This window comes from Streptomyces sp. NPDC017520 (genome assembly GCF_044329855.1).
GTDB lineage: Bacteria > Actinomycetota > Actinomycetes > Streptomycetales > Streptomycetaceae > Streptomyces.
The window spans coordinates 274039-329942 of sequence record NZ_JBIRKB010000008.1; the positions used below are offsets into that span (position 1 = coordinate 274039).

Below are 55904 nucleotides of genomic sequence, written 5' to 3' on the forward strand. Positions count from 1 at the left end.
GGCGGTTGCCCGTATGGGGCGAGGTTCGCCGGGGCGGGCGTGTGGTTGGGGGGGGGGGGGGGCGGGGGGGGCCCCCCCCCCCCCCCCGCCCCCGCCCTGCCCTAGCCTCAACTTCCTCCCTAGCCCCCGCCCTAGCCTCAGCTTCCGCCCCCCGGCCCCCCGGCCCCCGGGCCCTTGCTTCGCCCCGCCCACTCCTTCGGTCGCCCTCACAGCCCCTCCGGCGTTTGAGGAGCGGGGTCCGGGGCGGAGCCCCGAACTCCAGCCCCTGCGGTGCTTGAGGACAAGAGGGGGGCCCGGGGCGGAGCCCCGGTTCCGGGAAGGGGCGGGGAGGGGACTGGCCCGCCGCAGGCGCTCCCCACCCCGTATCGTGTTCCCGACCCAGACCTCAGCTTTCCGCACGTCACAGCCGCTCCACCGCCGCAGCGGCCCCTACGCAGCACCCGCACGAGGAGCCCGTACCGCCATGGCCGAGCACGCAGACCACGCCGAGCACGCAGGTCACGTCGACCGCGCAGGTCACGCCGACCACCCCGCGTACCCCGTAGGACTGCGTCTGCACGGCCGCCGCGTCGTCGTCGTCGGCGGCGGCCAGGTCGCGCAGCGCAGGCTGCCGCAGCTCATCGCCACCGGGGCCGTCATCACCCTGGTCTCCCCCTCCGCGACGCCCTCCGTCGAGGCCATGGCGGACGCCGGGGAGATCCGCTGGGAGCGCAGGCGCTACCAGGACGGCGACCTCGCCGACACCTGGTACGCCCTGATCGCCTCCTCCGACACCACGGCCAACGACGCCGCCTCCGCCGAGGCCGAGCGCACCCGCACCTGGTGCGTCCGGGCCGACGACGCCGAGGCCGCCACTGCCTGGACCCCGGCCACCGGACGCAGCGAGAACGTGACCGTCGCCGTCCTCACCACCACCTCCCAGGGCCGTGACCCCCGGCACTCCGCCGCCATCCGCGACGCGATCGTCGAAGGGCTGCGCGACGGCACCCTCGCCGCCCCGCACCACCGCACCCGCGCCCCCGGCGTCGCGCTCGTCGGCGGCGGCCCCGGCGACCCGGACCTGATCACGGTGCGCGGCCGCCGCCTCCTCGCCGAGGCCGACGTGGTCATCGCCGACCGCCTCGGCCCCCGCGACCTGCTCGACGAACTCCCGCCGCACGTCGAGGTGATCGACGCCGCGAAGATCCCGTACGGGCGGTTCATGGCCCAGGAGGCGATCAACCAGGCGCTCATCGAGCACGCCAAGGCGGGCAAGTCCGTGGTCCGGCTCAAGGGCGGCGACCCGTTCGTCTTCGGCCGTGGCATGGAAGAGGCCCAGGCGCTGGCCGCCGAGGGCATCCCCTGCACGGTCGTCCCCGGCATCTCCAGCACCATCTCCGTTCCCGGGGCGGCCGGCATCCCGGTCACCCACCGGGGCGTCGCGCATGAGTTCACCGTGGTCAGCGGCCATGTCGCCCCCGAGGACCCGCGCTCGCTGGTCGACTGGGAGGCCATCGCCCGGCTGCGCGGCACCCTCGTCCTGCTGATGGCCGTCGACAAGATCGGCGCCATCGCCGCCGCCCTCATCGCCCACGGCAAGGACCCGGCAACGCCGGTCGCCCTCGTCCAGGAGGGCACCACCGCCACTCAGCGCCGGGTCGACGCGACCCTCGCGGACGTCGGCGAGCGCGCGGTCGCCGAGGACGTGCGCCCGCCCGCCGTGATCGTCATCGGCGAGGTCGTCGCGGTCGGCCCGCACTCCGCACCGGGGACCGGCCGGAACCGGCCGGGCGACCAGGCGTGAAGTAACCCGCGGTTACCCATCTTCCCCCCAGGCGTTGGCAGTACACACCGGACAAGGCAGTATCACCCTGTGGCAGAACTCATCACCGTCGACGACCCCGACGACCCGCGGCTGAGCGACTACGTCGGCCTGACCGACGTCGAGCTGCGACGACGACGCGAACCCGCCGAAGGCCTCTTCATCGCCGAGGGCGAGAAGGTGATCCGCCGCGCCCGGCAGACCGGGTACGAGATGCGGTCGATGCTGCTCTCGGCCAAGTGGGTCGACGTCATGCGCGACGTCATCGACGAGGTCCCGGCCCCGGTGTACGCCGTCGCCCCCGAACTGGCCGAACGCGTCACCGGCTACCACGTCCACCGCGGCGCCCTCGCCTCCATGCAGCGCAAGCCACTGCCCGCATCCGATGAACTGCTCGCCACCGCGCGCCGGGTGGTGATCATGGAATCGGTGAACGACCACACCAACATCGGCGCCATCTTCCGCAGCGCGGCGGCCCTGGGCATGGACGCGGTCCTGCTCTCCCCGGACTGCGCCGACCCGCTCTACCGGCGCTCCGTCAAGGTCTCCATGGGCGCGGTCTTCTCCGTCCCCTACGCCCGGCTCGAAGCCTGGCCCAAGACGCTGGAAGGGGTACGGGAGGCCGGCTTCCGGCTCCTCGCCCTCACCCCGGACGCCAAGGCCACCAGTATCGACGAGGCGGCCCCGCACCGACTGGACCGGGTGGCGCTGATGCTCGGCGCGGAGGGCGACGGGCTGTCCACGCAGGCCCTGATGGCCGCCGACGCATGGGTCCGCATCCCGATGGCGCACGGCGTCGACTCACTGAACGTGGGCGCGGCTGCGGCCGTCGCCTTCTACGCGGTGGCCACGGGACGCCCGGAGAGCTGAGCACGGCCGGCCCCGGCGTCAGGACGACCGCGGCTCCCGCACGGCCTGCGCCTGTGCCGGCGTCTGCGGAACCCGATACTGCTGCTCGGTCCCGGTCCCGCCGCCCAGCCCGCGCGCCGGCCCCTGGCAGCCCTGCGCCGCCGCGATGCCCAGCGCCACCAGCAGCGTCACCACCACGAACACCACCAGCCGCTGGCGCAGCAGCCGCGGATTGGCCGGACGCCGCCCCGCCGAGGTCGTGCGCCCCCCGGAGCGGGTCCCCGGCCGGCCGTTCGTCCCGGCCGGGGACCCCTGACGCTTCCCGGAACGCGTCGTGTCACGCGAAGCCTGCTGCGGGCGCGAGCCACCGGTGCGCGGCGGCCCCGAACGCGCGGGCGCGCCGCGCCTGCCCGGCTGGGGGCGGGAGGCGGAGGGGCCCTCCGAGCGGCGGGTGTGCTGATCGGCGTACGGGTCGGCCATCCGGCCGGTCGGCCGGTCGGCGTCCTGGGCCGAGCGCTGGGCGGGCGGCCGGCTCTCGTGCAGCCCCTGCGCCTCGCGCGCCGCGATCTCCTTGAGCCGCATGGACAGTTGCAGCGTGCTGGGCCGCTCCTCCGGGTCCTTCGCCAGACAGGCGCTGATCAGCGGGGCCAACGCGTCGTGCACCCCGCGGAGCTGCGCCTCCTCGTGCACGACGCGGTACAGCATCACCTCGGAACTGCCGTGCCCGAAGGGGGAGTCGGCCATCGCCGCGTACGCCAGTGTCGCGCCGAGCGAGAAGACGTCCGTCGCGGGCGTCACGGCCGCGCCCCGGACCTGCTCGGGCGCGAGGAAGCCGGGCGACCCCACCGCCGTACCGACGTGGGTGAGTGTGCTCGCCCCGGTAGCCCAGGCGATGCCGAAGTCGATGATGCGGGGGCCCTTGGGGGAGAGGAGGATGTTCGACGGCTTCAGGTCGCGGTGGACCACCCCCGCCTCGTGCACCGCCACCAGGCCCTCGGAGAGCGCGGCCCCGATCGAGGCGACCTCGGCGGCGGCCAGCGGGCCCTCCTCGGCGACCTTGTCGTGCAGCGAGGGGCCGGGCACGTACTGCGTCGCGAACCACGGGCGGTCCGCCTCCAGATCGGCGGCCACCAGCCGGGCCGTGCAGCCGCCGCGGATCCGCCGGGCGGCCGACACCTCGCGCGCGAACCGCGAACGGAACTCCTGATCCTCCGCCAGGTCGGGCCGGATCACCTTGAGCGCCACCCGCTGGCCACGACGGTCGGAGCCGAGGTAGACGACGCCCATGCCGCCCGCGCCGAGCCGGCGGTGCAGCCGGAACGAGCCGACGAGACGCGGGTCCTCGCGCCGGAGCCGCATCATCGCCATCGTCTGCCCATCCCCGCTGCCTGGTCCGCCTGACGAGGCACAGCTTACGTACCCCGCGCCCGGCGCGCTCAGAGGCCGCGCCCTCGCGGGGGATCCGATTGTCCGTGCCGGGCGGGAGAGGTGAAGAGAGGTCAGGGCGCGGTGGATCCGGGCCTCTCGGTCGACCGGTCCCCTCAAAGGGCCGCCGGGCAGGGCAGATTGGATCATCGCGGGAACGCCGGGGCACGGCCGTCACGGAGGCCGCGACCCCCGCCCGGGCCTACGGGGTGGTGGTGTCCCGCAGGGTGCCCCGCGCAGGGGCGGCAGCCCCCGGGGCGGTGGGCGTGAGTGAAGTCACCCGGCGCGCACGCCCCCGGGGCATACCGACAGGCACCGGAAGCGTGCCGGACGGGCCCGGGCCTCCCCTCCGGGATGACCCCAACCTCCGGTGCTCCGTCTCCACCCAGGGGAGTACGCCGATCGACGACGGCTCATCCTCCGGGAGGCCCGGGATTAGGTACGCGGGCATGACGCCCTGTGCTCGCCGGTTACCTAATGTTGAGGTCAAGCGGCGGGCGCAGCACTCGTCCCCCGAGGTCACACGCCCGCCGCTCCCCATCAGGTCAGGAGAGGAACCATGTCGGACACGGCAACGCGGACCATGGTCCGTACGCAAGGACGCAGGGCGTACGCCGCGTTCGGCACCCGTTCGTCCGGCACCCGTCACCCCCTGGTGGCGACGGCGATGGTCCTTCCCCTGGCGGCCCTGCTCGCGGTCGTCTTCGGCGGCTGGGAAGCGGTGGTCACACAGGCGTCGTCCGTGGCGGTGATGCTGGGGCGCTGAGCGGCGCCCGGGGTCCGGAAGAGCGGTCCGGACCCGCACATCCGGCCAACAGCCCCGTGGGGACGGGGGTGCGGCGGACGGCAGCGTTTGTCCGGTCAGCTGGGGAGCTGACCGGGCATCGCGCTGTCCGGGCCCGTGCGTTTCCCCGCCGGGCCGACGCGCACAGCACCGACCGCCCCGGGACGCGTCCTGGTGTGCCGGCCCCGGAGGGATGTGCCCCCCCGGAGCTCCGGCCCGGGCAGCGGTCTCCCGACCGGGCCGGTCCCCGGGCGGGCTCTCGCGTTACGCTCACGGCGGGACCGGTGCCACGGCCGGGCCGACCGCCGCCGGGGGAGCCGTTGACCACCACCCAGACCTCAGTCATCCACGATCTGGGCACCCTGGCGCACCGCCTCTCCCACCCCGCCGGGGCGCGTTGCGTGTGCGAGCCGCCGCAGGTCCTCGCGGACCGGCCCGACGGCACGGTCGTCCGCAGCGGCGCGATCGTGGCGAAGGCCCACGCGGCCGACACCGACCGTGAGGCGCTGGCGGCCCGGATCGCCCTGGCCGCCGCCCCGCAGCTCACCGGGATCCTGCTCCCGCCGCTCACCGCCCCGGGGTACCCGGAGCCCTCCGGGCACCCCACTCCCGCCCCGCGTCTGGTCACCCTCTGGCCGCTCGGCGCGCCCGTGGACCCCACCGACCCCGACGCTGCCCCCTGGACCGAGGCCGCGGTGCTGCTCGCCCGTCTCCACCGGACGGAGCCCCCGTTCCGGCTTCCGCCGATGCGTGGACCGGCCAAGGCCGCGCGGGCTGTCGCCAGGATGTCCGCCGCGCTCCCCGGCGACCCGGCCGTCCTGCCCGTGCTGGCCGGCTGGCGGGCCCTGCCCGCCTGGGCCCGGGGCGAGGCCCCGGCACCCGCCCGGAGGGCCGGCTTCCTGTGCCACGGGGACCTGCACCTCGGCCAACTCGTACGCCACCCCGCCCCGGACGGGCCCTGGCTGCTCATCGACGTGGACGACGCGGGGGCCGGCCATCCGGCCTGGGACCTCGGCCGGCCCGCCGCCTGGTACGCCGCCGGACTCCTGCCCCCCGAGGCCTGGTCCGCCTTCCTGGCCGCCTACCGGTCCGCCGGGGGTCCCGCCGTACCCGCCGACGGCGACCCCTGGCCCGAACTGGACGTCCCGGCCCGCGCGCTGACGGTGCAGACGGCGGCGCTCGCCCTGACCAAGTGCGCCGCGGAGCAACGGGATCCGGACGAGCACGAAGAGCTGATGATCGAATCCTGTGCCCGAATCGCTACGTTGCCGCCCGAGTTGGCCGACTACCACGCGTCGTAGGGTGAACGGACCGCCGCCGGGCAGACATTCCGGCGACGGCACAACGAGGGCGAGGAGCCGAGCCGATGATGCAGTGTCCGAAGTGTCACGCGCAGATGAACACGTACAACCGCAACGGCGTCCAGATCGAGCAGTGCAGCGGCTGCCGGGGGATATTCCTCGACTACGGCGAGCTGGAGTCGCTCACCCGCCTGGAGTCCCAGTGGTCCCAGCAGGCCCCGCCCGCACCCCCCGCCCCGCAGGCCTACCCGCCCGCGCCCGCCGCCCACGCCCCCGCCTGGGGTGCGCCGCAGCACGGCGGGCACGGCGGCCACGGCGGGCACTACGGCCACCACCGCCAGAAGGGCTTCGGCCGGATGCTGTTCTCGTCCTGATCGTTCTGGTCGTCCCTCCGTGCCCCGGCGGCCTCCGCGCCACCGGGCACGGAGGGGATGGACCGTACGACGAAAGAACCCCCGGTCGTGGAGACGACCAGGGGTTCTCGATGGTGCGCGATACTGGGATTGAACCAGTGACCTCTTCCGTGTCAGGGAAGCGCTCTCCCGCTGAGCTAATCGCGCAGGGGCTAACCTGCGTGTACTGCGTGCGCGATACTGGGATTGAACCAGTGACCTCTTCCGTGTCAGGGAAGCGCTCTCCCGCTGAGCTAATCGCGCGGGGATCCTTGCGGACCGATGATCCTTGCGGACCAGTGGACGATACTGGGATTGAACCAGTGACCTCTTCCGTGTCAGGGAAGCGCTCTCCCGCTGAGCTAATCGTCCTTGGAGGTGGAGACGGGATTTGAACCCGTGTAGACGGCTTTGCAGGCCGTTGCCTCGCCTCTCGGCCACTCCACCAGGGATGGGGGCTCGGGAAGAATCCCCCACCTTCTGCGAGCGGACGACCAGGTTCGAACTGGCGACCTCAACCTTGGCAAGGTTGCGCTCTACCAACTGAGCTACGTCCGCTTGTCTTTCCCGGCCCGCTTGCGCGTCCCGGCGACGTGTTGAACTCTAGCGGATTCCTGGGCCAGTACAAAAACGCGTTTGTGCAGCGTGCTGCGGTGACCTCGCCCCGGCGCAGGTCACCGCGGACCGTCCTAGACTCATTCGCGTGTCCGACCTCGCCCCCTTGGCCCGTTTCGACGGCCTCATCGCCTCCGGTCTCCAGGATGTGACCCGCGATCCCGCGGCTCTCGAATCATCCGGTTTCTGGGCGGTCTGTGCCGATTTCGAAGGGCGCATCGTCTGCGCCCGCTTCTCCGATGTGCGCAAGGAGGCAGTGCCCCCTCCCGTGCCCGGAGCATGGCGCGGCCCCGCCACCCGGGACTGGACCTCCTCGCTGGACCGTGACGCCTACACGGCGGGCGTACGGCGGATCCGTGAACACATCGCGGCGGGCGACGTCTACCAGGCCAACCTCTGCCGGGTGCTGTCCGCACCGCTCCCCGGCGGCGGGGCCGGCGCCGACGTCGATGCCCTGACCTCCCTGCTCGCCCGCGGCAACCCCGCCCCGTACGCCGGAACGATCCGGCTGCCGGGCCACGGCGTGGAGGTCGCCACCGCGTCGCCGGAACTCTTCATCCGGCGCGACGGGCGGACCGTGGAGTCCGGGCCGATCAAGGGCACCGGCCGGACCGAGGACGACCTGCTGGCCAAGGACCACGCGGAGAACGTGATGATCGTGGACCTGGTCCGCAACGACCTGGGCCGGGTCTGCGCCACCGGAAGCGTGAGCGTGCCCGATCTCTGCGTCGTCGAGAAGCACCCGGGCCTCGTCCACCTCGTCTCCACCGTCCGGGGCCGGCTGGCCGACGGAGCGGGCTGGCCCGAGCTGTTCGCGGCGGCCTTCCCGCCCGGCTCGGTCACCGGGGCGCCGAAGTCCAGCGCGCTGCGGATCATCGCCGAGCTGGAGCAGGCCCCTCGCGGGCCGTACTGCGGTGCGATCGGCTGGGTCGACGCCGACCGGGGCACGGCCTCGCTCGCCGTCGGGATACGGACGTTCTGGATCGACCGGACCGGGCCCGCGCCGCTGCTGCGGTTCGGGACCGGGGCCGGGATCACCTGGGGATCCGACCCGGATCGCGAGTGGGACGAGACCGAACTCAAGGCCTCCCGGCTGCTCGCTGTAGCGTCGGGCGCGTATCCGGAGACAGGAAGGACCGCGCTATGAGGATCTGGGTCAACGGCGGACTGCGGGACGCCGACGACGCCCGGCTGTCGGTGCTCGACCACGGGCTGACCGTGGGCGACGGCATCTTCGAGACGGTGCGCACGAGCGAGGGGCGCCCCTTCGCGCTGACCCGGCACCTCGACCGCCTCACCCGGTCCGCCCGTGGCCTGGGTCTGCCCGAGCCGGACCACGACGAGATCCGCCGGGCCGCCGCCGCGGTCATCGACGCCAACCCCGTCGCCCTGGGACGCCTGCGGATCACCTACACGGGCGGGCTGTCCCCGCTCGGCTCGGACCGGGGCACCGACGGGCCGAGCCTCGTCGTCGCCCTCGACGGGGTGAAGCGCCGCCCGGACAGCACGGCGGTGATCACCGTTCCCTGGACGCGCAACGAGCGCGGCGCGCTCGCCGGCCTGAAGACCACCTCGTACGCCGAGAACGTCGTCGCCCTGGCACGGGCGCGGGAACGGGGCGCGTCCGAGGCGCTGTTCCCCAACACCGCGGACCGCCTCTGCGAAGGCACCGGCTCCAACGTGTTCGTCGTCCTGGACGGCCGTATCCACACCCCGCCGGTGGCCTCCGGCTGCCTCGCCGGGATCACCCGCGCGCTGGCCGTGGAGTGGACCGGGGCCGAGGAGACCGACCTTCCGATGGGCGTCCTCGCCGAGGCCGACGAGGTGTTCCTGACCTCGACGCTCCGCGACGTCCAGGCCGTGCACCGCCTGGACGATCGCGAGCTGACCCGGGAGATCGGACCGGTGACGGCGAAGGCCATGCGGATCTTCGCCGAGCGGGCCGGCGACGACCTCGACCCGTAACGGGCCCACGCGGCCCCACCGTCGCGGTGGTCCCGAAAAGCGCGTGACGGGGCCCCGCACAGGGGATACAAACCCTTGATGACCACGACACTCCGGCCGTCCGGGCCGCTTCAGCAGGGCGCCGACGGCGCGCGGGCCCGCCACTACGACGTGTGCGACAACGGGCGGCCCGTCGGCGCCGTCGCGATCAGCACCGACGACGCGTTCGGCGCGACCGCCGGGGTGGTGCGCTCGCTCAGCGTCGAGGAGCCCCGGCGCAGACGCGGCCGGGGCACCATCGCCGCGCTCGCCGCCGAAGAGGTGCTGCGGGGGTGGGGCTGCACCCGGGTGCGGGTGGAGGTCCCCGCCGACAACGACCCGGCCCGCCGCCTCGCGGCCGCCCTCGGCTACACCGAACGCAGCCGCAACATGGTCAAGGACCTCGGCCCGGACACCGTCCCGCTTCCCGCGGGCCTCACCTCCCGCGCGATGGGCGACGAGGAGTTCGCCGCCTGGCGGCAGGACGCGGTGCGTACGTACGCACAGGAATGGGTCGACCGGGGCGTGCCGCCCGAGCAGGCCGGGCTGAAGTCCGAGGCCGACCACGCCACCCTCCTGCCGGACGGACTGGCGACCGTCGGGGCGCGTTTCGAGGTGCTGGTGCACGGGGACGAGGTCGTCGGCCATGTGTGGGTGGCCCGCCGGGAGCTGCCGCCCGGGGGCGACGCCGGGTACGTCTTCGACGTCGAGGTGCGTGCGGAACACCGGGGCCGGGGCCACGGCAGGACCCTGATGCTGCTCGCCGAGGACATCACCCGCGCCTGGGGCGCGGACCGGCTCGGCCTGCACGTCTTCGCCTCCAACACGCCGGCCCTGCGGCTGTACGAGTTCCTCGGCTACGCGACGACGCGCTACCACCTGGCCAAGGCGCTGTAGCCGCTCGCCGGCCGCTGCCGCCCGTCTACCGGTGGCCGCTGCTGTCCGCTACCGGTCCCGTGCGGCCAGAAGGCCGTCGATGATCTCCTCGATCCGCTCGCGCAGCCCGTCCTGGCTCTTGCCGCCGTCCAGCCGCTCGTCGCCGATCACATAGGTGGGCGTGCCGGTGACGCCGATCGCCTTGCCCTCCGCCTGGTCGGCGTCGACGATCAGCAGATGCCGGCCGTCGATCAGCGCGGTGTCGAACTCCTCGGCGTCCAGGCCCAGTTCCCGTGCCACAGTGAGGAGCACCGGCTCGCCCGTGCGGCCGAGGTCGGCGGTGCGGGACAGCAGTGCCTCGATGTACGGCCAGCCCTTCCCCTGGTCCGTCGCCTCCTCGGCGGCCTGGGCCGCGGCGTAGGCGTGCTTGTGCTTGTCCAGCGGGAAGTGGCGCAGCCGGATCCCGACGCGGTCCCCGTACCGGGCGCGCAGGGCGTGCACATCGTCGAGGGCTCGGTGGCAGTCGGGGCATTCGAGATCGCACCAGAGGTCGAGGACGACCGGTGCCGAGGGGGAGGAATCGCTCATGTGCCCAGTCTTCCAGGCCGGGCGGGCGCGACCCAACCGGGACCTGAGGGCTGTCCCGTCATCCCTGGCGGGCGCACGACGACAGCCACGGCACCTCGCCGCGTTGTCGGAACATCCCCATACGTCCAGTATGCGGATGTCCCTCCGCCTTGCGATGCACCGCGTCTGACGCCGAGCGCTGATCCACCAGGGATGACGGGACAGCCCTTGGCCACCCCCCCCGGGGAGGAGTCCGGCCCTGAAATGTCCCTGAGGTGGACGACCACCGTGGCCCCGACGGCGGTCGCCGGTGCAGGATGGAAGGGACGTATCCCCTGCGCCTGGAGGCCCTGATGCTTGCCGAGACCATCTGTTCCGCGGTGTCGGCGGCCGGCCTCGGCATCGCCGCGGTGACCGCGTACCGCAAGCGGTTCCTCACGGCGACGAGGATCGCCGCCTACTCGCTCGTCCCGGTCGGGCTCGTGCTGACCGGGGTCGTCGAGTGGGTCGCCGGGATCGCCTTCAAGCCGAGCGTCTGGCTCGGCTTCGGGGTGCTCGGCCTCTCCTGGCTGCTGTTCATGACCACCCGCGCCATCGAGCGCCGCAGCGGCACCACCCGCGCGGAACGCAAGGCCGCGCGGGCGGCCGGACGGAACGAGGCGGTGGCCCCGGCCGCCTCCGCTCCCTCGCTGGGCGCGGGCGGTGCGGCGGGGCCCGCGGCAGCGGCCGCGAAGCAGAAGCCGCAGCCGCAGCCGAAGAAGAAGCAGGAGGCCGCCGCGCCCGGCGACGACTTCAGCGACATCGAGGCGATCCTCAAGAAGCACGGCATCTGAAAGAAGCACGGCATCCGAAAGAAGCACGGCATCCGCGACGGCGGCCGGGCCCCGCGGGCGCGCGCTCGGGTCACCGGCCCGAATGTCTGACGGCTTTCCGTACACCGGAGCGATTATCGATGGCCACGGGACGGTGAACTCCCGGCAGAATGAAGTCGGTTGATCGCCAACAAGGCCACGGGTGCGTCATGATCACCCCGAGATGGTGGACACTTCCCGGGGCGATGCCCCCGCACCCCCCGCCGAAGAGCCCCGCGGCTGTCTCTTCGCGCTCTCCCAGCCGCCCCTGATGATCTTCCTGACGGTGATCGGAGGCCTGCTGCTCATGGCCGCCCTGCACGATCTCTTCGTCCTGTGAGGCCTCGCGCCACCGTGCGGAGCCTCAGCCCGCGGCTTCCTTGCGCCGGGCCCGGTACGCCGCGACGTGGAGCCGGTTCCCGCACGTACGGCTGGAGCAGTAGCGGCGGGAGCGGTTGCGCGACAGGTCGACGAACGCGTGCCCGCAGTCCGGGGCCTCGCAGCGCCGCAGCCGCTCCTGCTCGCCCGCCACGATGATGAAGGCCAGCGCCATCCCGCAGTCGGCCGCGAGATGGTCGGCGATCGAGGCGTCCGGGGCGAAGTAGTGCACGTGCCAGTCGTAGCCGTCGTGGTCCGTGAGCTGCGGGGTGGTTCCGGCCGCCGCGACGAGTCGGTTGACCAGGTCGGCGGCGGCGCGGGGGTCGGGCGCCGCGAAGACCTCGGCGAAACGGGCCCGGACGTCGCGTACGGCGGTCAGGTCCTTCTCGCCGAGCGTGCCGACCCCGCTGATGAGATGCCGCTCCGCGAAGGCGTACAACGCGGCGATGTCGGCGAGACCGTCCTCGGATCCGCCCGCGAGTCCGCCGCCGGGGTCGTCCCGCGGCGGCTCGTTCTCCGGTGCGGTGTTCACCAGATCGACCACCGTGTCGAGGGCGATCCGGGTGTCGTGAGGGATCAGCACGCTTCGCTCCCTGGCCTTCCGGCGGGCGGGCGCCTGCCGATGGCGGCTGACTCTACTGGCTCGGCCCGCCGGCACCAGGGCCGGTGCGGGCCGGGCAGGGAGCGGAACGGACCCCTCCGGCCCCTGGGAGGAGGGGGCGCGGCGGCCGGGCGCGCCGGCGCCGTCGTCGCGGTGGTTTCCGCGACGACGGCGCCGGTGTCTGCCCTATGCGGTTGTCAGCACGACGCCGTCGCCCCGAGTCGGACGGCGTAGAGCGGCTCTCTGCCTGGCTCAGCTCTCGGCCAGGATGTGGGAGAGCTCCGTGTCGAGATCGAAGTGACGATGCTCGGTGCCGGGCGGAACCGCGGCGTCGGTCCTCTTCAGGAACGACTCCAGGGCTCGCGCCGGGGCTTCGAGCAGGGCTTCTCCCTCTGGGGAGCTCAGGGCGATGCATACGACGCCTTGACCGTGACTACGAGATGGCCAGACGCGGACGTCTCCGGTGCCGGTGGGCCGGTGCAGCCCTTCGGCAAGGAGGTCGCGGGCGAATACCCATTCGACCGTCTCCTCCGCTCCGGTGTGGAAGGTGGCGTGCACGGCATAGGGATCGGCCGTGTCATACCGCAGGCCCGCGGGTACAGGCAGTGAGGACTCGCTCGACACAACGAGGCGCAGGTGCAGCTCGCAGCTGACCGTGGTGTTCATAAGCGCCAGGGCCTTTCGCTCAGTGTGCGCTCGGGGATTCGCACGTCGGCGAAATCGACATGCCACCTACGGTGGCGTTGTAAACCCCTCTGACCCATTTGTGATGCTTCGGGTCCCTAGCTCAGCGGCGTGTAACTTTGAGTTATGCGCCCATTCCAGTGACGAGGACAGGTCGGGTAAGTTGAGCTTCATGAACGCGGAGAGTGACGAGCGGAGCGAGGTCGCCGACCAGGCGGCCCCGGCGTCCGCCACGGGGGAATCGGACCGGGCGGAGCGTGAGCTGGGCTCGCGGGCGCCGGGTTTCATCAAGGCGTCGAAAGCGCTCCATCTGAGCTGGCAGGTCGGCGTCTTCATCGTCGGTCTCGGCGTGGTGATCGCCGGCGTGCTCATGCTGGTGCTGCCGGGCCCCGGCTGGCTGGTGATCTTCGGCGGTATGGCGATCTGGGCGACCGAGTTCGTCTGGGCCCAACTGGTGCTGCGCTGGACCAAGCGCAAGGTCACCGAGGCGGCGCAGCGAGCCCTCGATCCCAAGGTCCGGCGACGCAACATCATCCTCACCACGGTCGGGCTCGTGATCATGGCGGTACTGGCCGGGATCTACGTCTGGAAGTTCGGGCTCACCATGCCGTGGAAGATCAGCGAGTAGCCCGGGGGACGGTCCAGGAGCACCGCTGACATGGGGTAATGTTTGCGGTGCGCCCGGGCGATTAGCTCAGTGGGAGAGCGCTTCGTTCACACCGAAGAGGTCACTGGTTCGAACCCAGTATCGCCCACCCGGACAGAGGGCCCGGGAGACGGAATCCGTCTCCCGGGCCCTCTGCGTTGCCCGCCGGGGCCCGGTCCGGGGGCACGCTTTGATCAGCGTCCCCCCGGACCGGGCGTGGCTCACCGCATCCGCCCCAGCGCCTCCCTGAGCCGACGGGCGTCGCGCAGCCGCTGCTCGTACGTCGCTCCCACCACCAGCAACAACAGCCCGGCCAGGGCCGGCGGCAGCCAGCGGGGGAGCGCACCCGCGACCTGCACCACGTACGGCGCCAGCTCGTGCAGCCCGTCCAGTGCCAGCACGGCCCCACCGAGCAGCAGCAGCGCCTGGAGGCGGTAGCGCGCACCGAGCAGGGTGATCACCAGCGCCGCCGCCCCCAGCAGCAACGGCCGGAGCCAGTCCGTGTCGGTCCAGGCGACCGCCATGCTCGGCAGCAGCGTCGCCGCGAGCCCCGGCCCGTACGCCGTCCACGAGGACGCCTCCGGGTCCCGGCGCCGCCGCAGGACCCCGACCACCAGCGCGGGCACGGTCACCGGCAGCGTGTACGCCTCCGGGAACGACACCTCCGAGGCCGCCAGCCGCACCCACGTGGCCAGCACGAACAGCGCCGCCGCCAGGTAGCCCGCCACCGGCCGCCGCTCCGGCCGCACCGCCGCCCCCGCGGCCAGCACCCCGCACAACGCCAGCACCAGGGCCAGGAACGGCGCGTCGGACACCGCTAGCCCCACGGCGACCAGCGCACCCAGCGCGCCCGTCAGCTCCACCGGCAACGCCACCGGGTTCCGCCGCAGCCGTGCCCCGAGCAGCACCGTCAGCGCGGGCGCCACGAGCACCAGCGGCGCGGTCTCCTGCGGGGCGAGGCCCAGCGACCGGCCCGCCAGCCCCGTGAGCACGGTGCCCCAGACCACCGCGGCGACCGCGAACACCGCACGCGGCAACGCGGCTCCCGCCCGGACCGCCGCCCCGGCGAACAGGGCCGCCAGCGCGCCGAACACCGCGTAGGAGGCCCCCTCGGACGCCAGCGACAGCACCCCGGCGCTCACGGCCCCGGCCACCGCCGCCACCAGGGCGGTCACCGGCATCGCGGGCGCACCCCGGCCGCCCCCGGCCCCCCGGACCGCCAGCACGAGCAGACCGCCCACCAGGGCTGTCTCCCCGGCCACCGCCAGCGCGTACGGCACGTCCAGCAGCGCCCCGGCCAGCAGGACCGCGCCCCAGCCGAGAGCCACCGCCCCAGCACCGGCGACCCCGCGCAGCGTGGCCGCGGAAGGCCGCCTGCCGGCACCGGCCCCAGCACCGGACCAGGTGGTCCAGCCGGACCAGCCGGACCAAGGCGCTGCGGCCCCGGCCGCTCCCGGCGCTCCCGCTCCCGGGCCTCCCAGCAGTCCCGCTCCCGGCGTGCCGGTGTCCGCAGCCCTCGGCGCGGCCAACGGCGCCGTGATCCGCACGACCGACGGCCACCACCGGTACGCCGCCCCCAGCAGCCCGGCCACCAGCGCGAGCACCACCGGGGCCGCGGCCAGCTCCGACCACGGCAGCGTCGTCCCCAGAGCGGAGCGGAAGCCCTCCGGCGACCCCGCCCACACGTCCGACAGCAGCGTCACCGGGCCCAGCAGCACCGCCGCGAGCGGCGGCAGCGCCCACACCAGCGAGCCGGCCACCACCGCCCCCGACGCCACCAGCACCCCGCGTGCCGCGTCCCTCGGCACCCCTGCCCGTACGACCCCGGTCAGGGCGAGGCCGCACAGCAGATACGCGAGCACCCGCCAGCCGCCCGGCAGCGCGGCGGCCGGTACGCCGCCCACCGCCGCCACTGCCGCGAGGCCCGCCACCACACCGCCCGTCCGCGCGAAACCCTTCGACGCGCGCCACGCCCCGGCCAGGGCCGCCGCAGCCGCTGCCAGCAGCAGCGCGCCCGGAGCCGCCGCCCCGAGCGGCCCGGAGGCCGTCGTGGACAGCGCCAGGCCCACCATCAAGGCCGAGAACCCCATCGCCGACCCACCGACGCACGCCGTGACCCGCACCCCGGCGCCCTTGCCCCACACGGCGATCGATCCGTCCAGCACCGCTGTCGCCAGCAGCGCCCACCCGACCACCAGCGCCGGTGCGCCCGCGGCCCAGGCCCAGAACAACAGCGGCCACTGCGCCAGCACCACGGCGGCCGGCAACGGCAGGCGCAGCGTGCCCAGCGCCAGCCCGTACGCCGACCACAGCGCCGCGAGCACCGCCGACGCGACGGCCGTGAAGCCGAGCCCGTCGGCGTCGGGCGCGGCCACCGCGTGGACCGCGTAGACGTCCAGCAGCGTCAGCACCAGGGCCAGGGCGGCCAGCGCCTCGGCGGTGGCCGCCAGCCCCCTCCGCAGCAGCACCGCCGGGGCGATCAGCGCCCCCAGGGTCACCGCCGCCAGCACGGCCGACCGGCCGCCGATCCCCATCGAACCCCAGCTCACCAGGGTGAAGGCGACGGCCGCGACCGTCAGCAGCAGACCGCCCAGCGTCAGCAGGACGTTCTGCGCGCCGCGCGGGGCGGACGGCCGCTTCGGCACATAGCCCCACGGCTGCGCGGGCCCGCCGGGAGGCGCTCCCCAGCCGGACGGGTTCCAGCCGGGGGCGGCTGCGGGCGCGGGCGGCCGCAGCGCGGCGAGCAGCCAGGTGCGCCGGGTCAGCAGCTGGGCCCGGCGGGCGTCCAGCTCGGCCAGTTCTCGGTCGAGGAGGGCCAGTTCCTCGGCGGGCGGGGGCACGTGTTCCATGTCGGGAGTGTGGCCCCGGCCACCCGGCCCGTACATGCGCTCGGATACTCACTTGCCGGCCGTGGCGCTCTGAGTAGAGCCCCACCCGGAAGCGGTTTGAACGAAGGCCTCGGAGCCCTGTATGGTTCAACCCGTTCCCGGGCGATTAGCTCAGTGGGAGAGCGCTTCGTTCACACCGAAGAGGTCACTGGTTCGAACCCAGTATCGCCCACCGGGGAAAGCCGGTCCGCCAGCGTCAGCGGACCGGCTTTCGCATGTCCCACGCCTCTAACCCTCACGCCGCCGCGGGCAGTTCCGGGCGCAGCGGCCACGCCGGATCCACCGTCTCCGGCGTCCCGCTCTTCGCGAACCACGCCTCCAGGCCACGCGCCTGGGCCGCGTGCCAGGTCGCCTGCAAGGAGTGCAGCTCGGACGGCGACAGCCGCTCCAGCCGGGCCGAGAAGCGCCTGCACACCGCCCGCACCAGCTCCAGCGAGGCCGTCGCGTCGGCCGCCGCGTCATGGGCGCCGTCGAGCACCACCTCGTAACTCGCGCACAGATCCGTGAGCGTACGACGGCCCTTGCGGTAGCGGTCCAGGTGCTTGTCCAGCACGCGCGGATCCACGACGCGCATCGGCACCCCGTCCAGATAGCCGGCCAGCGACGACGCCCGGTGCCGTTTCAGCTCCCGGTCCAGCAGCGTCAGGTCGAAGGGGGCGTTCATCACCACCAGCGGCCGTCCGGTCGCGCAGCTCTCCGCCAGCGCCCGGGCTATCTCGTCCATCACCGGGGCGGGCCAACGCCCGTTGCGCTGAAGGTGATCGTCGGTCAGACCGTGGATCTCGGTCGCCCCCGGCGGAACCGGGACCCCCGGATTGACCAGCCAGCGTGTGACGCGGACGCGCCCGCCCGCGGTGTCCTGCGCGACGAGAGCGGCCGAAACGATCCGGTCCTGCTCGACGTCCACGCCTGTTGTCTCCGTGTCAAAAGCGGCCAGCGGCCCCTCGAACCAGTGCATCATCCCCGAACTCCTCGCACCCGCACGGCAGATGGAGTGATTCCTCTGCCCGATATCGGTGATACCCGGGCTGTTTGCCTGATACGCCGTTTGCGGGCGGTCCGATGCGGTGACAACACAGTTGGGACGCCCGGAAGTTGCATCCGGCGTCCGTCGATCCGCCCAGCCCACGACACCCGCCGGCAGACCACCTGCCATCGATCGGCACGCCCGGAAGGCACACGGAGCCATGGCGCTCGCGCAGCCCGACCCCGGGGGGACCGCCCGCGCCGAGGCTTTCGGGCCCCGGCCGCCGCAGCAGCTCGACGCGCCGCTGCGCGGCTCCCTCGCCACCACCGCCTGCATGGAGACCCTTCAGGTGGGCTATCTGCACGCCGTCGCGGCGGCGGCGGGATGCTCGCTGTCCCAGCCCTTCCCCGACAACGGCATCGACTGGCACGTCAGCCACGGCGCCCCGGCCCACACCGTCGACGACGAAGTGACCATCAAGGTGCAGCTCAAATGCACCTACCAGATACCGCCGCACCCGGCGGGCGGGGCGTTCTCCTTCACGCTCGACAACGCCCACCTCGTCAAGCTCGCCCGCAGCCCGGTGTCGGTGCACAAGATCCTGGTCGTGATGATCGTCCCCCGCAGCCAGGACGACTGGCTGCGCGCCGGGCCCGGGGGCCTCGACCTGCGCCACTGCTGCTACTGGACCAACCTGGCCGGCCACGCGGTGACGGGCCGGTACCGGACCACTGTGCGCATCCCGACCTCACGGATCTTCGACGACCGCGCACTCTGCGACATCATGGCCCGGGTCGGGGCCGGAGGGAGACCCTGATGCACCGGTCGATGGACGAGCCCACGGGCGGAGCCGGACTGCCCGCCGCCCGCTCGCATCCCACGGCCCGCCCCGGGCCCCCGCCACTCGCCGGGGCCGGTGAGGAACTCCCCGACCCCGCCGTCCTCGTGGCCCTACTGCGCCGGCACGGCTGGCAGCGGCGCGGAGGAGCACCGGGACGTTACGGCCGCTGGACCCCGCCCGGTCCCGCCGCCGGTACGACGAGCCTGCTGGTGCCCGAGAGCGCGGCCTTCCCCGACAGCGGCGAGCTGATCGAGGAGGCCCTCGACGCCCTCGGCCGCAGCGCCGCCCCCTCCGCCCGCGACATCCTTCTCTCCCTCACCCTGCCCAGCGACGAGATCCGCTGGTGGCGCGAGGTCCCCGAGTCGGCGGCCGGAGCCGCGGGAGCCGCCGCCTGGACCGAGGCGGAGGAGCTGCGCTCGGCCGCCCGGCAGGTCCTCATGGCCGGCGCCCTGGCGGCCCGCGGCCGGGCCGGCTACCACGGGGCCCGGCACCGCCGGAAAGCGCGCGCCGCCCTGGACGACGCCCTGATCGGGCCCGGAGCCGACGGCCGGAGCCTCACCGCGTACGTCCCCGTCGCCTCCGGCCGCGCCGTCGCCGTGCGGCTCTGCCACGCCCTGCACGCCACCCGCGAGGCGGTGGACTACCAGCGGGCCACCGGCGGCATGGAGGCCTTCGACAGCGCGGTCGCGGCGGGCGTCGGCCGGGAGCTGACCGAGGCGCTGATCGCCCTGGTGCGCGGCTCCGAGGGGGCCCGGATCGACCTGCGGTGGGCGCCCGCCGCGGGCACCCCGGACGGCTGCCCGGCCCGCCCCGCGCCCGTCGAGTTCTCCCCGGGCGACCTCCCCGCCCTGCGCGCCGCCGGAGCCCGCTACCTCCGCGACGAACCCGCCGTGCAGGTGCGGCTGACCGGCGCGGTGGTCCGGCTGCGCCGCTCGGGGCCGCGCGGCGCCGGCATCGTACGGCTACGGGTACTGGCCGGGGCCGAGGTCGCGCACGTCCGGGTGGAGCTGGACGAGGAGGCGTACCGCATCGCGGGCCACGCCCACCTGGTCGGACTGCCGCTCCGGGTGGAGGGGCGGCTGGAGAACCGGGGCGGCTTCCGGCGGCTCACCGGGGCCTCGCAGGTCGCGCCCGTCCAGGTCGACGAGGCCGAGCGGGACCGGCTGATGAAGGCCCTCCAGGAGAACGTGGACTTCTTCGAGGAGGCGTGCGCGGGGGAGGAGCCCTTGTAGCCAGGGGGAAGGCGTTCGCATCGGGGGCGTGGGGCTCGGTACGATTCGCATTGTCTGGTCAATAAGAAGACAGGCAACCCCCTCAGTCAGGAGAGACCGGTGTCAGACGTCCGTGTGATCATCCAACGCGATTCCGAGCGGGAAGAGCACGTGGTGACGACGGGCACGACGGCCGGCGAGCTCTTCCCCGGTCAGCGCACCGTCGTCGCCGCGCGCATCGGCGGCGAGCTGAAGGACCTCTCCTACGAGCTCCAGGACGGCGAGTCCGTCGAGCCGGTGGAGATCTCCTCCGAGGACGGCCTGAACATCCTGCGCCACTCCACCGCGCACGTCATGGCCCAGGCCGTGCAGGAGCTCTTCCCCGACGCGAAGCTCGGCATCGGCCCGCCGGTCAAGGACGGCTTCTACTACGACTTCGACGTCGAGAAGCCGTTCACGCCCGAGGACCTCAAGGCCATCGAGAAGAAGATGCAGGAGATCCAGAAGCGGGGCCAGAAGTTCTCCCGCCGGGTCGTCTCCGACGAGGCCGCCCGCGAGGAGCTGGCCGACGAGCCGTACAAGCTGGAGCTCATCGGCATCAAGGGCTCCGCCTCCTCGGACGACGGCGCGGACGTCGAGGTGGGCGGCGGCGAGCTGACCATCTACGACAACCTCGACCCCAAGACCGGCGACCTGTGCTGGAAGGACCTCTGCCGGGGTCCGCACCTGCCCACCACCCGGTTCATCCCGGCGTTCAAGCTGATGCGCAACGCCGCCGCGTACTGGCGCGGCAGCGAGAAGAACCCGATGCTCCAGCGCATCTACGGCACCGCCTGGCCGACCAAGGACGAGCTGAAGGCGCACCTGGAGTTCCTGGAGGAGGCCGCCAAGCGCGACCACCGCAAGCTCGGCAACGAGCTGGACCTCTTCTCCTTCCCCGACGAGATCGGCCCCGGCCTCGCGGTCTTCCACCCCAAGGGCGGCGTCATCCGCCGGGCCATGGAGGACTACTCGCGCCGCCGCCACGAGGAGGAGGGCTACGAGTTCGTCTACAGCCCGCACGCCACCAAGGGCAAGCTCTTCGAGAAGTCCGGCCACCTGGACTGGTACGCCGACGGCATGTACCCGCCCATGCAGCTCGACGACGGGGTGGACTACTACCTCAAGCCGATGAACTGCCCCATGCACAACCTGATCTTCGACGCGCGGGGCCGCTCGTACCGCGAACTGCCGCTGCGCCTCTTCGAGTTCGGCACGGTGTACCGGTACGAGAAGTCGGGCGTCGTGCACGGCCTGACCCGCTCGCGCGGCTTCACGCAGGACGACGCGCACATCTACTGCACCAAGGAGCAGATGGCCGAGGAGCTCGACCGCACGCTCACCTTCGTGCTGAACCTGCTCCGCGACTACGGGCTCACCGACTTCTACCTGGAGCTCTCCACCAAGGACCCGGAGAAGTACGTCGGCTCCGACGAGACCTGGGAAGAGGCCACCGAGACGCTGCGTCAGGTCGCCGAGAAGCAGGGTCTGCCCCTGGTCCCGGACCCGGGCGGCGCCGCGTTCTACGGCCCGAAGATCTCCGTGCAGTGCAAGGACGCCATCGGCCGCACCTGGCAGATGTCGACCGTGCAGCTCGACTTCAACCTGCCGGAGCGCTTCGACCTGGAGTACACCGGGCCGGACGGCTCCAAGCAGCGCCCGGTCATGATCCACCGTGCCCTGTTCGGCTCCATCGAGCGCTTCTTCGCCGTGCTCCTGGAGCACTACGCGGGCGCGTTCCCGGTCTGGCTCGCGCCGGTCCAGGCCGTCGGCATCCCGATCGGTGACGCCCACATCCCCTACCTCCAGGAGTTCGCCGCCAAGGCGCGCAAGCAGGGGCTGCGGGTGGACGTGGACGCGTCCTCGGACCGGATGCAGAAGAAGATCCGCAACCAGCAGAAGGCCAAGGTGCCCTTCATGATCATCGCTGGTGATGAGGACATGGCCAACGGCGCCGTCTCCTTCCGCTACCGCGACGGTTCGCAGGAGAACGGCATCCCGGTCGACGAGGCCCTCGCCAAGATCGCGAAGGCCGTCGAGGACCGCGTACAGGTCTGATCCGGCAGGCAGTGAGCCACGGCCCCCGGAGCGCTACCCGCGCTCCGGGGGCCGTCTCTCGTCCTCCCGGGTGAACACCTGGATCAGCCACGACGAGAACGACCCCGTGACCGCTCCCAGCAGCGCCAGGCCGCCGGCCATCAGCCCCGCCGCGACCGTCCGGCCCCAGAACGTGACCGGTGCGGCGTCCCCGTAACCGACCGTCGTGAGCGTCGCGCACGCCCACCACACCGCGTCGCCGAACGTGCGGATCGAGGCGCCGGGGGCCGTGTGTTCCAGGTGGTAGACCGCGAGCGAGGCGGCGAAGCCGAGCAGGGCGGCGGTCAGGCTCGCGTACGCGATCACGCGCGCGTACAGGCCGAGCCGCGGGCGGTCGCGGCGTCGCTGCACCGCCGTGTACACCTTGACCATGCGCAGCGGGCGCAGCAGGGGCAGGAGCAGGACCAGGGTGTCGAGCCAGTGCACGCGCGGGAAGCGCGCGCCCAGTCCGCTGAGCCGCAGCCGCGCCCCGTAGTCCACGAGGAACAGCAGCCAGGTCGACCAGACGAGGATCAGGGCGAGGTCGTTCCAGGGCTCGTCGTCGTGCGGGGTCAGCACCCGGACCGCGTACCCCGTCAGGAAGAGCAGCCCCGCGGCGAAGAGCGGAACCTCAGTGCGCCGCTCCCAGCGGGTCAGCCGGGCGGGTGGCTCGGGGGCGGGTCCGTCGCTCATCGCCTCAGCATCGCGGGCGGCCGGGCGGTGCGGCCCCGGCGACACGCTCCGCCGGGGTGACGCAATATGCTGATCGGCATGACGAGTGAGCCGGAGCAGCAGATCGGCGTGGGGACGCCCGACGCATTCCAGCGCCTGTGGACTCCCCACCGGATGGCGTACATCCAGGGTGAGAACAAGCCGAGCGGCCCGGGCGCGGAGGACGGCTGTCCGTTCTGTTCGATCCCCGCCAAATCCGACGAGGACGGGCTCCTCGTGGCGCGCGGCGAGCACGTCTACGCGGTGCTGAACCTGTATCCGTACAACGGTGGTCACCTCATGGTCGTCCCCTACCGTCATGTGGCCGACTACACCGAGCTGGACGGCCCGGAGACGGCTGAGCTGGCGGACTTCACCAAGCGGGCGATGGTCGCGCTGCGGGCGGCCTCCGGGGCGCACGGCTTCAACATCGGCATGAACCAGGGCTCCGTGGCCGGTGCCGGGATCGCCGCGCATCTGCACCAGCATCTGGTGCCGCGCTGGGGCGGGGACGCCAACTTCATGCCGGTCATCGGCCACACCAGGGTGCTGCCCCAGCTGCTCGGCGACACCCGGGCGATGCTGGCCGACGCCTGGCCGAAGGGCGAGCTGCCCGCCCGCTGAGCGCGGTACGTGAGAGGGGGAGGCCCGGCCGGGCCTCCCCCTCTCACGTCACGTTCCTACGCGTCGTAGACGTCGGCCTTGCGCGGGGCCGGGTCCTGGACGAGGCCGCTCAGTATCATCGAGCGGTTGTCGAAGCGCTCCGTGTCGACGCCGTTCTCCGCGAGGACGCGCATCGCCGCCGTGTGCACGGCCCGCAGCACCGGGGTGGCGGCGCGCATCGCGTCGTCCGCCATGAAGCGGTGGTTCCACGGCTTGGCCGCCCACGCGTGCCGCAGCCCGAACGGCTCGGGCAGCACTATCTTCCCGCCCAGGTAGTCCAGCAGCGGCGGATACCAGGTGAGCGGGGCCCGCAGGGCGAGCCGGACGACCTCCTTGGCGTCCACCAGTGCCAGCTGGATGTCCCGGGTCTCCCAGAAGCGGACGGTCTTGTTGACGGTCTTCGTCTTCGCCGCCGGCTTGGAGAGGAACAGGCCGTGCACCGGCCCCAGCGCGTGGCCCGTGACCTCGATGCGCAGGGTCTCGTGGAGCACGGTGACGGTGATCATCATGGTGATCACCAGCTGGCCGTCCCAGAGGGTGAACTGGACGCCCAGGTAATGCCGGTCACCGCTGCCGAACTGCTGGTGGTTGCAGATCCGCTGTATCTCGTGGGGCTTCACCTGGAAGGTGGCGACGTCCTCCCCCTCGGGGCGCGTGACGGAGTCGGCGTTCTCCCCGATGGGCGAGACGATCCAGTGCTTCACGGACGGCTTCGGGAAGCCGCCGGTGTTCAGCGGTCCGCGCTCCAGCATCTTCAGCTGGTCGTGGATGATCCGGATCAGGTCCCAGCTGCGGAACTGGTGGATCTCCTTCGTCGGGTCCTTGGGAAGCAGCTCCTCGGCCAGCTGCCAGCTGCCCCAGCGGGTGCCCATCCCGAGGACGCCCTTGGGGCCCGCGTAGAAGACGGCGTTCGACTGCTGCTCGGCCGACAGCTTCTCCAGGCCCTGGCGCAGGGCCTCGCGTGCGGTCTCGTTGGGGTTCGTCGGCACCGCCTCGGGGATCTTCGCGATCACCCCCGCGCCGGAGAGCAGGCCCTCCCAGCGGGCCCGCATGTCCTTGGCCGAGGTCTCCGCGATCCGCTTGGCGATCAGCCAGCCGATCACCGGGGCGATGAGCGCGCCCCGGACGTAGAGCGCGAGCAGCCCGTCCAGGGGGAGCTTGACCATCAGGACCAGAGCGCCGATCCCGAAGGCGGCCAGGAGGACCGTGCCGACCGCGCGGAACGCCGTGTCCTTGGACTTGTTGAGCGCGTCCCGGACCCGGAAGGCGATCACCCAGGCCAGCATGCCGGGCAGGAACAGGACACCGAACACCACGGTCACCAGGGTGAGCCGGGTGTCACGGGCCTTGCGCAGGTTGTTCGCCGACAGGCAGTGCTCCACCACGGTCTGCGGGTCCGTGCCGAAGGACTGGATGAGCGCCTTGCGGGCGCCGCCGAGCATCCGCTCCTGGACGGCACGGGCGAACGCCTCGCCGAGATTCGGCTTGAAGTAGTCGGACTTGAAGAGTTTCGATGAGCCCGGCTTCACCACCGATTTGTGCCACTCGCTGTTGGCGTCGAGGATCGTCTCCACCGGACTGTCCCGATACGCCGCCGAGGCCAGGGCATTGGTCGCCACGGTCTGGCCGCCCGAGCCCTGGATCGGGATCTGGGCCCCGGGTGAGAAGTCGAATCCGTCGTTGGCCACCTGTCGCCCCCACTCGCCGCACGTCTGCTCCTGCGGTGTGCCCAACTACCGTACGCGGCATACCTTCTGAGCTGCGACCACAGCGTATCGTCCGGATCACACCACCACCGGTCACCGGCGCTCACCGGAGGGTGTGTGCGACAGTGCGCCGGTCACGCGCCGGGTGGCCCGTCCGCCCGCTCCGCACGGACCCGGTCGGCCACCTGCGGCGGCATCGCCTCGTGCCGGGCGTACGCGCGGTCGAAGCGTCCGGTGCCGTGCGACAGGGAGCGCAGGTCCACCGCGTACCGGCCGACCTCGGTCTCCGGCACCTCGGCCCGTACGACGGTGCGCCCGCCCGGACTCTGCTCGGTGCCCACGACACGCCCTCGCCGCCCCGAGAGGTCGCTCATCACCGGGCCCACGTAGTCGTCGGGGACCAGGACGCTCACCTCGCACACCGGTTCCAGGAGCTGGATACGGGTGTCGGACGCGGCCTCGCGCAGCGCGAGCGCCCCGGCGGTCTGGAAGGCGGCGTCCGAGGAGTCCACCGAGTGCGCCTTGCCGTCCAGCAGCGTGACGCGCACGTCGACCAGGGGGTGCCCGGCGGCCAGCCCCCGGGCGGCCTGGGCCCGCACGCCCTTCTCCACCGAGGGAACGAACTGACGCGGCACCGAACCGCCGACGACCTTGTCGACGAACTCGATGCCCGAGCCCGGCGGCAGCGGTTCCACCTCGATCTCGCAGATCGCGAACTGGCCGTGCCCGCCCGACTGTTTGACGTGCCGTCCGCGCCCGGCGGCCCGCCCGGCGAACGTCTCGCGCAGCGGCACCCGGTGAGGTTCCGCGTCGACCTGGACGCCGTAGCGGCCGCGCAGCCGCTCCAGGGCCACCTCCTGGTGGGCCTCGCCCAGGCACCACAGGACGACCTGACCGGTCTCCGGGTTCTGTTCGATGCGCAGCGTGGGATCCTCGGCGACCAGCCGGGCCAGGCCCTGCGACAGCTTCTCCTCGTCCGCCTTGCCGTGCGCCCGTACGGCCAGCGGGAGCAGCGGGTCGGGCGTCGACCAGGGTTCGATCAGGACGGGGTCGTCGGCCGGGGAGAGCGTGTCGCCGGTCTCCGCCTCGCCGAGCCGGGCCACGCACGCCAGATCGCCCGCGACACACCGGTCCAGGGCATGCTGCCGGCGGCCGAACGGCGAGGTGAGCGCCCCGACGCGGATCTCCGCCTCGTGGCAGGGGCGGGGCGCGTGTCCCGTGGCATCCAGGCCGTGGCCGCAGAGGTGTACGGAGTCGTCGGGGCGCAGGGTGCCGGAGAAGACGCGGACCAGTGAGACCCGGCCCACGTACGGGTCGGAGGCCGTCTTGACGACCTCGGCGACCAGCGGGCCCCCGGGATCGCAGACCGGCGCGGGCCGCGGCTCGCCCGACGGGGTGGTGACGGCGGGCGGGGTGCGCTCCAGCGGGGTCGGGAAGCCGCGGGTGATCAGGTCCAGCAGTTCCACCGTGCCGATGCCCTGCCGGGCGCCCTCGGCCGCGGGCGCCGCCGTGAGGACGGGGTGGAAGGAGCCCCGGGCGACCGCCCGTTCGAGGTCGGCGATGAGCGTTGCGACGTCGAGGTCCTCGCCCGCGAGATAGCGGTCCATCAGGGACTCGTCCTCGCTCTCGGCGATGATCCCCTCGATCAGCCGGTCCCGGGCCGCCCGCAGGGGTTCCTCCTGGCCGGGCGCCGGGGGCCGCTCGGCGCGTTCCCCCGAGGAGTAGTCGAGGATCCGCCGGCTCAGCAGCCCGGTGAGCCCGGTCAGCGGGGCGTGCCCGTCGGCGCCCTCGGGCCCCAGCACGGGCAGGTACAGCGGCAGTACGGCGTCGGGGTCCTCGCCCCCGAAGACCTCGGCGCAGATCCGGTTCATCTCCCGGTAGGAGGTGCGGGCGGTGTCCAGGTGCGTCACGACGATCGCGCGTGGCATGCCGACGAGCGCGCACTCCTCCCAGGCGGCCCGGGTGGTCGCGGCCACGGTCGCCGCGTCCTGGGCCGCGGAGACGACGAAGAGGGCCGCGTCCGCCGCGCGCAGACCGGCCCGCAGCTCCCCGACGAAGTCCGCGTATCCGGGGGTGTCCAGCAGGTTGATCTTGCAGCCGTCCCAGGCCACCGGGACCAGCGAGAGCTGTACGGAGCGCCGTCGGCGCCGCTCGATCTCGTCGTGGTCGGAGACGGTCGCCCCGTCCTCGACGCGCCCGGCCCGGTTCACGGCTCCCGCCGTCAGGGCCAGCGCCTCGACCAGCGTGGTCTTGCCCGATCCGCTGGGGCCGACCAGCACTACGTTCCGTACGGCGGAGGGGTGGCCGGCCGTCGGTACTCCTCCGGCGGCCCCGGGGTGTGCGTGTGCCTTGTCGCCCATGGTGCGTGCCTCCCGGTCGATGGCGCGGTGCGGGGGAGGGCGACCGCGCGCGGAGCAGCGGTGGTCACGGGCACGGGGAGGCCGCCGCGGCGGCTTCGGCGACGCCCGCGGTCCTTCGAGCTTGACACCGTGACGGGGCCCCGTCCATACGTCGCGCCCGGCGCGGTTCGCACGGACGGGGCCCTGCCCGTACGTCGCGCACGGCGTGGTTCGTACGGCGCGCGCGACAGGGTTCGTACGGTGCGCGCGGCGTGGTTCGTACGGCGCGCACCGGCACGCGCCGGGAGGCGGGCACCGGCACGGGCCACAGCGTCGCGTACGCGCCCGGCCCGTGGCGGGGCCGGTGTGACACCCGGCGGCGGGTGCCCGTCCGGTGGAAGGCACCGGCGTTGACTACGATGGGCCAGCCGGTGGCCGAAGGGGCCGCCCGGCGAACCGAACCCTCGGGAAGGCCATGCTGAACAAGTACGCGCGTGCATTTTTCACGCGTGTCCTCACACCGTTCGCCGCTCTGCTGCTCCGCCTCGGGGTCAGCCCCGACGCGGTCACTCTCGTCGGCACGGCCGGAGTGATGGCAGGTGCGCTGGTCTTTTTCCCCATGGGGGAGTTCTTCTGGGGCACGATCGTCATCACGATCTTCGTCTTCTCCGACCTCGTCGACGGCAACATGGCGCGGCAGGCCGGGATCTCCAGCCGGTGGGGCGCGTTCCTCGACTCGACGCTGGACCGGGTCGCCGACGGGGCGATCTTCGCCGGATTCGCCCTCTGGTACGCGGGCAGCGGTGACGACAACATCCTGTGCGCCGTCGCGATCTTCTGCCTGGCCAGCGGCCAGGTGGTCTCGTACACCAAGGCGCGCGGCGAGTCGATCGGCCTGCCGGTCGCGGTCAACGGCCTCGTGGAGCGCGCCGAGCGCCTGGTGATCTCGCTGGTCGCCGCCGGACTCGCCGGACTGCACACCTTCGGCGTCCCCGGTATCGACATCCTGCTGCCGATCGCGCTGTGGATCGTCGCCGCGGGCAGCCTCGTGACGTTGATCCAGCGCGTCGTGACCGTACGCCGCGAATCCGCCGAAGCGGACGCCGCGGGACCGGATGCCGGGGAACCGACCGCCGCCGGTCAGGCCGGTTCCGCCGGTCAGGCCGGTCAGGTCGGTCAGGGGAGCGAGGGCGACCGATGAGCGCCGGCGCTTCCGACCTGAAGGGGCGGCTCACCGACGGGCTCTACGGACTGGGCTGGGGCGCCGTCAAGAAGCTGCCCGAGCCCGCCGCCGCCCGGCTCTTCCGTACCGTCGCCGACCAGGTGTGGAAGCGACGCGGCAAGAGCGTGCTGCGTCTGGAGTCGAACCTGGCCCGGGTCGTCCCCGACGCGGGTCCGGCACGGCTGGCCGAGCTGTCGCGGGCCGGGATGCGCTCCTACATGCGCTACTGGATGGAGTCGTTCCGACTGCCGGCCTGGAGCCCCGAGCGCATCAAGGACCGCATCGACATCGCCGACGTCCACCACCTGTCCGAGGGCCTGGACGCCGGGAAGGGCGTGATCGTCGCCCTGCCGCACCTGGCCAACTGGGACCTCGCGGGAGCCTGGGTCACCACCGACCTCAAGGTCCCCTTCACCACCGTCGCCGAACGCCTGGAGCCCGCGACGCTCTACGACCGGTTCGTCGCCTACCGCGAGGGCCTGGGCATGGAGGTCCTCCCGCACAGCGGCGGGGCCGCGTTCGGAACCCTGGCCCGGCGGCTGCGCGCGGGCGGCCTGGTCTGCCTCGTCGCGGACCGGGACCTGTCCGCGTCCGGCGTCGAGGTGTCGTTCTTCGGCGCCGGCGCCCGGATGCCCGCGGGCCCGGCGCTGCTCGCCCAGCAGACCGGCGCGCTGCTGATGCCCGTAACACTCTGGTACGACGGCACACCCGTGATGAAGGGGCGCATCCACCCGGCGGTCGAGGTGCCGGCAGAAGGTACCCGCGCCGAGAAGACCGTCGCCATGACCCAGGCGATGGCCGACGCCTTCGCGGGCGGCATCGCCGAACACCCGGAGGACTGGCACATGCTCCAGCGGCTCTGGCTGGACGACCTGGACCCCCGGGGGGAACCCACGTGAAGATCGGCATCGTCTGTCCGTACTCCTGGGACGTACCGGGCGGCGTGCAGTTCCACATCCGGGACCTCGCCGAGCACCTGATCCGGCTCGGCCACGAGGTCTCCGTCCTGGCCCCCGCCGACGACGAGACGCCACTGCCGCCCTACGTCGTCTCGGCGGGCCGGGCCGTCCCCGTCCCGTACAACGGCTCCGTCGCCCGGCTGAACTTCGGCTTCCTGTCGGCGGCCCGGGTGAGGCGCTGGCTCCACGACGGCACGTTCGACGTCATCCACATCCACGAGCCGACCTCCCCGTCGCTGGGCCTGCTGGCCTGCTGGGCGGCGCAGGGGCCGATCGTGGCCACCTTCCACACGTCCAACCCGCGCTCCCGGGCGATGATCGCCGCGTACCCGATCCTCCAGCCCGCGCTGGAGAAGATCAGCGCCCGGATCGCCGTCAGCGAGTACGCCCGGCGCACCCTGGTCGAGCACCTCGGCGGGGACGCCGTCGTCATCCCCAACGGCGTCGACGTCGGCTTCTTCGCCGAGGCCGAGCCGAAGGCCGAATGGCAGGGCGGGACCCTCGGCTTCATCGGCCGCATCGACGAACCCCGCAAGGGCCTGCCCGTCCTGATGAAGGCGCTGCCCGCGATCCTCGCCGCCCACCCCGAAGCCCGGCTGCTCGTCGCCGGGCGCGGCGACGAGGAGGAGGCGGTTCAGACCCTGCCGAAGGAACTGCGCGAGCGCGTCGAGTTCCTCGGCATGGTCAGCGACGAGGACAAGGCCCGGCTGCTGCGCAGCGTCGATGTGTACGTGGCCCCCAACACCGGCGGCGAGAGCTTCGGCATCATCCTGGTCGAGGCGCTGTCGGCCGGTGCGCCGGTGCTGGCGAGCGACCTGGACGCCTTCGCGCAGGTGCTGGACCAGGGTGCGGCGGGCGACCTGTTCGCCAATGAGGACGCCGACGCGCTGGCCGCCGCGGCGATCCGGCTGCTGGGCGACCCGGAGCGCCGGGCCGGACTGCGCGAGCGCGGCGAGGCCCACGTGCGGCGCTTCGACTGGGCGACCGTGGGGGCCGACATCCTCGCGGTGTACGAGACGGTGACCGACGGGGCCGCCTCGGTCGCGGCGGACGAACGCTCCGGTCTGCGGGCCCGGTTCGGGCTGGCCCGGGACTGAGAGGCTGTCGGGTGACCTCGGGTCACCCGACAGCCTCTGAGCCCCGGGGGCTCCTGTTGAAGCGGGGGCCCCCGGCGACGGTAGCGTGTGGGCCCGTGACCGTAACCCTCATCGTCTGGATCGTCGTCGCCCTCATCGCGGTCGGCGTGTACCTCAGCTGGACCGCCGGCCGGCTCGACCGGCTGCACTCCCGGATCGACGCCGCCCGCGCCGCCCTCGACGCCCAACTGCTGCGCCGCGCCTCGGTCACCCAGGAGCTGGCCACCTCCGGCGTCCTGGACCCGGCCGCCTCGATCGTCCTGTACGAGGCCGCGCACGCCGCCCGGCAGGCGGAGGCGGACCACCGCGAGGTCGCCGAGAGCGAGCTGAGCACCGCCCTGCGCGCCGTGTTCGGCGAACCGGCGCAGGTCGACGCGGTGAAGGAGATCCCCGGCGGCGAGGAGGCGGCCACCGAACTGGCCGCCGCCGTACGCCGCGTCCCCATGGCCCGGCGCTTCCACAACGACTCCGTACGGGCCGCCCGCGCGCTGCGCCGGCACCGTACCGTCCGGCTCTTCAGGCTGGCCGGGCACGCGCCGTTCCCGCTCGCCTTCGAGATGGACGACGCCCCACCGGTGGCCCTCGCGGACCGGCCCGGCACCTGACAGCCGTCCGAGGCGGAGATCGATTCGGGGCCAGAACGATCCACGGCCTGTCCATTGGCCCTTGCTGTGGACTGGTCCCGGGGCGTTTGCTCGGCGTTGCAGTCTCCAGCGTCTTACACCGAGTGAGGTCCCGTGTCCACGCTTCCCAGCACCCCGCAGTCCGCCGAGTACCCCGCCACCGGCACCGCCCGCGTCAAGCGCGGCATGGCCGAGCAGCTCAAGGGCGGCGTGATCATGGACGTCGTCGACGCCGAACAGGCGAAGATCGCCGAGGACGCGGGCGCCGTCGCCGTCATGGCCCTGGAGCGGGTCCCGGCCGACATCCGCAAGGACGGCGGAGTGGCCCGGATGTCCGACCCCAACATGATCGAGGAGATCATCGGGGCCGTCTCCATCCCGGTCATGGCCAAGTCCCGCATCGGCCACTTCGTCGAGGCCCAGGTGCTCCAGTCCCTCGGCGTCGACTACATCGACGAGTCCGAGGTCCTCACCCCGGCCGACGAGGTCAACCACAGCGACAAGTTCGCCTTCACCACCCCCTTCGTCTGCGGCGCCACCAACCTGGGCGAGGCCCTGCGCCGCATCGCCGAGGGCGCGGCCATGATCCGCTCGAAGGGCGAGGCCGGCACCGGCAACGTCGTCGAGGCCGTCCGCCACCTGCGCCAGATCAAGAACGAGATCGCCCGGCTGCGCGGCTTCGACAACAACGAGCTGTACGCCGCGGCCAAGGACCTCCGCGCCCCCTACGAGCTGGTCAAGGAGGTCGCGGAGCTCGGCAAGCTGCCCGTCGTGCTGTTCTCCGCCGGTGGAGTCGCCACCCCGGCCGACGCCGCGCTGATGCGCCAGCTCGGCGCCGAGGGCGTCTTCGTCGGCTCCGGCATCTTCAAGTCCGGCGACCCGGCCAAGCGCGCCGCCGCCATCGTGAAGGCCACCACCTTCTACGACGACCCGAAGGTCATCGCGGACGCCTCCCGCAACCTGGGCGAGGCCATGGTCGGCATCAACTGCGACACCCTGCCCGAGTCCGAGCGCTACGCCAACCGCGGCTGGTAACCACTGATGAGCGACACCCCCCTGATCGGCGTGCTGGCTCTCCAGGGCGACGTACGGGAGCACCTGATCGCCCTGGCCTCGGCGGACGCCCTGGCCAGGCCGGTCCGGCGCCCCGAGGAGCTCGCCGAGGTCGACGGCCTGGTCATACCGGGCGGCGAGTCCACCACCATGTCCAAACTGGCCGTGCTCTTCGGCATGATGGAGCCGCTCCGCGAGCGGGTCCGGGCCGGGATGCCGGTCTACGGCACCTGCGCCGGAATGATCCTGCTGGCCGAGAAGATCCTCGACCCCCGCTCGGGCCAGGAGACCGTCGGCGGCATCGACATGATCGTGCGGCGCAACGCCTTCGGCCGGCAGAACGAGTCGTTCGAGGCCGCGGTCGAGGTCGGCGGCGTCGAAGGCGGCCCGGTGGACGGCGTGTTCATCCGCGCGCCGTGGGTCGAGTCCGTCGGGGCCGGGACCGAGGTCATCGCCGAACACGGCGGACATATCGTGGCCGTCCGGCAGGAAAACGCCCTCGCCACCTCGTTCCATCCCGAACTGACCGGCGACCATCGCGTACACGCTCTGTTCGTGGAGATGGTGCGCGCGGTGAACTGAGCGGACCCCGGTAGGATCTCTCGGGTTCGACTCGATTTTGGTGACGCGAAGGAGAAGGCAGATGTCCGGCCACTCTAAATGGGCTACGACGAAGCACAAGAAGGCCGTGATTGACGCCAAGCGCGGCAAGCTCTTCGCGAAGCTGATCAAGAACATCGAGGTCGCGGCGCGCTCCGGCGGCGTGGACCCCGACGGCAACCCCACGCTCGTCGACGCCATCCAGAAGGCGAAGAAGAGCTCCGTCCCGAACAAGAACATCGACTCCGCGGTCAAGCGCGGTGGCGGTCTCGAAGCGGGCGGCGCCGACTACGAGACGATCATGTACGAAGGCTACGGCCCCAACGGTGTCGCGGTGCTCATCGAGTGCCTCACCGACAACCGCAACCGTGCCGCGTCCGACGTACGTGTCGCGATGACCCGGAACGGCGGCTCCATGGCCGACCCGGGCTCCGTCTCGTACCTGTTCAACCGCAAGGGCGTCGTGATCGTGCCCAAGGGCGAGCTGACCGAGGACGACGTCCTCGGCGCGGTCCTCGACGCGGGCGCCGAGGAGGTCAACGACCTCGGCGAGACCTTCGAGGTGGTCAGCGAGGCCACCGACATGGTCGCGGTGCGCACCGCGCTCCAGGAGGCGGGCATCGACTACGACTCCGCCGAGGCCAACTTCCTCCCGACCATGCAGGTCGAGCTGGAGGAAGAGGGCGCCCGCAAGATCTTCAAGCTCATCGACGCGCTGGAGGACAGCGACGACGTGCAGAACGTCTTCGCCAACTTCGATGTGTCCGACGAGGTCATGGAGAAGGTCGACGCCTGACGGCACGGCCGGCAGGTCCCACACGACGGGCCGACGGGGCACTCCCCGTCGGCCCGTCGTCCTGTGGTTGCGACGGATTGTCAGTGCGAGCCGATAGCCTGCGGGAACAGATGATCGAGCGGGCGCGGCGCGCGCCGGCGACGGGCTGAGGACAGGGGGGCTCCATGCGTGTTCTGGGCATTGACCCGGGGCTGACCCGGTGCGGCGTCGGCGTGGTCGAAGGGGTCGCGGGAAGACCCCTGACCATGATCGGCGTCGGCGTCGTGCGCACCTCGTCCGACGCCGAGCTCGGCGACCGGCTGGTCGCCATCGAGCGCGGCATCGAACAGTGGCTCGACGAACACTCCCCGGGCTTCGTCGCGGTCGAGCGCGTCTTCGCCCAGCACAACGTACGCACCGTGATGGGCACCGCCCAGGCCAGCGCGGTCGCCATGCTCTGCGCCGCCCGCCGCGGTATCCCCGTCGCCCTGCACACCCCCAGCGAGGTCAAGGCGGCGGTCACCGGATCCGGCCGCGCCGGCAAGGACCAGGTCGGCGCCATGGTGACCCGCCTGCTGAGGCTGGACGCACCGCCCAGGCCCGCCGACGCCGCCGACGCCCTGGCCCTGGCCATCTGCCACATCTGGCGCGCCCCCGCGCAGAACCGGCTCCAGCAGGCCGTCGCCGCCCACCGGGCGCCCGGCGCTTCCCGCACCCCCGGGGCGGCCGGCGCCCTCGGCGCCTCCCGTGCGCCCGGGGTCTCCCGCCCGCCCGGCCCGCCCGGGGCTCCCGGCACGTCCCGCACGCTGAAAGGCCGCATCGCATGATCGCTTCCGTCTCCGGCCCGGTGGCCGCCCTCACCCCGACCACCGCCGTCATCGAGGTCGGCGGCATCGGCATGGCGGTCCAGTGCACCCCGCACACCCTCGCCGACCTGCGCGTCGGCAAGGAGGCCAAGCTCGCCACCTCGCTGGTCGTCCGCGAGGACTCGCTCACGCTGTACGGCTTCGCGGACGACGACGAGCGGCAGGTGTTCGAGCTCCTCCAGACCGCCAGCGGCGTCGGCCCCCGCCTCGCCCAGGCCATGCTCGCCACCCACAGCCCCGACGCCCTGCGCCTCGCGGTCTCCACCGGCGACGAGAAGGCGCTGACCGCCGTCTCCGGCATCGGAAAGAAGGGCGCGCAGAAGCTGCTCCTGGAGCTCAAGGACCGGCTCGGCGAACCGGTCGGCGCGCACATCGGCCAGCAGGGCATCGGCACCCCCGTCACCTCGGGCTGGCGCGACCAGCTCCAGGCCGCCCTCATCGGCCTCGGTTACGCGAGCCGCGAGGCCGACGAGGCCGTCAACGCCGTCGCCCCGCAGGCGGAGGCCGCCGTCGCCGAGGGCACGGCACCCCCCGTGCCGCAGTTGCTGCGGGCCGCCCTGCAGACTCTCAACCGCGCACGCTGACCGGCACCGAACCACCGAAGAGGCCCTTGATGAACTGGGACGAGACCGGACCCGAGACCGACGAGGCGACCGGCCCGGTCTTCGACGACCGGCTGGTCGACGCCGGCCATCTCGACGGCGAGGACACCGCGGTCGAGGCGGCGCTGCGTCCCAAGGACCTGGAGGAGTTCGTCGGCCAGGAGAAGGTCCGCGAACAGCTCGACCTGGTCCTCAAGGCCGCCCGTGCCCGTGGCGCCACCGCCGACCACGTACTGCTCTCCGGCGCCCCCGGCCTCGGCAAGACCACTCTTTCGATGATCATCGCGGCGGAGATGAACGCCCCGATCAGGATCACCTCGGGCCCCGCCATCCAGCACGCCGGCGACCTCGCGGCGATCCTCTCCTCCCTCCAGGAGGGCGAGGTCCTCTTCCTCGACGAGATCCACCGCATGTCCCGGCCCGCCGAGGAGATGCTCTACATGGCGATGGAGGACTTCCGCGTCGACGTCATCGTCGGCAAGGGCCCCGGCGCCACCGCCATCCCGCTCGAACTGCCCCCCTTCACCCTGGTCGGGGCCACCACCCGGGCCGGGCTGCTCCCGCCCCCGCTGCGCGACCGCTTCGGCTTCACCGGGCACATGGAGTTCTACGCCCCCACCGAGCTGGAGCGCGTCATCCACCGCTCCGCCCGCCTCCTCGACGTCGGCATCGACGTGGAGGGCGCCGCCGAGATCGCCGGACGGTCCCGCGGCACCCCCCGTATCGCCAACCGCCTGCTGCGCCGCGTCCGCGACTACGCCCAGGTCAAGGCGGAGGGCACGATCGACCGGGAGATCGCGATGGCCGCCCTCAAGGTGTACGAGGTTGACGACCGCGGACTCGATCGGCTGGACCGCGCCGTCCTCGGCGCCCTGCTGAAGCTCTTCGGCGGCGGCCCGGTGGGGCTGTCCACGCTGGCGGTCGCGGTGGGGGAGGAGCGGGAGACCGTCGAGGAGGTCGCCGAGCCCTTCCTCGTACGGGAAGGACTGCTGGCCAGGACCCCGCGCGGCCGCGTCGCCACCCCGGCGGCGTGGGCGCATCTGGGACTGGTCCCGCCGCAGCACGGAGCAAAGGGACAACAGGGTCTGTTCGGGGCGTGATGGGTCACAGGTTCGCGTGCACAGGAACCCCGGTGCCATGCTGGGCGTTGTTCCATCGATGCGGACTCGCTTAGACTCCGCCGATGCCGCCCTTACCGGTCGGTGTACCCACCCCCGTATATACAGGCCGCATTCCAGCGCGGTCGTGCGAAGGAATTCCCGTCCCGTGGATATCTTGACTCTCCTCCCCTTCATCGTGCTCATCGGGGCCATGTTCCTGATGACCCGCTCCGCCAAGAAGAAGCAGGCGGCGGCCGCGCAGATGCGCAACGACATGCAGCCCGGCACCGGCGTCCGGACGATCGGGGGCATGTACGCCACCGTCAAGGAGGTCCACGACGACACCGTTCTCCTCGAGGTCGCTCCCGGCGTGCACGCCATCTACGCGAAGAACTCCATCGGCGCCGTCCTGGACGACGCGGAGTACAACCGCATCGTGCACGGTGACGACCCGGAGCTGGACGCGGACGGCACCGTCGTTCCCGACGACGCCTCCTCGCTGACCGGCGAGTCCGACTCCGCCGAGGTCGCCAAGATCGACCTGGCCAAGGACGACGCGGCCGACGAGGCCGAGCCCGAGGACGCGGCGATCAAGGACGTCAAGGACGCCAAGGACGAGAGCAAGACCGACGGCGACGCCGACTCCAAGTAGTTCTCACGATCCCGGGGACGGGGGGGGGGGGGGCCCCCCCCCCCCCCCCCCGCCCGGGGGGGGGGGGGGGGGGGGGGGGGGGGGCCGCCCCCCCCCCCCGGGGGGCGCCCCCCCCCCCCCGCGGGCCGCCCCCCCCCCCCCCCCCCCCCCCCCCCCCCCCCCGCCCCCCCCCCCCCCCCCCGGCCGCCCCCCCCCCGGGGGCCCCGCCCCCCCCCCCCCCCCCCCCCGTCCCCGGGACCGTGCGGTCGTCTGCGGGGGCAGGGTCCCCACTACACTTCGTGGCCGCTCGGGCGCGTACCCGGCGCGGGGCGGTTGGACAGGGAGAAACGAGAAGGTGGCAGCACCCAAGAAGGGCCGAGGGCCGTCCGGCGGTCAGGGCAGGCCGGGGCGTGCTCTGGCTCTGATCCTCATCGCCATGGTCGCGCTCGCAGGCGGGATGTTCCTCTCGGGGCACACCACGCCCCGGCTGGGCATCGACCTGGCCGGCGGGACGTCGATCACGCTGGAGGCGCAGAACCAGCCCGGCAAGCCGAACGCGATCAACCCGACCAACATGAACACCGCGGTCGGCATCATCGAGCGGCGTGTCAACGGTCTGGGCGTCTCCGAGGCCGAGGTCCAGACCCAGGGCTCGAAGAACATCATCGTCAACATCCCCAAGGGGACGAACTCCAAGCAGGCCCAGGAGCAGGTCGGCACCACCGCCCAGCTCTACTTCCGGCCTGTTCTGACGGTGCAGGCCAGCGGCCCCGAGGAGCCCAAGCCCTCCGGTTCCGCGACCCCCTCGGGCAGCGCCACCCCGAAGCCCGGCGAGTCCGCCAAGGACGCGGACAAGCCCAAGGGCGAGGAGGCCACCGGTTCGGAGGCCACCCCCTCGGCGAGCGCCACCACCCAGGGCCGCGCGGTCACCGGTGCCCTGACGAAGGACGACCCGACCCCCGGCGCCTCCGACAAGCCGAAGCCGTCCGACTCCCCCGAGGCCTCGCCTCCCGCGGACCCGGCCACGGCCAAGCTCCAGGAGGAGTTCGCCAAGCTCGACTGCTCCGACCCCAAGCAGCGCTCGGAGGCCGGTCAGAACGCCAAGCCCACCGACTCGATCGTCGCCTGCGGCTCGAACGTCCCGGGCAGCTACGAGAAGTACGTCCTCGGCCCGGCCGAGGTCTCCGGCAGCGACGTCGACGACGCCAAGGGCGCCATCGAGCAGCAGACCGGTGAGTGGATCGTGTCGATGGAGTTCACCTCCTCCGGCGCCAAGAAGTTCCAGACGATCACCAGCCGGCTCTCGCAGCAGCAGCCGCCGATGAACCAGTTCGCGATCGTCCTCGACGGCGAGGTCGTCTCCGCTCCCTCGGTGCGCACGGCGCTCAGCAAGAACGCACAGATCTCCGGCAGCTTCGACCAGCAGTCGGCCGAGGACCTCGGCAACATCCTTTCCTACGGCGCACTGCCGCTGACCTTCGAGGAGGTCAGCGTCACCACGGTGACCGCCGCGCTCGGCAGCGAGCAGCTCAAGGGCGGTCTGATCGCCGGCGCCATCGGTCTGGCACTGGTCGTCGTCTACCTGGTCGTCTACTACCGGGGGCTCGCGTTCATCGCACTCCTCAGCCTCCTGGTCTCCGGCGCACTGACGTACACGATCATGTCTCTGCTGGGCCCGGCCATCGGCTTCGCGCTGAACCTGCCGGCGGTCTGCGGGGCCATCGTCGCCATCGGCATCACAGCGGACTCGTTCATCGTCTACTTCGAACGCGTCAGAGACGAGATCCGCGAGGGGCGCACGCTCCGTCCCGCCATCGAGCGCGCCTGGCCGCGCGCCCGGCGCACCATCCTGGTCTCCGACTTCGTGTCGTTCCTGGCCGCCGCGGTGCTCTTCATCGTCACCGTCGGCAAGGTGCAGGGCTTCGCCTTCACGCTGGGCCTCACCACGCTCCTCGACGTCGTCGTGGTCTTCTTCTTCACGAAGCCCCTCATGACGCTCATGGGCCGGACGAAGTTCTTCTCCAAGGGCGGCCCGTGGTCCGGGCTGGACCCGAAGCGGCTCGGCGCCCAGCCGCCGCTGCGCCGCTCGCGCCGTGTCAACGCCCCCACCGAACCGAAGGAGGCGTGAGATGTCGCGACTCGGCAATCTCGGCGCCCGGCTCTACCGTGGCGAGGTCGGCTACGACTTCATCCGCAACCGCAAGATCTGGTACGGCATCTCGATCCTGATCACCATCACGGCCATCATCGGCGTGGCGGTCGGCGGTCTGCGCATGGGCATCGAGTTCAAGGGCGGCGCGGTCTTCACGACCGACACCAAGGCCCAGATCTCGACCGCCCAGGCCACGGACGTGGCGACCGAGGCATCCGGCCACATGGCGATCGTCCAGGAGCTGGGCAACGGCGGTCTGCGCATCCAGATCACCGAGGTCGACACCGCCAAGGCCAACGAGATCAAGGAGACGCTCTCCGACGAGCTCGGCATCCCCGCCAACGACATCAACGCGGACCTGGTCGGCCCCAGCTGGGGCGAGCAGATCGCCAACAAGGCGTGGACCGGCCTCGGGGTCTTCATGATCCTGGTGGTGATCTATCTGGCCATCGCCTTCGAGTGGCGGATGGCCGTCGCCGCCCTCATCGCGCTGATCCACGACATCACCATCACGGTCGGCGTCTACGCCCTGGTCGGCTTCGAGGTCACCCCGGGCACGGTGATCGGTCTGCTGACCATTCTCGGTTACTCCCTGTACGACACGGTGGTGGTCTTCGACAGCCTCAAGGAGGGCCAGAAGGACATCACCAAGCAGACCCGCTTCACGTACAGCGAGATCGCCAACCGGTCGATCAACAGCACCCTGGTCCGCTCCATCAACACCACCGTGGTCGCGCTGCTGCCCGTGGCCGGCCTGCTCTTCATCGGCGGCGGTGTCTTCGGCGCGGGCATGCTGAACGACATCTCGCTGTCGCTGTTCGTCGGTCTCGCCGCCGGTGCCTACTCCTCGATCTTCATCGCCACACCGCTCGTCGCCGACCTCAAGGAACGCGAGCCGCAGATGAAGGCGCTGAAGAAGCGGATCCTCGCCAAGCGGGCCGCCGCGGCCGCCAAGGGCGAGTCCCCCGACGACGACGGCCCCGAGGACCTGCGCGACGACGCCGAGACGGCGGGCACGACGATCGGACGCCCCCGGTCGCACGGCCGTACCCCCGGGAAGCGCTGAGCGATGACGAGCACCACCGAATCCGTCAAGGAGCTGCTGCTCAGCCGGATCCGCGATGTCGCGGACTATCCGAAGCCGGGCGTGATGTTCAAGGACATCACCCCGCTGCTCGCGGACCCGGTCGCCTTCACGGCGCTCACCGACGCCCTCGCGGAGCTGTGCGTACGACACGGCGCCACGAAGATCGTCGGTCTGGAGGCGCGCGGCTTCATCCTGGCCGCGCCCGTCGCGGTCCGGGCGGGCCTCGGCTTCATCCCGGTCCGCAAGGCCGGAAAGCTCCCCGGCGCCACGCTGAGCCAGTCCTACGAGCTGGAGTACGGCAGCGCGGAGATCGAGATCCACGCCGAGGACCTCGACACGGAGGACCGAGTCATGATCATCGACGACGTCCTCGCCACCGGCGGCACCGCCGAGGCCTCGCTGGAGCTCATCCGGCGGGCAGGCGCCCAGGTCGCGGGCGTCGCGGTCCTCATGGAGCTCGGCTTCCTCGCGGGCCGGGCCCGCCTGGAACCGGGCCTCGCGGGCGCACCGCTGGAGGCTCTGATCACGGTCTGAACCGCCGGTCACCGTCCCGCGACGGACACCGAGCACGAGGGATGGGCACCCGGGAACACCGGGTGCCCATCCCTCGTTGTGCAGGCTCCCACCGTCCCCGGGCGAGGTCCCGCCGGGGGATCGATACCATGGGCTCTCCGGGTACCCCGGATCCGCACGAGGAGCGCTCTTGCCAGACGAGGCCCAGTCAGCCGCCGCCCCGCAGCCCGACAAGCCCGTGGCGGCCCCCGCCGCGCCGGAAAAGGCCGCGCCCTCGAACGCGCCGGAGCCCGCGCCCGTTGAGCCCGCCGCCGACGCCGCGCGCCCCCCGGCCGCCGCGAAGCCCGCCGGGCCGGCCGCCCCTTCCGCGAAGCCCGCGCCCCCCGAGGCGCCGCCGAACCCGGCCGGGACGACGGGCCCGGCGCAGCCGCCGGCCAGGAAACCGGCCGCCGCCGCGCCCAAGCCCCCGGCCCCCGGTCCCCCCGCGAAGGGCGGGGCCACCGCCGGGTCCGCCTCCCGCACCGGCGGCTCCTCCAACCGGGTGCGGGCCCGCCTCGCCCGACTGGGCGTACAGCGCTCCAGCCCGTACAACCCGGTCCTGGAACCCCTCCTGCGTACGGTCCGGGGCAACGACCCCAAGATCGAGACGGCCACGCTCCGCCAGATCGAGAAGGCCTACCAGGTCGCCGAGCGCTGGCACCGGGGCCAGAAGCGCAAGAGCGGCGACCCCTACATCACCCACCCGCTGGCCGTCACCACGATCCTCGCCGAGCTGGGCATGGACCCGGCGACGCTGATGGCCGGCCTGCTGCACGACACCGTCGAGGACACCGAGTACGGCCTGGACACCCTGCGGCGCGACTTCGGGGACCAGGTCGCCCTGCTCGTCGACGGCGTCACCAAGCTCGACAAGGTCAAGTTCGGCGAGGCCGCGCAGGCCGAGACCGTACGCAAAATGGTCGTCGCCATGGCCAAGGACCCCCGGGTCCTGGTCATCAAGCTCGCCGACCGCCTGCACAACATGCGCACCATGCGCTACCTCAAGCGGGAGAAGCAGGAGAAGAAGGCCCGCGAAACGCTGGAGATCTACGCCCCGCTGGCGCACCGGCTGGGCATGAACACCATCAAGTGGGAGCTGGAGGACCTCGCCTTCGCGATCCTCTACCCCAAGATGTACGACGAGATCGTCCGGCTCGTCGCCGAGCGCGCCCCCAAGCGCGACGAATACCTCGCCATAGTGACCGACGAGGTCCAGGCCGATCTGCGCGCCGCCCGCATCAAGGCCACCGTCACCGGCCGCCCCAAGCACTACTACAGCGTCTACCAGAAGATGATCGTGCGAGGCCGCGACTTCGCCGAGATCTACGACCTGGTGGGCATCAGGGTCCTCGTCGACACGGTCCGCGACTGCTACGCGGCGCTCGGCACCGTCCACGCCCGGTGGAACCCGGTGCCCGGGCGGTTCAAGGACTACATCGCGATGCCCAAGTTCAACATGTACCAGTCACTGCACACCACGGTGATCGGTCCCAGCGGCAAGCCCGTCGAGCTCCAGATCCGCACCTTCGACATGCACCGCCGCGCCGAGTACGGCATCGCCGCCCACTGGAAGTACAAGCAGGAGCCCTCCGCCGGCGCCTCCAAGGTGCGTACCGACGTACCCAGGAGCACCGGACGCGGGCAGGACACCGTCAACGACATGGCGTGGCTGCGCCAGCTCCTGGACTGGCAGAAGGAGACCGAGGACCCCAGCGAGTTCCTGGAGTCCCTGCGCTTCGACCTCTCGCGCAACGAGGTCTTCGTCTTCACGCCGAAGGGCGACGTGATAGCGCTGCCCGCGGGCGCGACCCCCGTCGACTTCGCGTACGCCGTCCACACCGAGGTCGGACACCGGACCATAGGAGCACGCGTCAACGGGCGGCTCGTCCCGCTCGAATCGACGCTCGACAACGGCGACCTGGTCGAGGTCTTCACCTCCAAGGCGGCCGGCGCCGGACCCTCCCGGGACTGGCTCGGCTTCGTCAAGTCACCGCGCGCCCGCAACAAGATCCGCGCCTGGTTCTCCAAGGAGCGCCGCGACGAGGCCATCGAGCAGGGCAAGGACTCCATCGCGCGCGCCATGCGCAAGCAGAACCTGCCGATCCAGCGCATCCTGACCGGCGACTCCCTGGTCACCCTCGCCCACGAGATGCGCTACCCGGACATCTCCTCGCTGTACGCGGCGATCGGCGAGGGCCACGTCGCCGCCGCCGGCGTCGTACAGAAGCTGGTGCAGGCGCTCGGCGGCCACGACGAGGCCAACGAGGACCTCGCCGAGTCCACTCCGCCCTCGCACGGCGGACGCGGCAAGCGCCGTGCCAACGCGGATCCCGGCGTCGTCGTCAAGGGCGTCGAGGACGTCTGGGTCAAGCTGGCCCGCTGCTGTACGCCCGTCCCCGGCGACCCGATCATCGGGTTCGTCACCCGGGGCAGCGGGGTCTCCGTGCACCGCGCCGACTGCGTCAACGTCGAGTCGCTCTCGCAGCAGCCCGAACGGATCCTGGAGGTCGAGTGGGCCCCCACCCAGTCCTCCGTATTCCTGGTCGCCATCCAGGTCGAGGCGCTGGACCGCTCCCGGCTGCTCTCCGACGTCACCCGGATCCTCTCCGACCAGCACGTCAACATCCTGTCCGCGGCCGTCCAGACCTCCCGCGACCGGGTCGCCACCTCGCGCTTCACCTTCGAGATGGGCGACCCCAAGCACCTGGGCCACGTCCTGAAGGCCGTGCGCGGCGTGGAGGGCGTCTACGACGTCTACCGGGTCACCTCGGCCAGGCGGCCGTAAGGGGTTGTCCCACACCGGCAACGGAAAGGCCCCGGTACGCGCGTCGCGTACCGGGGCCTTCCGACAGCCCCGTCTCAGCCGCCGAACTCCTCCAGGCCCTTGAGCGCCTGGTCCAGCAGCGCCTGGCGGCCCTCCAGCTCCCTGGCCAGCTTGTCCGCACGGGCGTTGTTGCCCTGGGCGCGCGCCGTGTCGATCTGGCCGCGCAGCTTGTCCACGGCGGCCTGGAGCTGACCGGTCAGACCCGCGGCGCGGGCCCGCGCCTCCGGGTTCGTCCGGCGCCACTCCGACTCCTCGGACTCCTGGAGCGTCCGCTCCACCGCCTGCATCCGGCCCTCGACCTTCGGGCGGGCGTCACGCGGTACGTGGCCGATGGCCTCCCAGCGCTCGTTGATGGACCGGAACGCGGCCCGGGCCGCCTTGAGGTCCTTCACCGGCACCAGCTTCTCGGCCTCCGCGGCGAGCTCCTCCTTCAGCTTGAGGTTCTCGCCCTGCTCGGCGTCCCGCTCCGCGAAGACCTCGCTGCGGGCGGCGAAGAAGACGTCCTGGGCGCCGCGGAAACGGTTCCACAGGTCGTCCTCGGACTCGCGCTGGGCGCGGCCCGCCGCCTTCCACTCGGTCATCAGGTCGCGGTAGCGGGCGGCCGTGGTCACCCAGTCCGTGGAGCCGGACAGCGCCTCGGCCTCGGTGACCAGCTTCTCCTTGGCCTTGCGGGCGTCCTCGCGCTGGGCGTCCAGCGCGGCGAAGTGGGCCTTGCGCCGCTTGGAGAACGCCGAGCGGGCGTGCGAGAAGCGGTGCCACAGCTCGTCGTCCGACTTGCGGTCGAGACGGGGGAGACCCTTCCAGGTGTCCACCAGCGCCCGCAGCCGCTCACCGGCCGAACGCCACTGCTCGCTCCGCGCCAGCTCCTCCGCCTCGGCGACCAGTGCCTCCTTGGCCTGCTTGGCCTCGTCGGTCTGCTTCGCCTTGAGGACCTTGCGCTCCTCGCGCCGCGCCTCGACCGTCGCGACGAGCGCGTCCAGCCGCTTGCGCAGCGCGTCGAGGTCGCCCACCGCGTGGTGCTCGTCGACCTGCTGCCGCAGGTGGTCGATGGCCGTCGTCGCGTCCTTGGCCGACAGATCGGTGGTCTTCACCCGCCGTTCGAGGAGGCCGATCTCGACCACAATGCCGTCGTACTTGCGCTCGAAATAGGCCAGAGCCTCCTCGGGCGAACCGGCCTGCCACGATCCGACGACCTGCTCGCCCTCGGCAGTACGCACGTACACGGTGCCCGTCTCGTCGACGCGGCCCCACGGGTCGCTGCTCACAGCGCCTCCTCCACCTGATGCCTGCGAGGGGGTTCGCCCCCCGGGCATCGTCCACAGTTTCCTGGGGCGGGCATCGCCCGCCCTGCACAACGTCAATCTAGGCGACCGGCCGCCCGGCTGTCCGCACTCAGCACGGCTGAAATTCTTCGCTCCGGCTCCCGGCGGCGCTCCGCCCGCCGGTGGCCCCCCGACCGGTCGCCGTCCCGTCGGTCCCGTCCCGACGGTTCAGCCCTTCTCGACCGAAGCCTTCTCGACCGTCACGGCCTTCTTCGGGGCGCCGTCGCCCGCACCGCCCTCGACACCGGCCTCGCCGACCTTCTGGACGGCCTTCAGCGAGGCGTCGTCCATCGTGCCGAACGGGGTGTAGGTGGGCGGGAGCTTCGTCTCCTTGTAGACCAGGAAGTACTGGCTGCCACCGGAGTTCGGCTGGCCGGTATTGGCCATCGCCACCGTGCCCGGCGGGTAGACGACCGTGCCGTCGGCGCCCGCCTTGCCGAGCGCGTCCAGGTTCTCGTCCGGGATGTTGTAGCCGGGACCGCCCGTGCCGTCGCCCTTCGGGTCGCCGCACTGGAGCACGAAGATGCCCTGGGTGGTCAGCCGGTGGCACTTGGTGTCGTCGAAGTAGCCCTTGTCGGCGAGCGCCTTGAAGGAGTTCACCGTCTGAGGAGTCTTCGCCGCGTCCATCGAGAACGCTATGTCGCCCTGGCTCGTCTTGAGCGACATCGTGTACTTCGCCTTTTTGTCGATCTTCATCGGCGGCGTGGGAGCCTTGCTCTCGCTCTCCGAAGGCTCCGGAGCGGGGCTCTGGCTCGACGCCGCGTCGCTCTTCTTGTCCTTGTCGTCGTCCTTGCCCGCCACGACGAACGCGCTCACGCTCACGACGGCGACCACGGCCACCGAGGCCGCGACGATCGCGGTGACGCGCCTCGTCCTGCTGCGGGCCTCCTCCCGGCGCTTCTGCTGGCGCTCGAACTTTTCCCGGGCGAGCTGCCGCCGCCGCTGTTCGCTGCTGGACACCGGTTGGGCTCCTTGTTACGTCGTGAGATGAGGGCCTGAGTTGCCCGTACCGTATATGGGTTACCTGTGTCATGAGGAGCGCCGGTAGGCTCTGATCCGCCGCATCCTTCGCCGTTGCCGCATCCTCCGGACGAACATTAAGGACGATCGTGCTCATTGCCGGGTTCCCCGCCGGGGCCTGGGGGACCAATTGCTATCTGGTCGCCCCCGCCGCCGGTGAGGAGTGCGTGATCATCGACCCGGGCCACCAGGCCGCCCAGGGCGTCGAGGAAACGTTGAAGAAGCATCGGCTCAAGCCCGTCGCCGTCGTCCTCACCCACGGCCATATCGACCACGTCGCCTCGGTCGTCCCCGTCTGCGGCGCCCATGACGTCCCCGCCTGGATCCATCCCGAGGACCGCTACATGATGAGCGACCCGGAGAAGGCGCTCGGCCGCTCGATCGGGATGCCGCTCATGGGCGAGCTGACCGTGGGGGAGCCGGACGACGTCAAGGAGCTGGCCGACGGCTCGAAGCTGACCCTGGCCGGTCTGGAGTTCGGCGTCTCGCACGCGCCCGGCCATACCAAGGGGTCGGTGACGTTCGGGATGCCCGAGGCCGCGGACGTTCCGCCGGTCTTCTTCTCGGGCGACCTGCTCTTCGCCGGCTCCGTCGGACGCACCGACCTGCCCGGCGGCGACCACGCCGAGCTGCTCGAGTCGCTGGCCCGTGTGTGCCTGCCGCTCGACGACTCGACCGTGGTGCTGTCCGGCCACGGCCCCCAGACGACCATCGGCCGCGAGCGCGCCTCCAACCCGTTCCTCAACGGTCTGGACGCGGCGCCGCGCCGAGGAATGTAGACGAGAGACGTAATCGTGAGCACCTTTCAGGCCCCCAAGGGCACGTACGACCTGACCCCGCCCCGTTCCGCCACGTTCCTCGCCGTGCGCGAGGCCATCGCGGCCCCGCTGCGCGACTCGGGCTACGGCTACATCGAGACGCCCGGCTTCGAGAACGTCGAGCTCTTCGCCCGCGGTGTCGGTGAGTCCACCGACATCGTCACCAAGGAGATGTACACCCTCACCACCAAGGGCGGCGACCAGCTGGCGCTGCGCCCCGAGGGCACTGCGTCCGTGCTCCGCGCCGCCCTGGAGGCCAATCTCCACAAGGCGGGCAACCTCCCCGTCAAGCTCTGGTACTCCGGCTCGTACTACCGCTACGAGCGCCCGCAGGCGGGCCGCTACCGCCACTTCTCGCAGGTCGGCGCCGAGGCCATCGGCACCGAGGACCCGGTCCTGGACGCCGAGCTGATCATCCTCGCCGACCAGGCGTACCGCTCGCTGGGCCTGCGCCAGTTCCGGATCCTGCTGAACTCGCTGGGCGACAAGGAGTGCCGCCCCGTCTACCGCGAGGCGCTCCAGACCTTCCTGCGCGACCTGGACCTCGACGAGGAGACCCGCCGCCGCATCGAGATCAACCCGCTGCGCGTCCTGGACGACAAGCGGGCCGACGTACAGAAGCAGCTCACGGACGCCCCGAAGCTCCGCGACTACCTCTGCGACGCGTGCAAGGCGTACCACGAGGAGGTCCGCGCGCTCCTCACGACCGCCGGGGTGGCCTTCGAGGACGACGAGAAGCTGGTGCGCGGCCTCGACTACTACACCCGTACGACCTTCGAATTCGTCCACGACGGTCTCGGCGCCCAGTCCGCGGTGGGCGGCGGCGGCCGCTACGACGGACTGTCCGAGATGATCGGCGGCCCCGAGCTGCCGTCCGTCGGCTGGGCGCTCGGCGTGGACCGCACGGTCCTCGCGCTGGAGGCCGAGGGCATCGAGCTCGACCTGCCCCGCACCACCAGCGTGTACGCGGTCCCGCTCGGCGAGGAGGCCCGCCGGGTGCTGTTCGGCGTCGTCACCGAACTGCGCCGCGCGGGGATCGCCGCCGACTTCGCGTTCGGCGGCCGGGGCCTGAAGGGCGCGATGAAGAGCGCCAACCGCTCGGGCGCGCGCTACACCCTGGTCGCGGGCGAGCGCGATCTCGCCGAGGGCGTCGTCCAGCTCAAGGACATGGAGTCCGGCGAGCAGGGCCCGGTGCAGCTGGCCGAGGTCGCGGCGGAGCTGACGAAGCGCCTCGGCTGACCGAGCCGTGAGGGGCGCGGGCGTAAGGACTTCAGGTCCTTGCGCCCGCGCCTCTTTTGTCCGCCGTCAACCAGGCGAGAGGGGATTCATCCCCGCCGGTGAACCCGACTTCCGGCCGCCCGCGCGGTCGGCATCGCCGGAGCGGTGCGGGGGGCGCGTACATCTTCCGTCGTCCCGGCCCCGCCACCCCGTGATCCCGCCCGGGGGAGTGCTCGCGGGCGCACACCTTTATGTCCGTCGAACAGTTGATCCGTGCGGGGGTGCGGCACAATGACCGTGCCCGGCTGACCACTCGGTGACGGAACGGCGATATGACGACTGCAGCGGTAGACCACGATCCCTCCTCCGACCAGGACGAGGGCGGCCGCAAGCGCACCTTCGGGGCCGGACGCGGTCTCGCCCTGCTCCTGGTGATCACCGGCGCGGCCGGACTGCTGGCCGCCTGGGTGATCACGCTCGACAAGTTCAAGCTGCTGGAGGACCCCTCCTTCACCCCCGGGTGCAGCCTCAACCCCGTCGTCGCGTGCGGCAACATCATGAAGAGCGAGCAGGCCTCCGTGTTCGGGTTCCCCAACCCGATGCTGGGCCTGGTTACGTACGGCATGGTCATCGCGATCGGGATGGGGCTCCTCGCAGGCGCGCGCTTCCGTAGCTGGTTCTGGCTCGGACTGAACGCCGGGACGCTCTTCGGCGTCGGCTTCTGCACCTGGCTCCAGTACCAGTCGCTGTACAACATCAACTCGCTCTGCCTGTGGTGCTGCCTGGCCTGGGTCGCCACCATCGTCATGTTCTGCTACGTGACCACGCACAACGTCAAGCACCGCATCCTCCCGGCCCCGGCCTGGCTGCGGAACGGTCTCACCGAGTTCCCGTGGGTGCTGCCGGTGATGTGGATCGGGATCATCGGCATGCTGATCCTGACCCGCTGGTGGGACTTCTGGACCAGCTGACCGACCACATACGACTTTGGTAGGCGCCGGCGGCCGGTCCGCTGTCAGTGGGGTCGCATAGGCTTCATGACGTGGAGCCCGACCTCTTTACCGCAGCCGCCGAAGACCGCCAGGAGAAGGACCCGTCCAGCAGCCCCCTCGCTGTCCGGATGCGTCCCCGTGTCCTCGACGAGGTCGTCGGCCAGCAGCACCTGCTGAAGCCGGGCTCGCCGCTGCGCCGCCTCGTGGGCGAGGGGGGCGGCGGTCCGGCCGGCGCCTCCTCGGTCATCCTGTGGGGCCCGCCCGGCACCGGCAAGACGACCCTGGCGTACGTGGTCAGCAAGGCGACCAACAAGCGCTTCGTCGAGCTCTCCGCGATCACCGCCGGCGTCAAGGAGGTCCGGGCCGTCATCGAGAGCGCGCGTCGCGCCACCGGCGGCTTCGGCAAGGAGACCGTCCTCTTCCTGGACGAGATCCACCGCTTCTCCAAGGCCCAGCAGGACTCCCTGCTCCCCGCCGTGGAGAACCGCTGGGTCACCCTCATCGCCGCCACCACGGAGAATCCGTACTTCTCGATCATCTCCCCGCTCCTCTCGCGCTCCCTGCTGCTCACCCTGGAGTCGCTGACCGACGACGACCTGCGTGATCTGCTGCGCCGGGCGCTGACCGACGAGCGGGGGCTCGGCGGGGCGGTCACCCTGCCCGAGGACGCCGAGGCGCATCTGCTGCGCATCGCGGGCGGCGACGCGCGCCGGGCCCTGACGGCGCTGGAGGCCGCGGCGGGCGCGGCCATCGCCACGGGCGAGGCGGAGATCACCCTGGCGACGCTGGAGGCGACCGTCGACCGCGCCGCCGTGAAGTACGACCGGGACGGCGACCAGCACTACGACGTGGCCAGCGCGCTCATCAAGTCGATCCGCGGCTCCGATGTGGACGCCGCTCTGCACTACCTGGCCCGCATGATCGAGGCGGGGGAGGACCCGCGGTTCATCGCCCGCCGGCTGATGATCTCGGCCAGCGAGGACATCGGCCTGGCCGACCCCACCGCGCTGCCGACCGCCGTGGCCGCCGCCCAGGCGGTGGCCATGATCGGGTTTCCGGAGGCGGCGCTCACTCTCAGCCACGCCACCATCGCCCTGGCGCTCGCCCCCAAATCCAACGCGGCGACCCTGGCGATCTCCGCCGCGCAGGAGGACGTGCGCAGAGGGCTCGCGGGCTCGGTCCCGGCCCATCTGCGCGACGGCCACTACAAGGGCGCCGCCAAGCTCGGCCATGCCCAGGGGTACGTCTATCCCCACGACGTGCAGGGCGGCATCGCCGCCCAGCAGTACGCCCCGGACGCGGTCCGCGACCGGCGGTACTACACCCCGACCCGCTATGGCGCCGAGGCGCGGTACGCGGACGTCGTCGAGCGCGTCCGCGAGCGCCTGGGCCGTTCCGGCGAGGGCGCGGAGCCGTCCTAGGGGATCGCGAGGCCCCTGGGTCAGGAGGCGGCCGCCTCGAAGAGCGTGTGCATGGCGCGGCGCAGCTCGGTGACGTCGCGGACCGGCTCCGGGAACTCGAAGCGGGCGTCGAAGCAGGAACCCAGGCCCTCGACAAAGCGGACCCGCAGCCCGAAGCGGTCGAGGGCGACCGGCACGGCCCCGGGCTGGGGGGAGGAGCAGGCGCGGGCGGTGCGCTCGCCCAGCAGACCGCACAGGGTGCGCATCTGCTCGTCGTGGGCGGAGTGCAGATGCTGGAGCAGCTCCGGCTCGTGGAGGACCAGCGGGTCGGGAGCCGCGTCCCGGAAGTCCTCCGGCTCGATGTCCTCGGCGCCCCAGAGGTCGTCCACGTACGCCTCGCCGAACTCCAGGCGCAGCATCATCCGGCCGGGCTGGGCCAGGCCGGGGACGGAGGTGAGCCAGCCGGAGACCCACGCGCGGCCGCGGATCCGGTGCGGTACGGAGACCGGGGCGACGTCCGTGATCTCCAGCACGGCGGTCAGCTCGTCGCCCTGCGCGTGCGTCGCGGCCCGAACGGCCGGGGAATCCGCGGGGAATTCGAGGAAGAGGTCGCCCTCGGGACCCACGTTCCTGCTGTCCGGGATCAGGGGTTCGGCGCGGGCGAGATCGAGCCCCGGTACGACGAGCAGCGCGGAGCAGGTACTCTGTACGAGAGTTCGTGTGCGCTCGGCTGCTGACGGCATCCGAGTGTTTTCAAGCCCGCTGGGACGCGGCTGACCACGATCAGATCGGCCTTCCGTCGTAGCAGCACCTTCTGGTGTGCTGCCGCTGTCTGTGCTGTCCGTGACGTGAGTGGTGTTCCCAGGGCGAGACATGCGATCTCCTTGAGTAAGGTAAGCCTAACCTAACCTACAACGGAGGTCTGGAGAACGTGCCTAACCAGTCGCGTCCCAAGGTCAAGAAGTCGCGTGCCCTCGGCATCGCTCTGACGCCCAAGGCTGTCAAGTACTTCGAAGCTCGTCCGTACCCGCCGGGCGAGCACGGCCGTGGCCGCAAGCAGAACTCGGACTACAAGGTCCGTCTGCTGGAGAAGCAGCGCCTGCGTGCGCAGTACGACATCAGCGAGCGCCAGATGGCGCGCGCCTACGACCGTGCCAAGAAGGCCGAAGGCAAGACGGGCGAGGCGCTGGTCGTCGAGCTCGAGCGCCGCCTCGACGCCCTGGTCCTGCGTTCGGGCATCGCCCGCACCATCTACCAGGCCCGTCAGATGGTCGTCCACGGCCACATCGAGGTCAACGGTGGCAAGGTCGACAAGCCGTCCTTCCGCGTGCGCCCCGACGACGTCGTCCAGGTCCGCGAGCGCAGCCGCACCAAGGTCCCCTTCCAGGTGGCCCGCGAGGGTGGCTACGACACCGACGGTGAGACCCCGCGCTACCTCCAGGTGAACCTGAAGGCCCTGGCCTTCCGCCTGGACCGGGACCCGAACCGCAAGGAGATCCCGGTGATCTGCGACGAGCAGCTCGTCGTCGAGTACTACGCCCGCTGATCCAGGCGTAGCCGCTCTCACCAGCGCTCCGGCCCGCCCCTTCCTGTCATCCGGGAGGCGGCGGGCCTTCGCGTTCCCCCGGATCCGCCCGCCGTCGGCCCGCCGCCCGCGCCCGGTCCGTCCATCGCCGCGGCCGGTCCGCCGCCGGCCAGGGCCCGTGCTACCGCGGTGGCCGGATCCAGCCGCCGGCCCGCCCGCAGCCCCTCCTCGTACGCCGCGTTCCCCAGCTCCCGGCGCGCCCGCTCCTCGCACTCCGCCCGCGGCCGCCCGTAGAACGCCGAGCCGAACAGCCGCAATCCCACCGACGGCCAAATGCCCTCCGCCGCTCCCTGGAGCACGGCGGCCTCCCGGGCATCCCCCTCCACCGCCGTCACCAGGGCCAACAGCTCCAGCGACAGCACCGTGCCCAGCAGATCGTTGAACGTCCGGCCGATCGTCAGGCACTCCCCGAGCATCTGCCGCGCCCGGGCCGGATGCCCGCGCCGCAGCGCCGCGTACGCCAGGACGTACAGTGCGTACGCCAGCGCCCACCGCTCCCCGTGGTCCTCGCAGACCTCCCGGACGTCGTCGCAGATCGCCGCGGCCGCGTCCAGATCACCGAGGAACGCCACCACCATGGCCAACTCCACCTCGGCCATCAGCACATTGCTGTTCACCTCGCCGACCTCGCGGTACCGGCCGAGCGCGTCGCGGAGCAGCTCCTCGGCGCGCTCCATGTCGTCCGTCACGATCGCCAGGCACCCCGTGCGGTGCACCGCGTACGCCAGTGCGGTCGCGTCCCCGGAGCGCTCGGCCTCCTCCCGGCACTCCTGGAGCGCCGAGATCGCGCCGACCGCGTCCCCCTGAAGCACGGCCACGTAGCCCAGTACCCACAGCACCTTCAGCCGTGCGGCGTCGTGCGGGGTCGGCTCCTCCAGGACGTGATCCAGCCAGTGCCGTCCCTCGGACAGCCGCCCGCAGCCGGCCCAGTAGAACCACAGCGTGCCCGCCAGATACTGCGCCAGATGCACCTCGTCGGGGCTCTCCATCGAACATTCCATCGCTCGGCGGAGGTTGGGCAGCTCGCTGTCGATGCGCGCCGCCACCTCCGCCTGGCGCGGACTGAACCAGTCCAGCTCGCACCAGGTCGCGAGCCCCAGGAACCAGTCCCGGTGCCGCCGGCGCAGCCGCGGGGCGTCCCCGGAGGCCGACAGCCACTGCGCCCCGTACTCGCTGACCGTGTCCAGCAGCCGGTAGCGGGCGCCGGTCGGGCCGTCCTCGCGCTCCACCACCGACTGGGCGAGCAGTTCGTCCAGCACATCGAGCACCGAGTCGGCCGGCAGATCCGGCCCGCCGCAGATGTACTCGGCGGCCTCCAGGTCGAACGATCCCGCGAACACCGAGAGCCGCGCCCACAACAGCCGTTGCTCGGGCGTGCACAGCTCATGGCTCCAGCCGATCGCCGTACGCAGCGTCTGGTGGCGGGGTGGCGCGCCCCGACGACCGCCGGTCAACAGCCGGAACCGGTCGTCCAGGCGCAGGAGCACCTGTTCCACCGAGAGGGCGCGCAGCCGCCCGGCCGCCAGTTCCAGGGCCAGCGGAATGCCGTCGAGGCGGCGGCAGAGCTCCAGCACGGACGCCCGCTCGCCCGCCGTCGGCCCCCAGCCCGGCCGGACCCCGCGCGCCCGCTCGGTGAAGAGCTCCACGGCGTCCCTGTCGGACATCGGTGCGAGCGGGAACGTCCGCTCCCCGTCCACCCGGAGGGGGCAGCGTCCGGCCGCGAGCACCTGGAGGCGCGGGGCCCGGCGCAGGAGTTCGGTGACGAGGTCGGCGCAGGCGTCGACAAGGTGCTCGAAGCCGTCGATCACCAGCAGCGTCCGGCGCTCGGCAAGATATTCGACGAGGGTGGCGCGTGGGAGCCTGCTGGTGTGATCGGTCAGCCCCAGGGCGTCGATCAGGGCGTGTTCCAGCAGGTCGGGGTGGCGGACGGCGGAGAGCTCGGCCAGCAGGACCCCGTCGCAGTACCGTTTCTCCCGGAGCGCGGCGAGCCGGGTGACGCACCGGGTCTTGCCCACGCCCGCCACTCCGGCGACGGTGACGAGCCTGGACTCCTCCAGCAGCCCGCCCAGCTCGGCCAGTTCGTCCTCGCGCCCGACGAAGGGGTTCAGTTCGGCCGGGAGGTTGCCGCGGGCCGGCGCGGGGCGGGCGTCCGGATCGTCGGGATTCGGGCAGGGGTCGTGCAGGCGTCGCATAAGACACGGAGCGTACTGGCTTGAAAGCTCTCCGTACAATCTCGTTATGGCAACTCCCGCCCGGCCCGCGGAGAATGCGGTAGGGGAGGAGATGCGCGGCGCGATAGGCTCGTACGACGACGATCGGGCGTCCGGGCCGAGGCCCGGACGCGACCGACGGAGACAAGGCCCGGCAGGGCCCGAGCGACGAGCAGAGAGCGGTGCACAGTGTCCGGTGGAGAGGTGGCCGGGATCCTCGTGGCCGTCTTCTGGGCGATCCTGGTCTCGTTCCTCGCCGTGGTGCTGGTGAGGCTCGCCCAGACGCTCAGGGCGACCACCAAGCTCGTGGCGGACGTGACCGACCAGGCCGTTCCGCTGCTGGCCGACGCCTCGGCGACGGTGCGCTCCGCGCAGACCCAGCTGGACAAGGTCGACGCCATCGCGAGTGACGTCCAGGAGGTCACCTCCAACGCCTCCGCGCTCTCCACGACCGTCGCCTCCACCTTCGGCGGCCCCCTCGTCAAGGTCGCCGCGTTCGGCTACGGCGTACGGCAGGCCCTCGGCCGCCGCACCGCGCCCGAGCCCGAACCGGAACCGGCGCGGGGCCGTGGCTCCGCCCGCCGCACGGTGATCGTCGGCCGGACCGTACCCTCGGCGCGCGGACGCAGGCGCGAACGCCGAAACGCCCGCGGACAGAAGGACTGATCGAGCGATGTTCCGCCGCACGTTCTGGTTCACCGCCGGCGCAGCCGCCGGTGTGTGGGCCACCACCAAGGTCAACCGCAAGCTCAAGCAGCTGACCCCCGAGAGCCTCGCGGCGCAGGCCGCGGACAAGGCGATCGAGACCGGTCACAAGCTCAAGGACTTCGCCCTCGACGTACGCGACGGCATGGTCCGGCGCGAAGCCGAACTGGGCGGTGCCCTGGGCCTGGAGGCGCCGGTCGACCCGGACCTTCCCGTCCAGCGGCACTTCGCCGTCGAAGCGGCCGAACCGCCCGCGAACGCGAAGACGTACCGCACGCTCCCCTACAACTCGAACAACCGGAATGAGGACCACTGATGGAGTCGGCTGAAATTCGCCGCCGCTGGCTGAGCTTCTTCGAGGAGCGCGGTCACACCGCCGTGCCTTCGGCGTCGCTCATCGCGGACGACCCGACTCTGCTGCTGGTCCCCGCGGGCATGGTCCCCTTCAAGCCGTACTTCCTCGGCGAGGTCAAGCCGCCCGCCCCGCGCGTCACCAGCGTGCAGAAGTGCGTCCGTACGCCGGACATCGAAGAGGTCGGCAAGACCACCCGCCACGGCACCTTCTTCCAGATGTGCGGCAACTTCTCCTTCGGGGACTACTTCAAGGAAGGCGCCATCCAGCTCGCCTGGGAGGCGCTGACCAACTCCGTCGAGGACGGCGGCTACGGCCTCGACCCCGAGAAGCTCTGGATCACGGTCTACCTCGACGACGACGAGGCCGAGCGGATCTGGCGCGACAAGATCGGCGTTCCCGCCGAGCGCATCCAGCGCCTGGGCAAGAAGGACAACTTCTGGTCCATGGGCGTCCCCGGACCCTGCGGCCCGTGCTCGGAGATCAACTACGACCGCGGCCCCGAGTTCGGCGTCGAGGGCGGCCCGGCCGTCAACGACGAGCGCTACGTGGAGATCTGGAACCTGGTCTTCATGCAGTACGAGCGCGGCGCCGGTGACGGCAAGGAGGACTTCCCGATCCTCGGGGACCTGCCGTCGAAGAACATCGACACCGGTCTCGGCCTCGAACGCCTCGCCATGATCCTCCAGGGCGTACAGAACATGTACGAGACCGACACCCTGCGCGTCGTCATGGACAAGGCCACCGAGCTGACCGGCGTGCGCTACGGCGCCGAGCAGGGAACCGACGTCTCGCTCCGCGTCGTCGCCGACCACATCCGTACGTCGGTGATGCTCATCGGCGACGGCGTCACCCCCGGCAACGAGGGCCGCGGCTACGTCCTGCGCCGCATCATGCGCCGCGCCA

General features: G+C 72.0%; 51 protein-coding genes and 7 tRNA genes (1 of these 58 running past the window's edge). 40 read left to right on the plus strand and 18 right to left on the minus strand.

The annotated features are described in order from the left end of the window. Positions 1-463: 463 nt before the first annotated feature. Positions 464-1783: a uroporphyrinogen-III C-methyltransferase gene (cobA, locus tag ACH4KB_RS21290; RefSeq protein WP_398067447.1), complete on the plus strand. Its 1320-nt coding sequence runs from the start codon at positions 464-466 to the stop codon at positions 1781-1783. A 69-nt stretch (positions 1784-1852) separates the two neighbouring features. Continuing rightward, positions 1853-2671 carry a TrmH family RNA methyltransferase gene (locus ACH4KB_RS21295; protein WP_398067448.1) on the plus strand — a complete coding sequence of 273 codons (819 nt, stop codon included), beginning with the start codon at positions 1853-1855 and terminating at the stop codon, positions 2669-2671. 18 nt (positions 2672-2689) lie between these two features. Here the strand turns inward: ACH4KB_RS21295 and ACH4KB_RS21300 are convergent, their stop codons facing one another. Next, positions 2690-4018, minus strand: a complete 1329-nt coding sequence (locus ACH4KB_RS21300) for a protein kinase (protein WP_398067449.1) — start codon at positions 4016-4018, stop codon at positions 2690-2692. Positions 4019-4634: 616 nt separating this feature from the next. Here ACH4KB_RS21300 and ACH4KB_RS21305 point away from each other — a divergent pair. From ACH4KB_RS21305 to ACH4KB_RS21315, 3 genes are all read left to right on the plus strand, one after another. Next, on the plus strand, positions 4635-4841 hold the full coding sequence (locus ACH4KB_RS21305) for a hypothetical protein (RefSeq protein WP_018959421.1): 207 nt from the start codon (positions 4635-4637) through the stop codon (positions 4839-4841). Between the two features lie 338 nt (positions 4842-5179). Then, entirely contained in the window at positions 5180-6160 is a 981-nt protein-coding gene (locus tag ACH4KB_RS21310; RefSeq protein ID WP_398067450.1) for a phosphotransferase family protein, read from the plus strand. A 65-nt stretch (positions 6161-6225) separates the two neighbouring features. Next, the gene (locus tag ACH4KB_RS21315) at positions 6226-6534 is read left to right on the plus strand and encodes a zf-TFIIB domain-containing protein (RefSeq protein WP_398067452.1); all 309 of its coding nucleotides are present in this window, start codon (positions 6226-6228) and stop codon (positions 6532-6534) included. 111 nt (positions 6535-6645) lie between these two features. Here ACH4KB_RS21315 and ACH4KB_RS21320 read toward each other — a convergent pair. From ACH4KB_RS21320 to ACH4KB_RS21340, 5 genes are all read right to left on the minus strand, one after another. Then, positions 6646-6720: transfer RNA gene (locus ACH4KB_RS21320), tRNA-Val, on the minus strand. Between the two features lie 24 nt (positions 6721-6744). Then, a tRNA-Val gene (locus ACH4KB_RS21325) sits at positions 6745-6816 on the minus strand. A gap of 36 nt (positions 6817-6852) precedes the next feature. Then, positions 6853-6924 (minus strand) — tRNA-Val (locus ACH4KB_RS21330). 1 nt (position 6925) lies between these two features. After that, positions 6926-6999 (minus strand) — tRNA-Cys (locus tag ACH4KB_RS21335). Between the two features lie 38 nt (positions 7000-7037). Further along, positions 7038-7110: transfer RNA gene (locus tag ACH4KB_RS21340), tRNA-Gly, on the minus strand. A gap of 145 nt (positions 7111-7255) precedes the next feature. Between ACH4KB_RS21340 and ACH4KB_RS21345 the strand changes: the two genes are divergently transcribed. From ACH4KB_RS21345 to ACH4KB_RS21355, 3 genes are all read left to right on the plus strand, one after another. Then, positions 7256-8314, plus strand: a complete 1059-nt coding sequence (locus tag ACH4KB_RS21345; protein ID WP_398067454.1) for a chorismate-binding protein — start codon at positions 7256-7258, stop codon at positions 8312-8314. Further along, entirely contained in the window at positions 8311-9132 is an 822-nt protein-coding gene (locus ACH4KB_RS21350; RefSeq protein ID WP_398067455.1) for an aminotransferase class IV, read from the plus strand. The genes ACH4KB_RS21345 and ACH4KB_RS21350 overlap by 4 nt, the downstream gene beginning before the upstream one ends. Positions 9133-9210: 78 nt before the next feature. Then, complete coding sequence (locus ACH4KB_RS21355) at positions 9211-10047, plus strand: GNAT family N-acetyltransferase (protein ID WP_398067457.1); 837 nt, start codon at positions 9211-9213, stop codon at positions 10045-10047. A gap of 48 nt (positions 10048-10095) precedes the next feature. On the opposite strand, the gene ACH4KB_RS21360 is transcribed toward ACH4KB_RS21355, so the two are convergent. Beyond that, complete coding sequence (locus ACH4KB_RS21360) at positions 10096-10614, minus strand: DsbA family protein (protein ID WP_398067459.1); 519 nt, start codon at positions 10612-10614, stop codon at positions 10096-10098. A 332-nt stretch (positions 10615-10946) separates the two neighbouring features. Here ACH4KB_RS21360 and ACH4KB_RS21365 point away from each other — a divergent pair, with 332 nt between their 5' ends. Beyond that, positions 10947-11426 carry a hypothetical protein gene (locus tag ACH4KB_RS21365; protein WP_398067461.1) on the plus strand — a complete coding sequence of 160 codons (480 nt, stop codon included), beginning with the start codon at positions 10947-10949 and terminating at the stop codon, positions 11424-11426. 202 nt (positions 11427-11628) lie between these two features. Beyond that, complete coding sequence (locus ACH4KB_RS21370; RefSeq protein WP_164494018.1) at positions 11629-11784, plus strand: hypothetical protein; 156 nt, start codon at positions 11629-11631, stop codon at positions 11782-11784. Between the two features lie 24 nt (positions 11785-11808). On the opposite strand, the gene ACH4KB_RS21375 is transcribed toward ACH4KB_RS21370, so the two are convergent. Further along, positions 11809-12405, minus strand: a complete 597-nt coding sequence (locus ACH4KB_RS21375; RefSeq protein ID WP_398067463.1) for a CGNR zinc finger domain-containing protein — start codon at positions 12403-12405, stop codon at positions 11809-11811. Positions 12406-12675: 270 nt separating this feature from the next. After that, entirely contained in the window at positions 12676-13089 is a 414-nt protein-coding gene (locus ACH4KB_RS21380; protein ID WP_003959770.1) for an SsgA family sporulation/cell division regulator, read from the minus strand. A gap of 190 nt (positions 13090-13279) precedes the next feature. Here ACH4KB_RS21380 and ACH4KB_RS21385 point away from each other — a divergent pair, with 190 nt between their 5' ends. Beyond that, positions 13280-13735 carry a TIGR02611 family protein gene (locus tag ACH4KB_RS21385; RefSeq protein WP_398067464.1) on the plus strand — a complete coding sequence of 152 codons (456 nt, stop codon included), beginning with the start codon at positions 13280-13282 and terminating at the stop codon, positions 13733-13735. Between the two features lie 55 nt (positions 13736-13790). After that, positions 13791-13862 (plus strand) — tRNA-Val (locus ACH4KB_RS21390). A gap of 112 nt (positions 13863-13974) precedes the next feature. On the opposite strand, the gene ACH4KB_RS21395 is transcribed toward ACH4KB_RS21390, so the two are convergent. After that, positions 13975-16602, minus strand: coding sequence for an SCO7613 C-terminal domain-containing membrane protein (locus ACH4KB_RS21395; RefSeq protein ID WP_398067465.1), 2628 nt, complete (start codon positions 16600-16602; stop codon positions 13975-13977). A gap of 139 nt (positions 16603-16741) precedes the next feature. Here ACH4KB_RS21395 and ACH4KB_RS21400 point away from each other — a divergent pair. Next, positions 16742-16813 (plus strand) — tRNA-Val (locus ACH4KB_RS21400). 63 nt (positions 16814-16876) lie between these two features. On the opposite strand, the gene ACH4KB_RS21405 is transcribed toward ACH4KB_RS21400, so the two are convergent. Further along, entirely contained in the window at positions 16877-17602 is a 726-nt protein-coding gene (locus tag ACH4KB_RS21405; RefSeq protein ID WP_398067466.1) for a 3'-5' exonuclease, read from the minus strand. A 226-nt stretch (positions 17603-17828) separates the two neighbouring features. Here ACH4KB_RS21405 and ACH4KB_RS21410 point away from each other — a divergent pair, with 226 nt between their 5' ends. The 3 genes from ACH4KB_RS21410 (at position 17829) to thrS (ending at position 21757) form a co-directional block, all read left to right on the plus strand. Continuing rightward, positions 17829-18425, plus strand: coding sequence for a DUF4365 domain-containing protein (locus ACH4KB_RS21410; protein ID WP_398067467.1), 597 nt, complete (start codon positions 17829-17831; stop codon positions 18423-18425). Continuing rightward, complete coding sequence (locus ACH4KB_RS21415; protein ID WP_398067468.1) at positions 18425-19681, plus strand: hypothetical protein; 1257 nt, start codon at positions 18425-18427, stop codon at positions 19679-19681. The genes ACH4KB_RS21410 and ACH4KB_RS21415 overlap by 1 nt, the downstream gene beginning before the upstream one ends. Positions 19682-19780: 99 nt before the next feature. After that, complete coding sequence (gene thrS, locus ACH4KB_RS21420; protein WP_032794016.1) at positions 19781-21757, plus strand: threonine--tRNA ligase; 1977 nt, start codon at positions 19781-19783, stop codon at positions 21755-21757. Between the two features lie 33 nt (positions 21758-21790). Here thrS and ACH4KB_RS21425 read toward each other — a convergent pair whose 3' ends face one another. Continuing rightward, on the minus strand, positions 21791-22468 hold the full coding sequence (locus ACH4KB_RS21425; protein ID WP_398067469.1) for a potassium channel family protein: 678 nt from the start codon (positions 22466-22468) through the stop codon (positions 21791-21793). Between the two features lie 66 nt (positions 22469-22534). Here ACH4KB_RS21425 and ACH4KB_RS21430 point away from each other — a divergent pair, with 66 nt between their 5' ends. Continuing rightward, on the plus strand, positions 22535-23110 hold the full coding sequence (locus tag ACH4KB_RS21430) for an HIT domain-containing protein (protein WP_228927038.1): 576 nt from the start codon (positions 22535-22537) through the stop codon (positions 23108-23110). Positions 23111-23166: 56 nt separating this feature from the next. Here the strand turns inward: ACH4KB_RS21430 and ACH4KB_RS21435 are convergent, their stop codons facing one another. Continuing rightward, the gene (locus ACH4KB_RS21435; RefSeq protein ID WP_398067470.1) at positions 23167-24837 is read right to left on the minus strand and encodes a hypothetical protein; all 1671 of its coding nucleotides are present in this window, start codon (positions 24835-24837) and stop codon (positions 23167-23169) included. Positions 24838-24989: 152 nt separating this feature from the next. Then, the gene (locus ACH4KB_RS21440) at positions 24990-27215 is read right to left on the minus strand and encodes an elongation factor G-like protein EF-G2 (protein WP_398067471.1); all 2226 of its coding nucleotides are present in this window, start codon (positions 27213-27215) and stop codon (positions 24990-24992) included. A 454-nt stretch (positions 27216-27669) separates the two neighbouring features. Here ACH4KB_RS21440 and pgsA point away from each other — a divergent pair, with 454 nt between their 5' ends. From pgsA to ACH4KB_RS21515, 15 genes are all read left to right on the plus strand, one after another. Further along, the gene (gene pgsA, locus ACH4KB_RS21445) at positions 27670-28395 is read left to right on the plus strand and encodes a phosphatidylinositol phosphate synthase (protein WP_398067472.1); all 726 of its coding nucleotides are present in this window, start codon (positions 27670-27672) and stop codon (positions 28393-28395) included. Further along, positions 28392-29315 carry a phosphatidylinositol mannoside acyltransferase gene (locus ACH4KB_RS21450; RefSeq protein ID WP_398067473.1) on the plus strand — a complete coding sequence of 308 codons (924 nt, stop codon included), beginning with the start codon at positions 28392-28394 and terminating at the stop codon, positions 29313-29315. The genes pgsA and ACH4KB_RS21450 overlap by 4 nt, the downstream gene beginning before the upstream one ends. Beyond that, positions 29312-30472 carry a glycosyltransferase family 4 protein gene (locus ACH4KB_RS21455; protein WP_398067474.1) on the plus strand — a complete coding sequence of 387 codons (1161 nt, stop codon included), beginning with the start codon at positions 29312-29314 and terminating at the stop codon, positions 30470-30472. Before ACH4KB_RS21450 ends, ACH4KB_RS21455 begins: the two co-directional genes overlap by 4 nt. A 95-nt stretch (positions 30473-30567) precedes the next feature. Beyond that, positions 30568-31116, plus strand: a complete 549-nt coding sequence (locus tag ACH4KB_RS21460) for a hypothetical protein (RefSeq protein WP_398067475.1) — start codon at positions 30568-30570, stop codon at positions 31114-31116. A 132-nt stretch (positions 31117-31248) separates the two neighbouring features. After that, entirely contained in the window at positions 31249-32169 is a 921-nt protein-coding gene (pdxS, locus tag ACH4KB_RS21465; protein WP_018960500.1) for a pyridoxal 5'-phosphate synthase lyase subunit PdxS, read from the plus strand. Between the two features lie 6 nt (positions 32170-32175). Next, positions 32176-32769 carry a pyridoxal 5'-phosphate synthase glutaminase subunit PdxT gene (gene pdxT / locus ACH4KB_RS21470; protein WP_398067476.1) on the plus strand — a complete coding sequence of 198 codons (594 nt, stop codon included), beginning with the start codon at positions 32176-32178 and terminating at the stop codon, positions 32767-32769. 61 nt (positions 32770-32830) lie between these two features. Continuing rightward, positions 32831-33583 carry a YebC/PmpR family DNA-binding transcriptional regulator gene (locus tag ACH4KB_RS21475; RefSeq protein ID WP_032794021.1) on the plus strand — a complete coding sequence of 251 codons (753 nt, stop codon included), beginning with the start codon at positions 32831-32833 and terminating at the stop codon, positions 33581-33583. Positions 33584-33747: 164 nt separating this feature from the next. Beyond that, entirely contained in the window at positions 33748-34389 is a 642-nt protein-coding gene (gene ruvC / locus ACH4KB_RS21480; RefSeq protein ID WP_398067477.1) for a crossover junction endodeoxyribonuclease RuvC, read from the plus strand. Beyond that, positions 34386-35012: a Holliday junction branch migration protein RuvA gene (ruvA, locus tag ACH4KB_RS21485; RefSeq protein ID WP_398067478.1), complete on the plus strand. Its 627-nt coding sequence runs from the start codon at positions 34386-34388 to the stop codon at positions 35010-35012. Before ruvC ends, ruvA begins: the two co-directional genes overlap by 4 nt. Positions 35013-35041: 29 nt before the next feature. Continuing rightward, positions 35042-36130 (plus strand): Holliday junction branch migration DNA helicase RuvB, encoded by a 1089-nt coding sequence (ruvB, locus tag ACH4KB_RS21490; RefSeq protein WP_398067479.1) that lies wholly within the window; start codon positions 35042-35044, stop codon positions 36128-36130. Between the two features lie 166 nt (positions 36131-36296). Continuing rightward, the gene (gene yajC / locus ACH4KB_RS21495) at positions 36297-36782 is read left to right on the plus strand and encodes a preprotein translocase subunit YajC (protein WP_398067480.1); all 486 of its coding nucleotides are present in this window, start codon (positions 36297-36299) and stop codon (positions 36780-36782) included. Between the two features lie 334 nt (positions 36783-37116). After that, complete coding sequence (secD, locus tag ACH4KB_RS21500; RefSeq protein WP_398067481.1) at positions 37117-38889, plus strand: protein translocase subunit SecD; 1773 nt, start codon at positions 37117-37119, stop codon at positions 38887-38889. Between the two features lies 1 nt (position 38890). Beyond that, the gene (gene secF / locus ACH4KB_RS21505) at positions 38891-39979 is read left to right on the plus strand and encodes a protein translocase subunit SecF (RefSeq protein WP_398067482.1); all 1089 of its coding nucleotides are present in this window, start codon (positions 38891-38893) and stop codon (positions 39977-39979) included. A 3-nt stretch (positions 39980-39982) separates the two neighbouring features. After that, the gene (locus tag ACH4KB_RS21510) at positions 39983-40534 is read left to right on the plus strand and encodes an adenine phosphoribosyltransferase (protein WP_398067483.1); all 552 of its coding nucleotides are present in this window, start codon (positions 39983-39985) and stop codon (positions 40532-40534) included. A 169-nt stretch (positions 40535-40703) separates the two neighbouring features. Further along, positions 40704-43337, plus strand: a complete 2634-nt coding sequence (locus tag ACH4KB_RS21515) for a RelA/SpoT family protein (protein ID WP_398067484.1) — start codon at positions 40704-40706, stop codon at positions 43335-43337. A 74-nt stretch (positions 43338-43411) separates the two neighbouring features. Here the strand turns inward: ACH4KB_RS21515 and ACH4KB_RS21520 are convergent, their stop codons facing one another. Both ACH4KB_RS21520 and ACH4KB_RS21525 read right to left on the minus strand, forming a co-directional pair. Next, positions 43412-44641, minus strand: coding sequence for a DUF349 domain-containing protein (locus tag ACH4KB_RS21520; RefSeq protein ID WP_398067485.1), 1230 nt, complete (start codon positions 44639-44641; stop codon positions 43412-43414). A 225-nt stretch (positions 44642-44866) separates the two neighbouring features. After that, complete coding sequence (locus ACH4KB_RS21525; RefSeq protein WP_398067486.1) at positions 44867-45658, minus strand: peptidylprolyl isomerase; 792 nt, start codon at positions 45656-45658, stop codon at positions 44867-44869. Positions 45659-45807: 149 nt separating this feature from the next. On the opposite strand from ACH4KB_RS21525, the gene ACH4KB_RS21530 reads away from it, so the two are divergent. The 4 genes from ACH4KB_RS21530 (at position 45808) to ACH4KB_RS21545 (ending at position 50167) form a co-directional block, all read left to right on the plus strand. After that, entirely contained in the window at positions 45808-46497 is a 690-nt protein-coding gene (locus ACH4KB_RS21530) for an MBL fold metallo-hydrolase (protein WP_398067487.1), read from the plus strand. A 15-nt stretch (positions 46498-46512) separates the two neighbouring features. Beyond that, a complete protein-coding gene (gene hisS / locus ACH4KB_RS21535; protein WP_398067488.1) occupies positions 46513-47775 on the plus strand; it encodes a histidine--tRNA ligase in 1263 nt (420 codons plus the stop codon). A 311-nt stretch (positions 47776-48086) separates the two neighbouring features. After that, positions 48087-48725, plus strand: a complete 639-nt coding sequence (locus tag ACH4KB_RS21540) for a vitamin K epoxide reductase family protein (protein ID WP_398067489.1) — start codon at positions 48087-48089, stop codon at positions 48723-48725. A gap of 71 nt (positions 48726-48796) precedes the next feature. Then, positions 48797-50167 carry a replication-associated recombination protein A gene (locus tag ACH4KB_RS21545; protein WP_398067490.1) on the plus strand — a complete coding sequence of 457 codons (1371 nt, stop codon included), beginning with the start codon at positions 48797-48799 and terminating at the stop codon, positions 50165-50167. Between the two features lie 20 nt (positions 50168-50187). Here the strand turns inward: ACH4KB_RS21545 and ACH4KB_RS21550 are convergent, their stop codons facing one another. Next, the gene (locus tag ACH4KB_RS21550; RefSeq protein WP_398067491.1) at positions 50188-50889 is read right to left on the minus strand and encodes a DUF2470 domain-containing protein; all 702 of its coding nucleotides are present in this window, start codon (positions 50887-50889) and stop codon (positions 50188-50190) included. Between the two features lie 188 nt (positions 50890-51077). Here ACH4KB_RS21550 and rpsD point away from each other — a divergent pair, with 188 nt between their 5' ends. Continuing rightward, positions 51078-51692 (plus strand): 30S ribosomal protein S4, encoded by a 615-nt coding sequence (gene rpsD, locus ACH4KB_RS21555; protein ID WP_015607373.1) that lies wholly within the window; start codon positions 51078-51080, stop codon positions 51690-51692. A gap of 17 nt (positions 51693-51709) precedes the next feature. Here the strand turns inward: rpsD and ACH4KB_RS21560 are convergent, their stop codons facing one another. Continuing rightward, positions 51710-53923: an ATP-binding protein gene (locus ACH4KB_RS21560; protein WP_398067492.1), complete on the minus strand. Its 2214-nt coding sequence runs from the start codon at positions 53921-53923 to the stop codon at positions 51710-51712. Between the two features lie 222 nt (positions 53924-54145). Here ACH4KB_RS21560 and ACH4KB_RS21565 point away from each other — a divergent pair, with 222 nt between their 5' ends. The 3 genes in view from ACH4KB_RS21565 to alaS are tightly spaced (at most 7 nt apart) and all read left to right on the plus strand, a layout consistent with a single transcriptional unit that may run on beyond the window. Then, on the plus strand, positions 54146-54607 hold the full coding sequence (locus ACH4KB_RS21565) for a DUF948 domain-containing protein (protein WP_007457957.1): 462 nt from the start codon (positions 54146-54148) through the stop codon (positions 54605-54607). Positions 54608-54614: 7 nt separating this feature from the next. After that, the gene (locus ACH4KB_RS21570; protein WP_398067493.1) at positions 54615-54962 is read left to right on the plus strand and encodes a DUF6167 family protein; all 348 of its coding nucleotides are present in this window, start codon (positions 54615-54617) and stop codon (positions 54960-54962) included. After that, on the plus strand, positions 54962-55904 hold the 5' end (the start) of the coding sequence (alaS, locus tag ACH4KB_RS21575; protein ID WP_398067494.1) for an alanine--tRNA ligase. 1727 nt of this gene lie beyond the right edge of the window; only the first 943 of its 2670 coding nucleotides appear in the window; its start codon is at positions 54962-54964; its stop codon lies beyond the right edge, outside the window. The genes ACH4KB_RS21570 and alaS overlap by 1 nt, the downstream gene beginning before the upstream one ends.

Bases quoted from the DNA above. Each gene is read 5' to 3' on its own strand.
- cobA (WP_398067447.1), top strand. From the start codon at position 464: ATGGCCGAGCACGCAGACCACGCCGAGCACGCAGGTCACGTCGACCGC.
- ACH4KB_RS21300 (WP_398067449.1), bottom strand. From the start codon at position 4,018: ATGGCGATGATGCGGCTCCGGCGCGAGGACCCGCGTCTCGTCGGCTCG.
- ACH4KB_RS21305 (WP_018959421.1), top strand. From the start codon at position 4,635: ATGTCGGACACGGCAACGCGGACCATGGTCCGTACGCAAGGACGCAGG.
- ACH4KB_RS21315 (WP_398067452.1), top strand. From the start codon at position 6,226: ATGATGCAGTGTCCGAAGTGTCACGCGCAGATGAACACGTACAACCGC.
- ACH4KB_RS21350 (WP_398067455.1), top strand. From the start codon at position 8,311: ATGAGGATCTGGGTCAACGGCGGACTGCGGGACGCCGACGACGCCCGG.
- ACH4KB_RS21355 (WP_398067457.1), top strand. From the start codon at position 9,211: ATGACCACGACACTCCGGCCGTCCGGGCCGCTTCAGCAGGGCGCCGAC.
- ACH4KB_RS21360 (WP_398067459.1), bottom strand. From the start codon at position 10,614: ATGAGCGATTCCTCCCCCTCGGCACCGGTCGTCCTCGACCTCTGGTGC.
- ACH4KB_RS21365 (WP_398067461.1), top strand. From the start codon at position 10,947: ATGCTTGCCGAGACCATCTGTTCCGCGGTGTCGGCGGCCGGCCTCGGC.
- ACH4KB_RS21370 (WP_164494018.1), top strand. From the start codon at position 11,629: ATGGTGGACACTTCCCGGGGCGATGCCCCCGCACCCCCCGCCGAAGAG.
- ACH4KB_RS21380 (WP_003959770.1), bottom strand. From the start codon at position 13,089: ATGAACACCACGGTCAGCTGCGAGCTGCACCTGCGCCTCGTTGTGTCG.
- ACH4KB_RS21385 (WP_398067464.1), top strand. From the start codon at position 13,280: ATGAACGCGGAGAGTGACGAGCGGAGCGAGGTCGCCGACCAGGCGGCC.
- ACH4KB_RS21395 (WP_398067465.1), bottom strand. From the start codon at position 16,602: ATGGAACACGTGCCCCCGCCCGCCGAGGAACTGGCCCTCCTCGACCGA.
- ACH4KB_RS21405 (WP_398067466.1), bottom strand. From the start codon at position 17,602: ATGATGCACTGGTTCGAGGGGCCGCTGGCCGCTTTTGACACGGAGACA.
- ACH4KB_RS21410 (WP_398067467.1), top strand. From the start codon at position 17,829: ATGGCGCTCGCGCAGCCCGACCCCGGGGGGACCGCCCGCGCCGAGGCT.
- ACH4KB_RS21415 (WP_398067468.1), top strand. From the start codon at position 18,425: ATGCACCGGTCGATGGACGAGCCCACGGGCGGAGCCGGACTGCCCGCC.
- ACH4KB_RS21425 (WP_398067469.1), bottom strand. From the start codon at position 22,468: ATGAGCGACGGACCCGCCCCCGAGCCACCCGCCCGGCTGACCCGCTGG.
- ACH4KB_RS21430 (WP_228927038.1), top strand. From the start codon at position 22,535: ATGCTGATCGGCATGACGAGTGAGCCGGAGCAGCAGATCGGCGTGGGG.
- ACH4KB_RS21440 (WP_398067471.1), bottom strand. From the start codon at position 27,215: ATGGGCGACAAGGCACACGCACACCCCGGGGCCGCCGGAGGAGTACCG.
- pgsA (WP_398067472.1), top strand. From the start codon at position 27,670: ATGCTGAACAAGTACGCGCGTGCATTTTTCACGCGTGTCCTCACACCG.
- ACH4KB_RS21450 (WP_398067473.1), top strand. From the start codon at position 28,392: ATGAGCGCCGGCGCTTCCGACCTGAAGGGGCGGCTCACCGACGGGCTC.
- pdxT (WP_398067476.1), top strand. From the start codon at position 32,176: ATGAGCGACACCCCCCTGATCGGCGTGCTGGCTCTCCAGGGCGACGTA.
- ACH4KB_RS21475 (WP_032794021.1), top strand. From the start codon at position 32,831: ATGTCCGGCCACTCTAAATGGGCTACGACGAAGCACAAGAAGGCCGTG.
- ruvC (WP_398067477.1), top strand. From the start codon at position 33,748: ATGCGTGTTCTGGGCATTGACCCGGGGCTGACCCGGTGCGGCGTCGGC.
- ruvA (WP_398067478.1), top strand. From the start codon at position 34,386: ATGATCGCTTCCGTCTCCGGCCCGGTGGCCGCCCTCACCCCGACCACC.
- ruvB (WP_398067479.1), top strand. From the start codon at position 35,042: ATGAACTGGGACGAGACCGGACCCGAGACCGACGAGGCGACCGGCCCG.
- secF (WP_398067482.1), top strand. From the start codon at position 38,891: ATGTCGCGACTCGGCAATCTCGGCGCCCGGCTCTACCGTGGCGAGGTC.
- ACH4KB_RS21510 (WP_398067483.1), top strand. From the start codon at position 39,983: ATGACGAGCACCACCGAATCCGTCAAGGAGCTGCTGCTCAGCCGGATC.
- ACH4KB_RS21540 (WP_398067489.1), top strand. From the start codon at position 48,087: ATGACGACTGCAGCGGTAGACCACGATCCCTCCTCCGACCAGGACGAG.
- ACH4KB_RS21550 (WP_398067491.1), bottom strand. From the start codon at position 50,889: ATGCCGTCAGCAGCCGAGCGCACACGAACTCTCGTACAGAGTACCTGC.
- ACH4KB_RS21560 (WP_398067492.1), bottom strand. From the start codon at position 53,923: ATGCGACGCCTGCACGACCCCTGCCCGAATCCCGACGATCCGGACGCC.
- ACH4KB_RS21570 (WP_398067493.1), top strand. From the start codon at position 54,615: ATGTTCCGCCGCACGTTCTGGTTCACCGCCGGCGCAGCCGCCGGTGTG.